Annotated in this window: 58 protein-coding genes (2 of these 58 only partly in view); 23 read left to right on the top strand and 35 right to left on the bottom strand. The window is 33.0% G+C overall.

What is annotated here, in order from left to right:
• A protein-coding gene (locus tag GXM16_RS06270; protein WP_163393542.1) for a VOC family protein crosses the window boundary here: on the bottom strand, positions 1-195 show its 5' portion. Its footprint begins 186 nt before the window's first position; only the first 195 of its 381 coding nucleotides appear in the window; the start codon lies at positions 193-195; its stop codon lies beyond the left edge, outside the window.
• 223 nt (positions 196-418) lie between these two features.
• Here GXM16_RS06270 and GXM16_RS06265 point away from each other — a divergent pair, with 223 nt between their 5' ends.
• Positions 419-1210: a DUF5995 family protein gene (locus GXM16_RS06265; RefSeq protein WP_163393541.1), complete on the top strand. Its 792-nt coding sequence runs from the start codon at positions 419-421 to the stop codon at positions 1208-1210.
• Positions 1211-1348: 138 nt separating this feature from the next.
• On the opposite strand, the gene GXM16_RS06260 is transcribed toward GXM16_RS06265, so the two are convergent.
• Both GXM16_RS06260 and GXM16_RS06255 read right to left on the bottom strand, forming a co-directional pair.
• On the bottom strand, positions 1349-2794 hold the full coding sequence (locus GXM16_RS06260) for a hypothetical protein (protein ID WP_163393540.1): 1446 nt from the start codon (positions 2792-2794) through the stop codon (positions 1349-1351).
• A gap of 229 nt (positions 2795-3023) precedes the next feature.
• Complete coding sequence (locus GXM16_RS06255) at positions 3024-3617, bottom strand: class I SAM-dependent DNA methyltransferase (RefSeq protein ID WP_163393539.1); 594 nt, start codon at positions 3615-3617, stop codon at positions 3024-3026.
• Positions 3618-4017: 400 nt separating this feature from the next.
• Here GXM16_RS06255 and GXM16_RS06250 point away from each other — a divergent pair, with 400 nt between their 5' ends.
• Positions 4018-4209 carry a hypothetical protein gene (locus GXM16_RS06250; RefSeq protein ID WP_163393538.1) on the top strand — a complete coding sequence of 64 codons (192 nt, stop codon included), beginning with the start codon at positions 4018-4020 and terminating at the stop codon, positions 4207-4209.
• 165 nt (positions 4210-4374) lie between these two features.
• On the opposite strand, the gene GXM16_RS06245 is transcribed toward GXM16_RS06250, so the two are convergent.
• Together GXM16_RS06245 and GXM16_RS06240 are read right to left on the bottom strand one after the other, a co-directional pair.
• Entirely contained in the window at positions 4375-5244 is an 870-nt protein-coding gene (locus GXM16_RS06245; RefSeq protein WP_163393537.1) for a hypothetical protein, read from the bottom strand.
• Between the two features lie 422 nt (positions 5245-5666).
• On the bottom strand, positions 5667-5858 hold the full coding sequence (locus GXM16_RS06240) for a hypothetical protein (RefSeq protein WP_163393536.1): 192 nt from the start codon (positions 5856-5858) through the stop codon (positions 5667-5669).
• A 369-nt stretch (positions 5859-6227) separates the two neighbouring features.
• Here GXM16_RS06240 and prfA point away from each other — a divergent pair, with 369 nt between their 5' ends.
• Complete coding sequence (prfA, locus tag GXM16_RS06235; RefSeq protein ID WP_163393535.1) at positions 6228-7304, top strand: peptide chain release factor 1; 1077 nt, start codon at positions 6228-6230, stop codon at positions 7302-7304.
• A gap of 314 nt (positions 7305-7618) precedes the next feature.
• On the opposite strand, the gene GXM16_RS06230 is transcribed toward prfA, so the two are convergent.
• The 10 genes from GXM16_RS06230 to GXM16_RS06185 all read right to left on the bottom strand — a co-directional run bounded on the left by GXM16_RS06230 (position 7619) and on the right by GXM16_RS06185 (position 13482).
• On the bottom strand, positions 7619-8005 hold the full coding sequence (locus GXM16_RS06230) for a hypothetical protein (RefSeq protein ID WP_229684221.1): 387 nt from the start codon (positions 8003-8005) through the stop codon (positions 7619-7621).
• 26 nt (positions 8006-8031) lie between these two features.
• On the bottom strand, positions 8032-8391 hold the full coding sequence (locus GXM16_RS06225) for a hypothetical protein (protein WP_163393534.1): 360 nt from the start codon (positions 8389-8391) through the stop codon (positions 8032-8034).
• 34 nt (positions 8392-8425) lie between these two features.
• Entirely contained in the window at positions 8426-8710 is a 285-nt protein-coding gene (locus GXM16_RS06220; RefSeq protein ID WP_163393533.1) for a YtxH domain-containing protein, read from the bottom strand.
• A gap of 50 nt (positions 8711-8760) precedes the next feature.
• Complete coding sequence (locus tag GXM16_RS06215; RefSeq protein ID WP_007811479.1) at positions 8761-8913, bottom strand: lmo0937 family membrane protein; 153 nt, start codon at positions 8911-8913, stop codon at positions 8761-8763.
• Positions 8914-8948: 35 nt separating this feature from the next.
• Positions 8949-9599 carry a porin family protein gene (locus tag GXM16_RS06210; RefSeq protein WP_163393532.1) on the bottom strand — a complete coding sequence of 217 codons (651 nt, stop codon included), beginning with the start codon at positions 9597-9599 and terminating at the stop codon, positions 8949-8951.
• 30 nt (positions 9600-9629) lie between these two features.
• Positions 9630-10190 carry a DUF4142 domain-containing protein gene (locus GXM16_RS06205; RefSeq protein ID WP_163393531.1) on the bottom strand — a complete coding sequence of 187 codons (561 nt, stop codon included), beginning with the start codon at positions 10188-10190 and terminating at the stop codon, positions 9630-9632.
• Between the two features lie 140 nt (positions 10191-10330).
• A complete protein-coding gene (locus tag GXM16_RS06200) occupies positions 10331-12118 on the bottom strand; it encodes a sensor histidine kinase (protein WP_163393530.1) in 1788 nt (595 codons plus the stop codon).
• 11 nt (positions 12119-12129) lie between these two features.
• Positions 12130-12579, bottom strand: coding sequence for a response regulator (locus GXM16_RS06195; protein ID WP_110345566.1), 450 nt, complete (start codon positions 12577-12579; stop codon positions 12130-12132).
• A 19-nt stretch (positions 12580-12598) separates the two neighbouring features.
• On the bottom strand, positions 12599-13150 hold the full coding sequence (locus GXM16_RS06190) for a helix-turn-helix domain-containing protein (protein WP_163393529.1): 552 nt from the start codon (positions 13148-13150) through the stop codon (positions 12599-12601).
• Positions 13151-13296: 146 nt separating this feature from the next.
• Positions 13297-13482 (bottom strand): CsbD family protein, encoded by a 186-nt coding sequence (locus GXM16_RS06185; RefSeq protein WP_163393528.1) that lies wholly within the window; start codon positions 13480-13482, stop codon positions 13297-13299.
• A 248-nt stretch (positions 13483-13730) separates the two neighbouring features.
• On the opposite strand from GXM16_RS06185, the gene GXM16_RS06180 reads away from it, so the two are divergent.
• From GXM16_RS06180 to GXM16_RS06170, 3 genes are all read left to right on the top strand, one after another.
• Positions 13731-15911, top strand: coding sequence for a DUF5723 family protein (locus GXM16_RS06180; protein WP_163393527.1), 2181 nt, complete (start codon positions 13731-13733; stop codon positions 15909-15911).
• Between the two features lie 111 nt (positions 15912-16022).
• The gene (gene pyrF / locus GXM16_RS06175) at positions 16023-16850 is read left to right on the top strand and encodes an orotidine-5'-phosphate decarboxylase (protein ID WP_163393526.1); all 828 of its coding nucleotides are present in this window, start codon (positions 16023-16025) and stop codon (positions 16848-16850) included.
• 63 nt (positions 16851-16913) lie between these two features.
• Positions 16914-17714 (top strand): ABC transporter substrate-binding protein, encoded by an 801-nt coding sequence (locus GXM16_RS06170; RefSeq protein ID WP_163393525.1) that lies wholly within the window; start codon positions 16914-16916, stop codon positions 17712-17714.
• 263 nt (positions 17715-17977) lie between these two features.
• Here the strand turns inward: GXM16_RS06170 and GXM16_RS06165 are convergent, their stop codons facing one another.
• Positions 17978-19522 carry a hypothetical protein gene (locus tag GXM16_RS06165; RefSeq protein ID WP_163393524.1) on the bottom strand — a complete coding sequence of 515 codons (1545 nt, stop codon included), beginning with the start codon at positions 19520-19522 and terminating at the stop codon, positions 17978-17980.
• A gap of 154 nt (positions 19523-19676) precedes the next feature.
• Here GXM16_RS06165 and GXM16_RS06160 point away from each other — a divergent pair, with 154 nt between their 5' ends.
• The 7 genes from GXM16_RS06160 to acs all read left to right on the top strand — a co-directional run bounded on the left by GXM16_RS06160 (position 19677) and on the right by acs (position 30144).
• The gene (locus GXM16_RS06160) at positions 19677-20852 is read left to right on the top strand and encodes a 2-isopropylmalate synthase (protein ID WP_163393523.1); all 1176 of its coding nucleotides are present in this window, start codon (positions 19677-19679) and stop codon (positions 20850-20852) included.
• Positions 20853-20894: 42 nt separating this feature from the next.
• Complete coding sequence (gene leuB / locus GXM16_RS06155; protein ID WP_163393522.1) at positions 20895-22013, top strand: 3-isopropylmalate dehydrogenase; 1119 nt, start codon at positions 20895-20897, stop codon at positions 22011-22013.
• A gap of 271 nt (positions 22014-22284) precedes the next feature.
• Entirely contained in the window at positions 22285-23958 is a 1674-nt protein-coding gene (ilvD, locus tag GXM16_RS06150) for a dihydroxy-acid dehydratase (RefSeq protein WP_163393521.1), read from the top strand.
• Positions 23959-24022: 64 nt separating this feature from the next.
• Positions 24023-25711: a biosynthetic-type acetolactate synthase large subunit gene (ilvB, locus tag GXM16_RS06145; protein ID WP_163393520.1), complete on the top strand. Its 1689-nt coding sequence runs from the start codon at positions 24023-24025 to the stop codon at positions 25709-25711.
• A gap of 6 nt (positions 25712-25717) precedes the next feature.
• Complete coding sequence (gene ilvN, locus GXM16_RS06140; RefSeq protein ID WP_031453446.1) at positions 25718-26242, top strand: acetolactate synthase small subunit; 525 nt, start codon at positions 25718-25720, stop codon at positions 26240-26242.
• Between the two features lie 42 nt (positions 26243-26284).
• Positions 26285-27754: a ketol-acid reductoisomerase gene (ilvC, locus tag GXM16_RS06135; RefSeq protein ID WP_163393519.1), complete on the top strand. Its 1470-nt coding sequence runs from the start codon at positions 26285-26287 to the stop codon at positions 27752-27754.
• Positions 27755-28233: 479 nt separating this feature from the next.
• Positions 28234-30144, top strand: a complete 1911-nt coding sequence (gene acs / locus GXM16_RS06130) for an acetate--CoA ligase (protein ID WP_163393518.1) — start codon at positions 28234-28236, stop codon at positions 30142-30144.
• Between the two features lie 63 nt (positions 30145-30207).
• Here acs and GXM16_RS06125 read toward each other — a convergent pair whose 3' ends face one another.
• From GXM16_RS06125 to recG, 4 genes are all read right to left on the bottom strand, one after another.
• Complete coding sequence (locus tag GXM16_RS06125) at positions 30208-30666, bottom strand: 2-dehydro-3-deoxyphosphooctonate aldolase (RefSeq protein ID WP_163393517.1); 459 nt, start codon at positions 30664-30666, stop codon at positions 30208-30210.
• A 157-nt stretch (positions 30667-30823) separates the two neighbouring features.
• Positions 30824-31099 carry an ATP-dependent Clp protease adaptor ClpS gene (locus tag GXM16_RS06120; RefSeq protein WP_163393516.1) on the bottom strand — a complete coding sequence of 92 codons (276 nt, stop codon included), beginning with the start codon at positions 31097-31099 and terminating at the stop codon, positions 30824-30826.
• Positions 31100-31136: 37 nt separating this feature from the next.
• On the bottom strand, positions 31137-31970 hold the full coding sequence (gene prmA / locus GXM16_RS06115; RefSeq protein WP_163393515.1) for a 50S ribosomal protein L11 methyltransferase: 834 nt from the start codon (positions 31968-31970) through the stop codon (positions 31137-31139).
• A gap of 91 nt (positions 31971-32061) precedes the next feature.
• Positions 32062-34170 carry an ATP-dependent DNA helicase RecG gene (gene recG / locus GXM16_RS06110; protein WP_163393514.1) on the bottom strand — a complete coding sequence of 703 codons (2109 nt, stop codon included), beginning with the start codon at positions 34168-34170 and terminating at the stop codon, positions 32062-32064.
• A gap of 171 nt (positions 34171-34341) precedes the next feature.
• On the opposite strand from recG, the gene GXM16_RS06105 reads away from it, so the two are divergent.
• The gene (locus tag GXM16_RS06105) at positions 34342-34884 is read left to right on the top strand and encodes a DUF1697 domain-containing protein (RefSeq protein WP_163393513.1); all 543 of its coding nucleotides are present in this window, start codon (positions 34342-34344) and stop codon (positions 34882-34884) included.
• 62 nt (positions 34885-34946) lie between these two features.
• Here the strand turns inward: GXM16_RS06105 and GXM16_RS06100 are convergent, their stop codons facing one another.
• The 5 genes from GXM16_RS06100 to gcvT all read right to left on the bottom strand — a co-directional run bounded on the left by GXM16_RS06100 (position 34947) and on the right by gcvT (position 41407).
• Positions 34947-35810 carry a hypothetical protein gene (locus GXM16_RS06100; RefSeq protein WP_373285404.1) on the bottom strand — a complete coding sequence of 288 codons (864 nt, stop codon included), beginning with the start codon at positions 35808-35810 and terminating at the stop codon, positions 34947-34949.
• 15 nt (positions 35811-35825) lie between these two features.
• Positions 35826-36644 (bottom strand): 3-deoxy-8-phosphooctulonate synthase, encoded by an 819-nt coding sequence (gene kdsA / locus GXM16_RS06095; RefSeq protein ID WP_163393512.1) that lies wholly within the window; start codon positions 36642-36644, stop codon positions 35826-35828.
• A gap of 532 nt (positions 36645-37176) precedes the next feature.
• The gene (locus GXM16_RS06090; protein WP_026729302.1) at positions 37177-37890 is read right to left on the bottom strand and encodes a YebC/PmpR family DNA-binding transcriptional regulator; all 714 of its coding nucleotides are present in this window, start codon (positions 37888-37890) and stop codon (positions 37177-37179) included.
• 251 nt (positions 37891-38141) lie between these two features.
• Complete coding sequence (locus tag GXM16_RS06085; RefSeq protein ID WP_229684227.1) at positions 38142-40076, bottom strand: S41 family peptidase; 1935 nt, start codon at positions 40074-40076, stop codon at positions 38142-38144.
• A gap of 248 nt (positions 40077-40324) precedes the next feature.
• The gene (gene gcvT / locus GXM16_RS06080) at positions 40325-41407 is read right to left on the bottom strand and encodes a glycine cleavage system aminomethyltransferase GcvT (protein WP_163393510.1); all 1083 of its coding nucleotides are present in this window, start codon (positions 41405-41407) and stop codon (positions 40325-40327) included.
• Between the two features lie 236 nt (positions 41408-41643).
• Here gcvT and GXM16_RS06075 point away from each other — a divergent pair, with 236 nt between their 5' ends.
• Entirely contained in the window at positions 41644-42492 is an 849-nt protein-coding gene (locus tag GXM16_RS06075) for an NAD(P)H-hydrate dehydratase (RefSeq protein WP_163393509.1), read from the top strand.
• A gap of 115 nt (positions 42493-42607) precedes the next feature.
• On the opposite strand, the gene smpB is transcribed toward GXM16_RS06075, so the two are convergent.
• The gene (smpB, locus tag GXM16_RS06070; protein WP_110345592.1) at positions 42608-43063 is read right to left on the bottom strand and encodes an SsrA-binding protein SmpB; all 456 of its coding nucleotides are present in this window, start codon (positions 43061-43063) and stop codon (positions 42608-42610) included.
• Positions 43064-43133: 70 nt separating this feature from the next.
• Here smpB and GXM16_RS06065 point away from each other — a divergent pair, with 70 nt between their 5' ends.
• Positions 43134-43367: a VF530 family protein gene (locus tag GXM16_RS06065; protein WP_163393508.1), complete on the top strand. Its 234-nt coding sequence runs from the start codon at positions 43134-43136 to the stop codon at positions 43365-43367.
• On the opposite strand, the gene GXM16_RS06060 is transcribed toward GXM16_RS06065, so the two are convergent.
• The 4 genes from GXM16_RS06060 to GXM16_RS06045 all read right to left on the bottom strand — a co-directional run bounded on the left by GXM16_RS06060 (position 43364) and on the right by GXM16_RS06045 (position 48968).
• The gene (locus GXM16_RS06060) at positions 43364-43927 is read right to left on the bottom strand and encodes a DUF3575 domain-containing protein (RefSeq protein WP_163393507.1); all 564 of its coding nucleotides are present in this window, start codon (positions 43925-43927) and stop codon (positions 43364-43366) included. The two genes, GXM16_RS06065 and GXM16_RS06060, sit on opposite strands and share 4 nt — an antisense overlap.
• Before the next feature lie 83 nt (positions 43928-44010).
• Positions 44011-44559 (bottom strand): GNAT family N-acetyltransferase, encoded by a 549-nt coding sequence (locus tag GXM16_RS06055; protein ID WP_163393506.1) that lies wholly within the window; start codon positions 44557-44559, stop codon positions 44011-44013.
• A 32-nt stretch (positions 44560-44591) separates the two neighbouring features.
• On the bottom strand, positions 44592-46322 hold the full coding sequence (locus tag GXM16_RS06050) for a sodium:solute symporter family protein (RefSeq protein WP_163393505.1): 1731 nt from the start codon (positions 46320-46322) through the stop codon (positions 44592-44594).
• 117 nt (positions 46323-46439) lie between these two features.
• Positions 46440-48968, bottom strand: coding sequence for a PIG-L family deacetylase (locus tag GXM16_RS06045; protein WP_163393504.1), 2529 nt, complete (start codon positions 48966-48968; stop codon positions 46440-46442).
• 382 nt (positions 48969-49350) lie between these two features.
• On the opposite strand from GXM16_RS06045, the gene GXM16_RS06040 reads away from it, so the two are divergent.
• From GXM16_RS06040 to GXM16_RS06015, 6 genes are all read left to right on the top strand, one after another.
• Entirely contained in the window at positions 49351-50037 is a 687-nt protein-coding gene (locus GXM16_RS06040; protein ID WP_163393503.1) for a DUF4386 domain-containing protein, read from the top strand.
• A 359-nt stretch (positions 50038-50396) separates the two neighbouring features.
• Positions 50397-50873 carry a hypothetical protein gene (locus GXM16_RS06035; RefSeq protein WP_163393502.1) on the top strand — a complete coding sequence of 159 codons (477 nt, stop codon included), beginning with the start codon at positions 50397-50399 and terminating at the stop codon, positions 50871-50873.
• Positions 50860-51450 (top strand): hypothetical protein, encoded by a 591-nt coding sequence (locus GXM16_RS06030; RefSeq protein WP_163393501.1) that lies wholly within the window; start codon positions 50860-50862, stop codon positions 51448-51450. Before GXM16_RS06035 ends, GXM16_RS06030 begins: the two co-directional genes overlap by 14 nt.
• The gene (locus tag GXM16_RS23075; RefSeq protein WP_163393696.1) at positions 51447-51761 is read left to right on the top strand and encodes a TlpA disulfide reductase family protein; all 315 of its coding nucleotides are present in this window, start codon (positions 51447-51449) and stop codon (positions 51759-51761) included. Before GXM16_RS06030 ends, GXM16_RS23075 begins: the two co-directional genes overlap by 4 nt.
• Positions 51762-52077: 316 nt before the next feature.
• Positions 52078-52524, top strand: coding sequence for a hypothetical protein (locus GXM16_RS06020; protein WP_163393500.1), 447 nt, complete (start codon positions 52078-52080; stop codon positions 52522-52524).
• Positions 52525-52924: 400 nt separating this feature from the next.
• Positions 52925-53941 (top strand): alpha/beta hydrolase, encoded by a 1017-nt coding sequence (locus GXM16_RS06015; RefSeq protein WP_163393499.1) that lies wholly within the window; start codon positions 52925-52927, stop codon positions 53939-53941.
• 57 nt (positions 53942-53998) lie between these two features.
• Here the strand turns inward: GXM16_RS06015 and GXM16_RS06010 are convergent, their stop codons facing one another.
• The 5 genes from GXM16_RS06010 to GXM16_RS05990 all read right to left on the bottom strand — a co-directional run bounded on the left by GXM16_RS06010 (position 53999) and on the right by GXM16_RS05990 (position 57117).
• Positions 53999-54628 (bottom strand): arsenate-mycothiol transferase ArsC, encoded by a 630-nt coding sequence (locus GXM16_RS06010; RefSeq protein ID WP_163393498.1) that lies wholly within the window; start codon positions 54626-54628, stop codon positions 53999-54001.
• An 18-nt stretch (positions 54629-54646) separates the two neighbouring features.
• On the bottom strand, positions 54647-55120 hold the full coding sequence (locus tag GXM16_RS06005; protein ID WP_163393497.1) for a DUF6428 family protein: 474 nt from the start codon (positions 55118-55120) through the stop codon (positions 54647-54649).
• Positions 55121-55176: 56 nt separating this feature from the next.
• Positions 55177-55503, bottom strand: a complete 327-nt coding sequence (locus GXM16_RS06000; protein ID WP_163393496.1) for an ArsR/SmtB family transcription factor — start codon at positions 55501-55503, stop codon at positions 55177-55179.
• Between the two features lie 88 nt (positions 55504-55591).
• A complete protein-coding gene (locus GXM16_RS05995) occupies positions 55592-56245 on the bottom strand; it encodes an endonuclease III domain-containing protein (protein WP_163393495.1) in 654 nt (217 codons plus the stop codon).
• An 11-nt stretch (positions 56246-56256) separates the two neighbouring features.
• Positions 56257-57117: an alpha/beta hydrolase gene (locus tag GXM16_RS05990; RefSeq protein WP_163393494.1), complete on the bottom strand. Its 861-nt coding sequence runs from the start codon at positions 57115-57117 to the stop codon at positions 56257-56259.
• Between the two features lie 132 nt (positions 57118-57249).
• On the opposite strand from GXM16_RS05990, the gene GXM16_RS05985 reads away from it, so the two are divergent.
• Positions 57250-57671, top strand: the beginning of a protein-coding gene (locus tag GXM16_RS05985) for a glycogen synthase (RefSeq protein WP_163393493.1). It continues 1006 nt past the right edge of the window; the window shows 422 of its 1428 coding nt (coding positions 1-422); the start codon lies at positions 57250-57252; its stop codon lies beyond the right edge, outside the window.

Genomic DNA, 57671 nt, shown 5'->3' with positions numbered 1-57671 from the left:
ATTGTCAACGCAGTCTAACCAAATGGTATTGTTTCCAAATTTAACAGAATATGTTTTTGAAACAGTAGGATTTTCTATAGGTACTTCGTTCACTTCTAATTTCAAAACATCACGATAAAAAGCAACGGTTTTATCATATTTTTGTTTAGGGATCTTTATAGCAATATTTATTCCTGCTTCAAATTTTGTGTCCATGTTAAAATAATATCTGTTAAGTTATTATGAGCCGTCTTACAAAGATTGATGTTTTTTGTAAATAAAAAAAAGCTACAAGATTATTTCGTTCAGATTATATAAAATTATGATTTATTAGTTTCGGTGATTAAAAAATAACAAGATAATTACTTCAAAATAAAGTTCTTTGAAAAAGAAAATAATTATATTCGCTATTTACTAATTTAAACTTAACCAATTAAAAATGAATATAAAACAAGCCACAACTATAGATGAAGTCATTCAGTTATTAGATGAAATTATTGAAGTGTCAAAACTGGAACAAAGCGCTGTAGGTTTGTTTACGATGTTATACCGTGAAGTTACTGTTAGAATTAAGGAAGGAATTAAAGACGGTTCTTTTCAGAATGGGGAACGAATGGAAAAGTTAGATGTTATTTTTGCTAATCGGTATATAAGGGCGTATTACGAATACAAATCCAAAGAAAAAGCATCTGAATGCTGGGAATTCTCCTTTCAGCAGGCAGAACGTTTCTGGCCAATAGTACTGCAGCATTTATTGCTCGGGATTAACGCCCACGTAAATCTGGATTTAGGAGTAGCTTCCGCTGAAGTGAGTACCGCTGAAAACATTACGGACTTAAAATCTGATTTCGACCAAATAAATATTATTCTCAGTAATCTGGTTGTTCATGTCGAAAAATGCCTGATCAAAATCTGGCCAACGCTTACGATTATATTAAAATTAACGGGCAAGATAGACAACTTTTTTATCGACTTCAGCATGAAAACTGCCCGAGACGGCGCATGGAAGTTTGCCAATGAGTTTGTAGTGACTCCAGAAGATCAAAGAGAAGTCTGCATTCAGGCCCGGGATAAAAGAATTGCCGAAATCGCCAGATTAGTTTCGAATCCCGGATATTTTGTAAGTGCTGTTTTCAAGTTTATTCGTTTATTCGAAAGGGGAGACGTCGCTCAAAAAATAATTAATTTGCAAATAATTGAAGAAAAACAGCCAGAATGTATTGTTATTTAGTTTTAATGTAAGTGATTTTTATTTCACAGATTAAAAGTCAAATCATTCAATATAAAACATTAAAACCACAAACAGATGCCTGTGGTTTTTAGTTAAATTTTAAAAAGGGTTTAAAAACTAAAGTGATTGGCCATTTCGTTATTTTAATTTTAAACGCAAATTGAATTCCCTGACAATTTCCTTAACATGTTCCTGTTTGATTTGTTGTCTGTTTAAGCCCTGTAGATTTTGTACATACCCTGTAAAAACGTGGCTAAAATAGAGTGGGGAAGACTTATTGCTATCATAATACGTATTATGGCAGGAGAAGCAATTAACGAGATTATCAACTGTGTTTGCGTGTATAGATGATGGTTTTCCAAATCCTGCCTGAACATAGGTTTCCATAGTAATATTATAGGCTGCAATAGATCCTCGGGTCAATTTTCCGGGTTCTGAATTTGAAAGATTATAACTTAACGAATTTAATAAAGCAGCCTGTTGCTGAGGGGTATTGTAACCAGCGGTATTAATCCATATTGAACCATTGTAAAAATAATTATTCCAAATGCCTTTCAACTGTGACTTTACGCTTTGATTAAGAGTCCGAATGTTATTTAAGTTCTCTGAACCATTTTGGCTGGTTTTCATGAAAAGCTGAACATTAAAAGAGCCTTTCATTGCTTTTTCAACCGGGACGCCATATTTATAAAGTGAAAAAACATCTGTATAAAGCCCATTTCCTGAAGTTATATTCTTAACCGTTGCAGTGCTGTTTTTATTAAAAAAAGGATAATCTACTGTACTGGTTACCGGTGCATCAGTTGTTGGTGTAGCCTTAGACCAGTCATAAGCAGGGGCAAGATTTTCATGTTCAAATGTAGCCCATACAAATTCAGGATGATTTTCTACAACTCCAACTACATGCATTCCTAAAAGAGCCACTCTGGTTTTTACTCCATTGATTACTCCCTGAGTGATAAAATAAGAAGAAGGATTTTTAAGAACACTCGCATCTATCCATGAGGTTTTAAGTTCTAAAGAGCCAACCGGGAAAGTTATGTCTTTCACTTTCAAAGGGTCATTTTTTGCTATCGGACCATATTTTAGCATTGTTGTATAGAGCAGATTATCCATAAATATAGAATAATAAACTGTAGCAGACCGGGGAACTCCCGATGGATAATTAGGCGTTTTCAAAATATCAGAAGCAGAACTTGCCTGGGCAGTATCCGTTAAAACAATTCCGTTACCTGGATCTAATCTCTGGCCTGACGAATTCACCTGAATCAGATTGGTCATAAAAAAGGGCATTCCGTTGACTTCATTGGTAAGCCAAAGAAATTTTTGCCAGGACCATTGGTGAAAATCGCAATTGGTAACTGTTGCATTGTCAGCAAATACGCTTGTTGGCCCCTCGTTTGGTGGAGGAGTTTGCCGGGTGTTGTTTACTGTTTTAAACCAGTTATCAGGAGCTAAACACTCGGAAACAGCTACACTATTTTTTACAGTTGTATAATTACTTTTTTCTTCCTTTGAATCCTTTTTACAGGCACAGAAGGAAATTAGCGTAATTAAAAGTAATACCTTTTTTGTTGTTTTCATCTTGGGTTTGTTTAGTTAATTTTTGTAGTTATCTCTTTTGAAGACCTGAAACTAAACAATTACAAAACCGACTTTTGAAAAAATGCATTGAGCCTTTTATATTTAGGTATAAAGGCTAGAAAAAGGTGTATAAAATTGGTATGAAAGGATATCTGGACAAGTATGTGTGTGAACACTCTTTAATAGTATAATTGTTAATTATCTTTTTGGAGCAGTAAAATAGGAATTGTTACTTTTTTCTTGCCAGCACAACCCAATGACGCTGGTCATTTTCTTCAACAAAATTTTCAATTGAAAATAGGATCTCAAAACCAAGTTCTTTCATTAAGCCGAGAACAAAATCTTTTGTCAGACAGCTGTAATAAAATTGTTCTCCAAACATGCTGTCAATATGTTCATCTTCTTCTTTTCCGTGAGTAAAAAGGAAATAACCTCCGGGAGCTAATAAGTGATATACTTTGCTGTAAATTTCGTTCTGGCGTTCTTTTGGAAAATGAAAAAGGGAATCCCAGGCTATAATTCCGTTGAACTTTTTGTCTGTTTCAAAATCAAAAAAATCACAAGTGTGAAATACCGAGTTTTTGATACCTGCAGATTGGGCTGTTTCAATCATTTTAGATGATTGGTCTATTCCTGTTATCGAAAAATTACGATCAGAAAGATATTTGGCAATTGGCATTCCGGTTCCGCAGCCAATGTCTAAAATAGTTCCTTTTGAATTTATATGGTAAGCAAATTGAATGATAGGTTTGTTTACAATAGCATTGTTTCTGGCTTTAATCCAGCTGTCAACAATTTTATTGTATGAATCTTTGTTTGTCAAAGGTTTATTAGGTTTTATTTTTTTTTAACAGGGGCAAGTAATAAATAAAAAATCCAGGCAAAACATTTAATAGATTTAGTTATTATCAAATATAATATATTTCTTGATTTTTTTTTAAGGCTTATTATTTTGATTTTTACATCTGTTGTATACAACTGATTGTATAGAATCCTCTAAAAGTAATCCATTACCTGTAATTTCGTTTCTGAAAAAGTAGAATAAAAAGACTAAAAAAACTAAAGTAGGATATTATGGAAACACAACATAGAACAAATAGTAGAATTTCTTCAATCAATGTACACGTCGAAAAAGTTTAAAAAGTTAAAAAAAACCAAACAACAACACTAATAATTCGTTTGATGTAGCACTAAAAGTATCCGGTTACACCCAATTAAACTTAATGGTTTCAGATTTGGTAAAGGCGAGTATTTTTTTGCTTCATCATGATACGCCAAGTTTACCAAGTCATACTGTAAACACAGATATTAATGTAATAACATTACTTGAAATTACTTTGCAGTTATTGCCTGAAGAAGAAATGGAATTGTTGGATGAATTGTATAAATTAAATTTGAAAACAGAAACGTGTTAAAGTCTTTGACTTTATATTTTCTTGTATTAATTATTTGAGAACGGTCAATAAAAAGTCGGGAGACTTTTGAGAAATTTACTTATTGCAAGAACATAAAAAATTGCGTAAAGTTAGAGACATTTGCGTAGCGTTGAGTAAGAAAACTTAGTGGTGCTGGGTTTTTCGTTATTTAATATTTTTGTTTCGATATTGTTCCGATTTCACCAATCTTACCGCTCTAAGTAATTCTACGTATTGATCTTCCATCATTTGGTTGCTTATCGAAGCAGATTTGATTCCGTTAAAGCCAATCACTTTATAAGTGTCTCCTGTTTTCTTAAGAAGCACGGAAGCATTTTCCTGATAAAACATATAATAAGCCAAATCTCCTTTAAAAGAAATATCTCCGCTCGCCGCATGCGGATTGTTGATTTCTTCATTAATTACATCGGCTCCAGATCTTTTTTTTGCATACTCATAAAGATGTTTCACAAAATCTGCTGTCGCATCGTCGCAATTGTTTTTTAATGCATTTAAATTGTTGTTTTTACAATAGTTATTCACATCATAAAAGAAACGATTAGTGATTTGAAAAACAGGATCTCTAGCAGGTTTTCCTTTTAAAAACACTTTGTAATCACTTATTTTTTTCTCTATTGCAGCAATAGAATAAGCATTGGGAAATATCTCATTTTCCCCAACAATTTTCCATTGGTCATTACTTCTTACTAAGTTTAGTTGGAAAGGCATCGGACTGTTCATAATGCAGGTTGCCTTATTTCCTTTAATTTCAACAGTTTTTGGTGTTATAGTTAATAATTCTGGACCTATTGCAAGATCAGATTCAAGAAGTCTTGAATATTGACGGTTTAGAAGCATCTGTCTGTAAAGAGTATCTCCGACAACTGGTTTTATTTTTAAAGTATCGCCATTTTCAAAAGCTATTCTGCCCTCTATATAAGTTGTGCAGGTTTTTTGTATTTTGCTTTCTTCGCTTTGTTTACAGCTTGTAAAAAAAATAAATAATAGAAAAAATAACGAGTAGATTTTATTCATAAATAAGGTTTTAGCGATTTCTCAGGATATGGTTTAATAAGGTTTTAAATTAATTAAAAAATAATATAAAAAGCAAAATTATAAGTCGTATTTTCCAGTAATTAACAGACAAACTCCATATATAAATACATATAAATTTGCCTGTTAATTTTTATAATTACATTTGTTTTTTATCATAGAATGCGCTATCGGGTAGTTGAGATTTTTACAAATTTAATTGCGCAACGTCTTGCCGCTTGGCGAGGTTGTGGAGTAAAGACGCGAGATTTTTCGATTAAACACAAATTTTTCCAAGTACGAAACCATCTTTAAATTAAGCCTAATACCCCAATCTTGCCAAACGGCTGTTGCACGCAGTTTTTCTTTTAAAAATCTTCTAATATCTGTTGAGTTGAAATTATTTTTGTTTTCAATATTTTTATTTAGGTGATAGAAAATACGTCATCCATAGAGTCTAAAGCATCAAATAAAGCAATCATTTCAGATTCTTTGTTTACTATTATGTATTTAATGTCATCACAATTAAATTTCTTTATTAATGCGCCACATTTGCCCATTATACGGTTTATAAACCCTGAAAGTTCGAAAAGAGCAATTAATGGGTTTTTATCCATTGGTAGGTCATCTTAATATGTCAGTTCCAGATAAAGCATTTCCAATTAAATTATCTAACTGTTTTAAGTACCTATAACTTGTTAATAATTAATTTTGCTAATAATAGGAAAAACTTTTATAAATTATAATTAGGTCTTACTGCAATATAGTTCGAATCGGGTACATTTGTTAAATTGAAAAACTCCTAGCCCTGATAGCAGCGGCATTCTTTTTAGGCAAACGAAAATATCTTAACCAAAACCGAAAAACTTCTGCCTAAAAAGATATAGCGAATAGCAGGAATTGGCTCCCGAAAAAACCATCAAAAGAACAACTTTTAACTATCAACTATTTTTCGTAATTTTGCAGTCCAATAAAAGGAAAAGAAAATGTTAGACAGACTTCAATATGTAAAGCAGCGTTTTGATGAGATCTCGGATTTGATTATTCAGCCGGATGTTATTGCGGATCAAAAACGATATGTACAGCTTAATCAGGAATATAAAAGCATCAAAGCTTTGGTTGAAAAGAGAGAAGAATACATTCTTGTTTTAGCCAATATTGACGAAGCAAACGAAATCATTGCTGACGGAAGCGATGCTGATATGGTCGAAATGGCCAAAATGCAGCTGGATGAAGCAAAAGAACGTTTGCCGCAACTGGAGGAGGAAATTAAATTTATGCTGATTCCTAAAGATCCGGAAGATGCTAAAAATGTTATGGTGGAGATTCGCGCCGGAACGGGTGGGGACGAAGCTAGTATTTTTGCAGGGGACTTGTTTAGAATGTATACTAAATATTGTGAGTCTCAAGGATGGAGAACTTCTGTTGTGGATATGAACGAAGGAACTTCGGGAGGTTTCAAGGAGGTTATTTTTGAGGTTTCGGGAGAAGATGTTTATGGAACTTTGAAGTTTGAAGCAGGGGTTCACCGTGTTCAGCGTGTTCCGCAGACGGAAACTCAGGGACGTGTACATACATCGGCTGCGACTGTAATGGTTTTGCCTGAAGCGGAAGAGTTTGATGTGCAGATTGATATGAATGATGTTCGTGTGGATTTTTTCTGTTCATCTGGACCTGGAGGACAGTCGGTAAATACTACAAAATCTGCTGTACGTTTAACGCACATTCCAACTGGATTAGTAGCACAATGTCAGGATCAGAAATCACAGCATAAAAATAAAGACAAAGCATTAACGGTTTTACGTTCTCGTTTGTACGAAATGGAATTGGCAAAGAAAGAAGCTGAAGATGCTTCTAAACGTACTTCTCAGGTGAGTTCGGGTGACCGTTCTGCTAAAATCCGTACTTACAATTATGCACAAGGACGTGTAACAGATCATCGAATTGGTCTTACACTTTACGATTTAGGAAATATAATGAATGGTGATATCCAGAAGATTGTTGCTGAACTTCAATTGGTAAATAATATGGAGAAACTGAAGGAAGCTTCTGAAGTGTATTAATTTTTTTGCTTCTAATACTATCATAAAAAGGCCGAACTTATTATTTTAAGTTCGGCTTTTTTAATGCAAAAAAGCAAAGTTCACTAATGTAAACTTTGCTTTTTCTTGTAAGGCTCTATTTAACAAAACAGAGATTTATAGTGAGGTATTAACTGTTTAACCGTTTGTTATAGCAGAAACGTATAAACGAGTTAGATACCTAAAAATACTCTTGTATATTCAAAACATTTATAGAAATTTGAGTAAATGTAAACACCATTTTTGATTATTATTTCGTTTATCTTTTCCATAATAGTTGTATTTAAGTTATACAATTACTCTTCAAATGATTCATCTTGTGATAATTCCTTTTCTGAATATTCAGGTTCTGAGTGTTCAGGTTCAGGTCGTTTAGCTACCAAAGTTGTTACTGCCAGCTGCAATATTGATCCAAATATATTTTTGAATGTTGAATCGGTTTTTCCTACTACCAGCTTTTTTGCCAGATAACCTAGTCCAATACTTATTGCAGACTGCGCCAGTTCACTCTTTAAGCCAATCGCTTCATTAAGTTCTCCAACTGCATTTCGGATTAGGTTGGTAGGCTTTAAATTTTCTTTGATATCACCTATTTCTTCTTTAATATCCAACCACTCTTTATCTTGTTGTTCTTCTAAAAGTTTAATTTGCTGATTTAATGTATCTATAGTGTAAATATTCATAATATTCATTTTTTTTAGTTACTAAATCAGTTTTTTGAGTCTTTTAAAATGCTGGAAACAATCATGTTTCCAATAGGCGTTTTAATGAGTTTGTGCTGTGCTTTGTGTAGTATAATAGCAACAATTAAATAAAAGAGTGCTATTATAAAAAAGCCATAATAATATTCCCCTAATGCTTTTCCAATCCACAAGCTAAGTCCAATATTAAGGAAAAGGGTAAAAAATGCAACAACAGCTCCAACTGCAATTCTTGATGTTACTGTAGACAATGCGTCTGCAGTGGCAGATACTGTTTTGAGTTTGATTAATTCTAAACTCGTTTTAGTATAATTTTCAGCTTTTTCATAAAGATTTAGGTTTTCAGGTGTTGTTGCATTAGTTTCCATGATATTTGGTATTTATGGTTTGAGAAGGACAATTTTAATAGTTCGTTTTAATAGCCTTTGCTTCGTCTTTAACAGAATTGAAGTCTTCTTTAACCTGATTGAATTTGGCTTTTCCTTCTTCAATGATGTCTTTACCATTTGAGCTGATTGAGCTTAAGATACCATCTACTTTTCCTTTAAGGTTATCTCCGTAATCTTTCGATTTATCTTTGATTTTTTTTCTGGTTTCTGAACCTTTGTCCGGTGCAAATAATACACCAATGAATGCTCCTGCCGCTGCAGCTCCTAAAATTCCTAAAATTGTGCTACTAGTTTTCATAATATTTGATTTAAAAAGATTAATATAAATTGTTTTAATAATTTTGATATTTAAATTTCACGACCTTTAATAAGTCTGAACAGTATTGCTATAATGGCAATCACCAATAATATATGGATAATACTTCCTGCGCTGTATACAAAGAACCCTAAAGCCCAAAGAATGACAAGAATAACCGCGATTGTATATAATAAATTTGACATGGCTTTTGATGTTTATGGTTAATAATTGATGTTTTTTAGTTTAATTTATAAGCCAGGTATAAGCTTAAGTTGCTGTTCTTAGCATCTGGAAAAGTGTAGTTTGTTCCTGCAAAGTCTCTTTCTTTACCTATTGTTGTTAATCCGTAGTTGTAACGTAGTCCGATACTGATTGGATTGAAGTCTACGCCGACACCTGCAGATAAACCGGCATCAAATCTTTCGAAATCGTCTGCATCTAATTCATCATCAAATTCAACATCTCCTTCTCCGGATAATTTAGCATTTACTAAATAAGAGGCATAACCACCAACATGAATATTAAAGTTTTCAGTCAGATTAAATCTTACTAATAAAGGAACTTCGATATAATTAAGTCTAAATTTATTAGTTCCCTCAACACCAGCGAAGTTGTAATCTAATTCAGCACCTTTTGTAGTATATAAAATCTCTGGCTGAATAAATACGTTGTCAGCTATTGGAAAGGCTGCAAAAACCCCGGCATTGAAGCCCCATAGTGCATTTTCGTCATCAATATCGTCAGAGTCGGAATATAAGTTTGACATATTAACACCCCCTTTAATACCGAATTCAGGCCCTACTACTGTACTGCTCTGAGCAGATACTATTCCAAATGAAGTCATCATAAAAAGAGATAAGGCGTATAAAAAATTTGATTGCATTTTCATAATTTAAAAATTTAGTTAATAATTCTAATTTTAATTAATTGTTTTTTTAATTTTCTCTGTTTGTCTTAAAATTTCGTATTGTTTTGGTAAATAATGAGTAACTAATTTTAATATTACAGTGTCGTTTGTTTCATTTGCGATAGATTCAAATAATCTAATCGTTTCTGATAACGATTTTGAAACAGAATTTAAGTAAGCCTTATCAAAATCAGTATTCTTTTGGCTTTTAAGCTCATAAACATCTTTATTAGTAACCGTTGCATTTATTTCATTAATAATGATAAGTTTTTGAACGGCTATTTTATTGATTTCCTGAAGCAACTTGTTTTGACTGTTTTCAATTTGTATGCTGATATCTTTTACAGAGGTTTGTAGACTTTTCTGTTGTACCAGCTGACTTTTTGAAATAATCGATTTTGTCGTTTTTGAAGTTGCTACAAAAAAATAAGCTTCAATTTCTTCCGGATCTTTTGTAAGAACGTATTTATTGTTTTTATTTTCTGGATTTTTCTTCTTGTTACAAGATGAAATTGCTAAAATCAAAATCACAAAAAAAATAGCTTTAAAAAACAATGGTTTTGATGAGGACATCTGTTTAAATAGTTACTTCATTATTACATTACAAAGATGCTAACGAATAGTAAGTTTTGCTTTACAGCATAAAAAAGAAACGTTATATAATTCCCATTATGGAAAAATATAACGTTTTTATGAGGTTGTTTTTTGAAGTGTTATTCAGGAAGAAACACTGTAAACACGGAGCCTTTGCCCGGTTCACTGTCTGCAATAATATGTCCTTTGTGGTTCTCAACAATTTTTTTGCAAATTGCTAATCCGATACCGGTACCCGGATAATCGGTTTTGGAGTGAAGTCTTTGAAATAATACAAAAATATTGTCTTTAAATTGAGGGTCAAATCCCATTCCGTTATCCGTAAAAGTGATTTTATAGAATTTTTTAAAAGGCTGTTCCATAATTTCAGGATATTCGTTCGATAAAACCTCTTCACAATTAATAGTAATTTGCGGAGCGGTTTGCGGTTTACTGTATTTTAAGGAATTTCCAATTAAGTTAATAAAAAGTTGTTCTATCTGATAAGGAATTACTTCCAGTTTAGGCAGCTTTGCTGTAACTTTCAGATTTCCTTTTTTTTCATCGATAATGACAGCCAGTTCTGATTTGGCATTTTCCAGTAATTCATTAAGATTAGATTTTACGAATTCTTTTTTGGTGGTATTCGTTCTGGAAAATAATAATAAATCATCAATCAAAACACGCATTCTTTTGGCTGATGTTTCTACTTTTATAATATATTCTTTTGCACTGTCAGAAAGAACTGCTTTGTCAGCTTCAGAAATTCTTGAAATGAAAGTTTGAATCTTTCTAAGCGGTTCCTGTAAATCATGACTGGCTACATGATTAAACGACGCAAGTTCCTTATTGCTTTTTTCAAGTTCATTGTTTCGTTCCTGAAGTTTAATGTTTAATAAATGTTCATCGGTAATGTCAAAATTTATTCCCAATAAAATATTGCTGCCATTTTGGTCTACAAGTAATTTCCCGGTTGATTTAAAATGCCTGATTTCGTTGTTTGGCAGAATAATTTTATAATAGGTAAATGGCAGTTCTTTATTGTTGATTATGCCCTCTATAGATGCTGCTATAATGTCTTTATCTTCCGGATGTACAAAATTTATGAAGCTGTCCTTGTTTGGAACAAAAGAATTAGGTAAAAAACCTAAAAGGCGAAATTGATTGTCAGAATAGTCGATTTTATCCGTATCCAAATCCCATTGCCAGGTACTAAATTTGCCAATAGCTTCGGATTCTGCCATTAATCCAGATGAAATCAAAAGTTTTTTGTTGTATATTTTTAATCGTTCGAGGTCGCGGCTTATTTTTCTGTATGCCAAAAAAATGAAAATTAAAGCAACTAAAAATAATGAAATTGAAAGAATTGGGCCCAAAGAAATTTCCTGATCATATTTTTTCAAACTCTTATTTAAAAAAGTTTTTTCTATATCATTCATTTCATCTACTTTAAAACGGATGTTTTCCATTAAAATACGGCCTCCAAACATATGATTGTCTAATTTTCTTTTGTCATAAGTTTCCGGCGCACTATATTTTAAACAGTTTTCAAACGAAATATAACGCTGGATGATCAGTTTGTATATTTTTTCGAGGTTTTTTTTCTGTTCGGGATTATCTGCGGTAAGTTTTTTTAAGGCAATAAAAGAAGTGTTTACCTTATCGCGTGAAAAAAGATAAGGAGTAAGGAACCGGTGATTGCGGGTAATCATATAACCTCGCTGGCCTGTTTCTGCATCCTTAATGGCAGATATAAGCCGCTCAAGCTCTATGTTTATTTCATAGGTATGCATGAGCAGCTTGCTGGATTCGTTTAGATCCCGGTTATGTTTGTAAGCTATTGATGAAAGAAAAAGTAAAATGAAAATAGCTATTATAAAAATAACTCTCAAATAATTTGAGGAATTAAACTTAGGAATCCATTTCATTATTATTGTAATTATTTAAGACTTAACAGGAAATTATCACGGTTTAAACCTGATGTATGATAATGCCAATTCAGCGTTATAACTTCATTAATAATTTTTTTAAGTGCATTAAAATCACTTGGTTTTTTGATATAAATATTAGCGCCTTCAATAAAAGTGTCTTCAATATCCTCATCTGAAGAAGATGTAGAATAAATTGCAATTATAAGGTTTTTGAGATGTTCTGTTTTTTTAATTTCTATCAAACATTCTTTTCCTGTTTTTTTAGGCATGTTCAAATCCAGAAACAAGATATCCGGCAATTTGGTGTCAGGATTCATTAAATGTTCCATTAACTGCAAACCATCAAAAACAAATTCAACTTTGGTTTGAACTTTTACTTCTTCAAAAGCATCCTTAAAGAAAAGTCTGTCGTCTTCGTCGTCATCGGCGAGTAAAATGTGTAATGCGTTTTTTTGCATTGATTTAGGTATTTGGTTTTTATTTTAAATTCTCTCTTCGTTTTTTAATAATTCTCAGAAATGCTGACGGGGTTATTCCTGTCGTGTTTTTAAACTGTGTACTTAGATGTGCCACACTCGAGTAATTCAGTAAAAAAGCAATTTCGGTTAAACTCATTTCATTTACAATCATCAATTGTTTTGCTCTTTCAATTTTTTGAATAATTATAAAATTCTCAATAGATGAATAGGTTACTTCAGAAAATACGTTTGATAAATAACCATAACTGTGGTTTAATTTGTCAGCTAAATACGCTGAACTTTTATAATTATTGTTGTCATCAGTATATACCAATTCAATTATAGCGTCCTTTATTTTTTGAACTAAAACACTTTTTTGATTTTCTACAACTTCAAAACCAAATGGCTCTAAATTATTTTTAAGTTTATCTAATGCTTCAATGCTAAGATTATCCTCAAGTTCAATCTCTCCGAATCCCAAAGTAGAAAAATTTAAGTTTTGCTCTTCTAGTTTTTCTTTTAGGTAAAGTGTACAAATTGTATTAATATCAAATTTTATAAATAATTTCATTTTGTAAAAATATGGTTAAAGATAACTAATTTATTTTGTTTTTACGTTAATATTGGCTTTTAAGAAAGGTAATGCTTTATACTTTGAAAATCAAAAAAATACCGCCTAATTTTAGTTAAGCGGCATTTTGGATTTGAAGAAAGAGTTTATAAATTTGATACAATATCATCCCATTCTTCTTTCGTTTTACCTAATTTTTGCTGAATTCTTCCGTAGATTTCATCTTCTTTTCCTTCTTCGTAAAGCAAATCATCATCGGTTAAATCGGCATATTTTTGTTTCAGTTTTCCTTTAAACTCGTTCCAGTTGCCTTTTATTTCTGTACTATTCATGACTTTTAATTTTTAATATTATATAATGTAAAAATCAAGATTCAATTCATTTCATATGTTATATATATGTGCGCGTCTGTTGTATAATTCACACATTAATACTTTTCTGTTTAAGAACTAAAGTCATATTTAATTGTTTTTTTTGACATAATTGACAGAAGTTGTTACGTGAATTGAATGATTTGATAACTTACCTTTAAATCTATTATTGTAGTTTTGCCGCCAATTAAACCTAAAACCCCTATTCAATGAAAAAACAATTACTCATTTTATTAACTTTAAGCTCTTTTGCGACTAAGGCGCAATCTTATTCAGGTTATTTTCATGACAACTATGCCGGTGTGCAAAGTGTACTTTTTAATCCTGCATCAATAGCTGATTCCCGTTTTAAAACCGATATTAATTTATTTTCTGTCAGCAGTGCTGTTAGTAATGACTTGTATGGTGTTAAACTTTTTGATGTTTTTAAAGATGGCTATGATTTTGATAGTCAATCTAAAATGAACCCTTCAAATGCAAATAATGCCCTTATTAATTTGGATATTATGGGCCCGTCATTTATGTTTAACATTGCTCCAAAGCATACATTGGCACTTTTTACCAGAGCAAGATCTGTAACAAATCTTAGAGATGTTAATGGTAACCTTGTCGATCAGGTAAAGGATGGTTTGGATCAGTCAAGCGATTTTAATTATATTTTAGGCAGTCCAAACGGTGCTTCACATGCCTGGGGTGAATTAGGACTTTCTTATGCAGCAGTTTTATATCAAAACGGGCAGCATTTCTTAAAAGGAGGTATTACAGTCAAATATTTACAAGGAGTAGGAAATGCTTATATTCGTGGAAACAATGTTAAAGCAGAGTTTGAAGAAGATGCTGTAATACCAGAAAACAGTGAATTGACTACAAGTGGTGAGCTTACGATTGGTGGAAGTCAGGACTGGGAAACAAATGAAGACTATGAATTTGATATTAATTCAAGTGGCGTAGGTTTTGATTTTGGATTTGTTTATGAGTGGAGGCCTGATTATGAAAAATATGATTTAAGCAAGGCCAAACCTGCTGATAATAATTTTAGGGATTTAAATAAATATAAATTGCGTTTTGGATTATCTGTTACGGATATAGGTTCTATAAACTACAAAAAATCAAAACAGGATATATACAATATTAATCGTACAGTAACGGAAGATATGATTGATAATGCGGATGATTTATATGATTTTTTAAATGATAATTATACTAAAACTTCAACAGCGAAGGGTACAAAAACAAATTTGCCTACAGCGCTTCATGCTGATGTTGACTGGAATATTCATAATAAATTCTATCTGAATCTTAATGGAGACATCAGTATGGTTTCGAATACAAAATTAAATGGGACCAGTATTGCCAACAGAGTAAGTTTGGCACCTCGTTATGAAAGCAGATGGTTTAGTTTTTACGTTCCTGTTACTTGGATGGAATACAGTGGTACTCAAGTAGGTACAGGATTACGTGTAGGTACTTTCTTTGTAGGATCAGGATCTATTGTTTCTAATTTAGTATCTAAAGAATCAAAAGCAGCAGACTTTTATGTTGGACTTAAGATTCCGGTTTACCAAAAGAAATTTAAAGACAGAGATCAGGACGGTGTTATAGATAAACAGGATTCTTGTAAAAAAGTAGCCGGGCCAATTGAAAATAAAGGTTGCCCTTGGCCTGATACTGATGGTGATAAAGTTTTTGATAAAGATGATGCTTGCGCTGATGTTGCAGGTCCGGTTGAAAACAAAGGCTGTCCTTGGAAAGATACTGATGGAGACACATTATTGGATAATGTTGATGCATGTCCAACAGTTGCAGGTCCTGTAGAAAATAAAGGTTGTCCATGGCCGGATACAGATGGTGATACGGTTTTAGATAAAGATGATGCTTGTCCTGATGTTGCAGGTTTAGTTGAAAATAAAGGATGCCCGGTTTTAGATACTGATAAAGATGGAGTTGCAGATAATGTGGATGATTGTCCATTAGTTGCCGGTCCGGCAGAAAATAAAGGTTGTCCTGTTGTTAATAAAGCTACTTTGGCACAATTACAAGTAGAAGCAAAATCTATTTTCTTTACAACAGGTAAAGCTACTTTAAGTGATGCCAAAAAAGTAGAAACTTCAGGCAGGCTTGATGCCATAAAAGAAATTTTGAAAAATTATCCAAATGCAAAATTTGCTGTTTACGGACATACTGATAATGTTGGAAATGCAAAGGCAAATCAAAAATTATCTGAAGAAAGAGCAAAAGTTATTATGGACGCTTTAATTGAAAAAGGAGTGAATCCTGCAAACTTAACCTCACAGGGATTTGGATCTACAAAGCCTGTTAAATCTAATAAAACAGCTGCAGGAAGAGCTGAAAACAGAAGAACAGAAATTGTTTATTTAGGTAATTTTTAATTACAATTGAATATAAGTACCAAAAGCCATTCTTAATTGAGTGGCTTTTTTTATTTTTGCATACTTTCTAAAAGAATCATTCTTTGGATTGGAAGAACTAAAAAATCACGAATGACTACAGAACAGCTACACAAACAAATACTCCAGAAAAAATCATTTTTATGCGTTGGATTAGATCCGGATCTGGATAAAATCCCTCCTCATTTATTAGAAACAGAAGATCCTATTTTTGAGTTTAATAAAGGCATAATTGATGCTACTCATGATTTGACTGTGGGATATAAACCCAATACTGCTTTTTTTGAGGCATATGGCATAAAAGGATGGATGTCTCTTGAAAAAACAATCAATTACATCAACGAAAAGTATCCTGAAATTTTTACTATTGCAGATGCAAAACGTGGTGATATCGGAAATACATCAAGCATGTATGCAAAAGCTTTTTTTGAAGATTTGAATTTTGACAGTGTAACCGTTGCACCTTATATGGGAAAAGATTCTGTTGAACCTTTTCTGGCTTTCGAAAATAAGCATACTATAATGTTGGCTTTAACTTCAAACGAAGGCGCATTCGATTTTCAGACTCTGACTACAAATGGAACAGAATTATACAAACAGGTTTTGGAAACTTCTAAAACATGGAAAAATAGTGAAAACTTAATGTATGTTGTTGGTGCTACAAAAGCCGAATATTTTACAGAAATACGTAAAATTGTTCCGGATAGTTTCTTATTAGTTCCCGGAATTGGTGCTCAGGGCGGAAGTTTGTCTGAAGTTTGCAAATACGGAATGAATGATAAAGTTGGTTTATTGGTAAACTCTGCAAGAGCAATTATTTATGCTTCTAAAGGAACTGATTTTGCTGAAAAAGCTAGAGAAGAAGCTTTGAAAGTACAGCAGGAAATGGAAGAGATTATTAGTTTAAAGTTTCAATTTTAAGGTTTTGTCTGACTTTGTGGTTAGAAATACGCCCATAAATCTGAAACAAAATAAACTTGAAACATGAAACAAATACCCGATCAACTTGGTACAATTCACACATTTGAGACAGCCCCAAAACGTATTATTTCATTAGTACCATCTCAAACCGAATTGTTATATGATTTAGGTTTAGAAGGGAAAATTATTGGAATCACAAAGTTCTGTGTTCATCCGTATCATTTAAAGTCTACAAAAAAAATTGTTGGCGGGACCAAAAAGATACATTTTGAGAAAATAAAACTATTACAGCCTGATATTATTATTTGCAATAAGGAAGAAAATACAGAAGAAATTGTAAGCCAATTACGTGAAATCTGCCCTGTTTGGGTAACTCATATTGTTTCTGTGGAGGATAATTTTCAAATGATTTCAGACTTTGGTCAGCTTTTTAATTGCAGGACCGAAGCTCAAAAATGGAATGACAAATTAATTTTCGCTTTAAGCGATTTTAAAAAATACGTTCAGGATATTAAGATTAAAAAAGCAGTCTATTTTATTTGGAAAAATCCATATATGGTTGCAGGGAATGAGACTTATATAAATGAATTATTAAAGCTGAATCATTTTAAAAACATCTACGAAGATAAAGGTCGTTATCCTGAAATAGAACTCAAAAAAATGCGTTTGGAGGGAGATCCGGATCTGGTTTTTCTTTCTTCAGAACCTTATCCTTTTAAAGAAGAAGATGCTTTTGAAATTGGAAGATTTACACATCACGCCAAAACAATTTTTGTAGATGGCGAAATGTTTTCCTGGCACGGAAGCCGCTTACTTAAAGCTTTTACTTATTTTAAAATACTACATGAACGCTTGAAAAGTTAAATCCTAAATATTTTAAATTCAAAATTCCAATTCTCCAACATAATAAAATTAGAATTTGGAATTTTTTATTTGGAATTTAAACATAAAAAGAATGCCGGCATCTCGAAGACGCCGGCATCATTTAACTAACCAAAACCAAAATAATAAATAACCAGCTTATTACATTACAAATGTCCGATATATATCTATCTTTCGCTGTTAAGGTTTTGTTATTACTTTGTTGGACATAAGTTAAGATTTTTAATATATCATTTTGAGGTCAATTATCGGCTATTGAGTTTGGCTTTCTCCTTAATGATATCGGCAATTTTTCGGTTTTCAATTTTACTCTCCAGCCATGAAATAATGTCTAAATACAAAAAAGCTCTTTTTTCATAGGTGTTTTTTTCTAATTCAATAAAGCGCTCACGCATCTTAATGAATTCCTTTTTAATATCCGCTGGATAAAAATTATTAAGGTTTCTCATGAACTTAATGATTTCTTTCTGTACTTCATGTAAGTCGTTCATTTTTAATAAAAACTTGTATGTGCTTTTAAGATGATTTTCCAGATAATAATCTTTTCCTAATTCATAATGAGCAATTAATGACAAAAGCCTGGCAAAGCACATTAAATCTTCGCGCATTGTTAAGTTTTTGTTGTTGATTATTTTGTCCAGATAAAAAATTGATTCGTTGTATTTTTCGTTTCCAAAATAAATAGAGGCAATTTTGTAGTAAAATAGCATTTCATGATGTTCATCAAGGTGTTCATTATGTATTTTTATTTTATTTAAAATCTCAGGAATTAAATATTCACTTTCAGCAAAAGTACCTTCCAAGATGTGATAATTTAGTTTATTATTATAAACATATAAAAATGATAGTGATGCAATGTTGTCGTTGACAGGAAATTTTTCATCCTGTATAGTCTCCTCTAAAAGGGTTAAATATTTTTTGAAATTTGACTTATATTTCAACATATAAAGCGATTCTAAAAAATAATGATTTCCTTTTAGAAAAAACACTGGATTTAGATAAATCATATTTGGATTGTCATAAAACAGCCTTACCCATTTATAAGCATATTTATAACTGGCTAAGAAGTCCTGAACAAGAAAGCTACGCCATAAGTTTGCATTGTAAAACCAATATTTTTCACGAAAACCAAACTTGCTTTCGTCTAATTTTGAAATGTGCTTATTAAAATAATCATCAATATATTTATATTCCTCATCGCTTTTTACATAACCTGTTTTTAGCATGATTCCGTAAAGCTGTAAGGACAGGTTTGATAATTTGCTGGAGATTGTATTTCGGTAATTCAATTCCTTAGCCTGAATGACCAATTCGTCAGCACGTCCCTGAATACTTCGAGTAATGTATTGTGATTCAATTAATTTTTCGAATTCAACAATTTCGTACGCCATTAACTTTTCATCATTTTCAAGTGCCAGGATTTTTGTTTTGTCCAGAATTTTTAAACTCTGTTTATATAATCCTTTGTTGTATAGAATAACGGCGAAATCTATTTGTTCCCTTAATTGATAACGGATATTCTGACTTGGAATATTTAAACGAATACTGACTAAAATCTGTTTATACAGATATGATTTTAAATTAGATAACTGAACTTTCTTAATGATTCCGCTTTTCAAAATAAGTTTTTCATCATAAGTTTCAGACTTATCCAGAATATTAAACAACTCGATGAATTTAGTATTCGAACTAGTTTCTAAGCGGCTTGCAAAAATTTTGAACTGTCTTTTTTCAGATTTAGAAAGGGATTTAATCAGTACAAATAAGAAATCTTTTTGATGGTTAGCCATTGTAAAATATAATAATATAACTTATTGATTTTTAATTGTTTGTGTCGTTATAAATTGTGTTATGAACAGTATAATTTCATTAAAATGAATTTCGTACTGAAGAAGTACAATATATATTTGTTTCAAGATGTGAAATTACATTAAATAAATGAATATGAATAGAGAGAAAGTTCAAATTTTTGACACCACTTTGCGTGATGGTGAACAGGTTCCAGGATGTAAGTTAGATACCAATCAAAAATTGGTTATTGCAGAAAGACTAGACAAAATGGGAGTTGATATCATCGAAGCAGGATTTCCTGTGTCAAGTCCGGGCGATTTTTTATCGGTCTCTGAGATTTGTAAAATTGTAGAAAATGCAACTGTCTGCGGATTAACAAGAGCCGTAAAAAATGACATTGATGTTGCGGCTGCTGCCTTAAAGCATGCAAAAAAACCTAGAATCCATACCGGAATCGGAACTTCACAATCTCATATACTCCATAAATTAAATACTACGGCAGATGATATTATTGCCAGAGCAAAATATGCTGTTTCTCACGCTAAATCATATGTTGAAGATGTAGAATTCTACGCAGAAGATGCAGGTAGAACTGAGAATGCTTTCCTTGCAAAAGTTTGTGAAGAAGTAATCAAATCTGGTGCTACTGTATTAAATATTCCGGATACAACCGGATATTGTCTTCCTGAAGAATATGGAGCAAAAATCAAATATTTAAAAGAAAATGTAAAAGGTATAGAGAACGTAATTCTTTCATGCCACTGTCATAATGATTTAGGAATGGCAACTGCCAATTCTATTTCAGGAGCTATTAACGGTGCAAGACAAATTGAATGTACTATTAATGGTATTGGTGAAAGAGCAGGAAATACAGCACTTGAAGAAGTAGTGATGATTTTTAAACAGCACCCTTATCTTAATTTAGATACAAACATTAATACGAGGGAATTAAACGAAATGAGTCGTTTGGTTTCTGAAAGTATGGGAATGATTGTTCAGCCGAATAAGGCAATCGTAGGGGCGAATGCTTTTGCACACAGTTCGGGAATTCATCAGGATGGTGTAATCAAAAACAGAGCAACTTACGAAATTATGGATCCGTTAGATGTTGGTGTAAATGAATCCTCTATTATTTTAACAGCAAGAAGTGGTAGAGCTGCTTTAGCTTATAGAGCTAAAAAAGTGGGGTATGAGCTTACTAAAACACAATTGGATATTGTTTATGTTGAATTTTTGAAATTCGCAGATATTAAGAAAGAAGTCTTAGATGAAGATATTCATCAAATTATTGAAGCTTCCAAAATTCAGGGAGATCTAATAAGAAGTTAATGATGATAAATCAGGTTTTGAATACATAAAGAACGAGGCATTATGAATTTGAAAATAGCAGTTTTACCAGGAGACGGAATTGGACCAGAAGTCATTGCACAAGCAAAAAAAGCTTTATATGCAATTGGCGAAGTGTATAATCACGAATTTGTTTTTGAAGAAGCTCTCATAGGAGCAATTGCTATTGATAAAACCGGAAAGCCGCTTCCTGAACAAACATTAAATCTTTGCTTAAATACAGATGCGGTTTTATTTGGAGCAATTGGTGATCCAAAATATGATAATAATCCAAATGCAAAAGTTCGTCCAGAACAAGGATTGTTGAAACTAAGAAAAGAATTAGGGTTGTTTGCAAATATCCGTCCTATCAAGCCTTATAAATCATTAATTGAGGCATCTCCTTTAAAAAGAGAAATTATTGAAGGAGCTGATTTTACTATTTTCAGAGAATTAACAGGTGGTGCTTATTTTGGAGAAAAATTCCTAAATGAAGAAGGAACATGTGCTTCAGATTTATGTGAGTATTCGGAAGAGGAAATTACCAGAATTGCACATTTAGCTTTTAAATCGGCACAAAACCGACGCAAAAAGTTAACTATGGTTGATAAGGCAAATGTTTTGGAGACCTCTAGATTATGGAGAAAAGTTGTTCAGAAAGTAGGAGAAGAATATAAAGATGTAGCATTAGACTTTTTATTTGTTGATAATGCCGCAATGCAGCTAATTTTAAATCCAAAGCAATTTGATGTGATTTTGACAGAAAATTTATTTGGAGATATTTTGTCTGATGAGGCAAGTGTAATTACAGGTTCTATTGGTTTGTTAGCTTCGGCTTCATTAGGAGAAAAAAATGCACTTTTTGAACCAATTCACGGATCGTATCCACAGGCAAAAGGGAAGAATATAGCTAATCCGATAGCTTCTATTTTGTCGGCAGCAATGTTGTTAGAGCATTTCGGTTTGTTTAAAGAAGCAAATGTAATTTATAAAGCAGTTGAAAAAGCAATTGAGTTTAAGGTGGTTACAGTAGATTTAAAGGCTGATTCAAAATTTGGAACGAATGAAGTGGGAGAATTTGTTTCGAACTTTATTTTTAGCAAAGACGATTTGCTATATTTTAATAATGACAACGTTCATCTTGGACAATCTACAATTGTTTAGGATTTTTTGTTAAATAGTGCAATAATTAACAAGAAGTGTTTAAAATGTTGAGTTTTTATTTTTTTTGTCCTATTAGTTTTTGTACTTTTGTGACACCAAAAAATAAATGATGCAAATCTCAATTATTATTACTTCTGTCATTGTTGTCAATGTGTATAGCACATATGCATCGGGAATGGTATAAATATAATTGAAAGATATATATTACAACCTCCCACATAGCTGGGAGGTTTTTTTTAGGAATAAATTTAGAAATTACAAATAATACATAATGGAATTAAACAAGTACAGCAAAACAATCACGCAAGATGAAACTCAACCGGCTTCACAGGCAATGTTCTACGGAATTGGTTTGACAGAAGAAGATCTTAAAAAAGCGCAGGTAGGAATTGTGAGTATGGGTTACGATGGAAATCCGTGTAACATGCACTTAAATGATCTGGCTAAAGATATTAAGAAAGGGGTCTGGGATGCTGATTTGGTAGGTTTGATTTTTAATACTATTGGTGTTAGTGATGGTATTTCTAATGGTAATGACGGGATGCGTTTTTCTTTGGTTTCCCGTGATGTAATTGCAGACTCTATTGAAACTGTAATGGGGGCACAATGGTATGACGGTATGATCGCTGTTCCCGGTTGTGATAAAAATATGCCTGGTGCTTTAATGGCGATGGGGAGAGTAAACCGTCCTTCTATTATGGTATATGGAGGTTCAATTCATCCTGGAAAGTGGAAAGGTGAGGATTTAAATATTGTTTCAGCTTTTGAAGCTTTAGGTAAAAAAATTAAGAATACAATTACTCCTGAAGATTTTAAAGGGGTTATTCAAAATGCCTGTCCAGGTGCTGGAGCATGTGGTGGAATGTACACTGCTAATACAATGTCATCAGCGATTGAAGCTTTGGGAATGAGCTTGCCTTACAGTTCTTCTAACCCTGCATTAAGTCCGGAAAAGAAACAAGAATGTGTTGATGCCGGTAAAGCAATCAGGATATTATTAGAAAAAGATATTAAGCCTAGAGACATTATGACTCGTAAAGCATTCGAAAATGCAATTACGATGGTAGCTGTTTTAGGTGGTTCTACAAATGCAGTTATGCACTTAATTGCAATGGCTCATTCTGTAGGTATCGAATTAACGTTAAAAGATTTTCAGGATATCAGTGATAAAACACCATTGTTAGCTGATTTAAAACCAAGTGGTAAATACTTAATGGAAGACTTACACAATGTTGGAGGTGTTCCTGGTGTAATGAAATATTTATTGAAAGAAGGTTTCTTACACGGAGATTGTTTAACTGTAACAGGAAAAACAATTGCAGAAAATTTAGCTTCAGTTCCTGATTTGCATGATGGTCAGCAAGTAGTTTTTGAAATTGAAAAAGCATTAAAATCAACTGGAAACATTCAAATTTTATACGGAAACATTGCTACAGAAGGTTGTGTGGCTAAAATTAGCGGGAAGGAAGGAGAGTTTTTTGAAGGAACAGCTGTAGTTTTTGAGGGTGAAAAAGATGTTATCAGAGGAATACAGGCGGGTGAAGTAAAACCAGGAAATGTGGTAATTATTCGTTACTGCGGTCCAAAAGGAGGCCCTGGGATGTCTGAAATGCTAAAACCAACATCCGCCATCATGGGTGCAGGTTTAGGAAGTTCTGTGGCTTTGATTACTGATGGACGCTTCTCCGGAGGTTCACATGGTTTCGTAGTTGGCCACGTAACTCCTGAGGCTTATGAAGGAGGAGGAATTGCGTTAATTGAAAATGGTGATATTATTACAATCGATGCTGTGAATAACACTATAAATATGAGAGTTTCTGATGAAGAATTAGCAAAACGAAAAGCTAATTGGAAGAGACCAGAAAACGGAATTACACAAGGAGTTTTACTTAAATATATGCGTTCGGTCTCCAGTGCCTCTGAGGGATGTGTTACTGACAAATAATTTAATAAAAACTTTCTCTTAAATCAAAATGAAAGATCTTAAGAGGTTAAAAAAATAAAAAAAAATGAAAATATCAGGGGCAGAAGCCGTTATAAGATGTTTATTAGCAGAAGGAGTAGACTTAGTTTATGGTTACCCGGGTGGGGCGATCATGCCGGTTTACGACGAATTATATAAATTTCAGGATCAATTGCACCATGTTTTAGTACGTCACGAACAAGGTGCTGCTCATGCAGCACAAGGTTTTGCAAGAGCCACCGGTAAAGTAGGTGTGGCTATTGCAACTTCAGGCCCGGGAGCTACAAATTTAGTTACCGGTATAGCAGATGCTCAAATTGATTCTACTCCAATGGTTTGTATTACAGGTCAGGTTGGGAAACATTTACTTGGATCTGATGCTTTTCAGGAAACAGATATTATCGGAATTTCAACTCCGGTAACTAAATGGAATTACCAAATTACTGAAGCCAGTGAAATTCCGGAAATTATCGCTAAAGCTTTTTATATTGCGAGATCAGGACGTCCTGGGCCAGTATTAATTGATATTACTAAAAATGCTCAATTTGATGAGTTTGAATTTAGTTATGAAAAATGTACCGGAATTAGAAGTTATCATCCAAAACCGATATTGAATCTTCAGAAAGTACAGGAGGCTGCAGATTTAATTAATAATGCAAAAAAACCATTTATTGTTTTTGGACAGGGTATTATATTAAGTGAAGCAGAAGAGCAGTTAAAAAGATTAATTGAAAAATCAGGTATACCTGCAGCATGGACTATTTTAGGTCTTTCAGCATTGCCAACGGATCATCCTTTAAATGTAGGGATGGTAGGTATGCATGGTAATTATGGTCCTAATCTTTTAACTAATGAATGTGATGTTTTAATTGCATTAGGAATGCGTTTTGATGATCGTGTGACAGGAAAATTAGCTACTTATGCCAAGCAGGCCAAAGTAATTCACTTTGAAATTGACCCGGCAGAAATAGATAAAAACGTAAAAACTGAAGTAGCAGTTTTGGCTGATGTCAAAGAAGCATTAACAGCTTTAATTCCGTTAATTGATAAAAAATCACATACAGAATGGCATAATGAATTCAAAGAAAAATATAAAATTGAATGTGATGCCGTTATTAATGAGGAGTTAGCTCCAACCAATGGAAAAGGAATTTCAATGGGAGAAACTATTGAAATGATTAACAAACATTCAAAAGGAGACGCAATAATGGTTTCTGACGTAGGTCAGCATCAAATGTTTGCCTGCCGTTATACTAAGTTTAACTCAACTAAAAGTAATGTTACTTCAGGAGGTTTAGGAACAATGGGTTTTGCTTTACCAGCTGCTATTGGTGCAAAAATGGGAAGACCTGACCGTGAGGTTGTTGCGATTATTGGTGACGGAGGTTTTCAAATGAATATTCAGGAGTTGGGTACAATTCACCAGACAAAAGTTCCGGTAAAAATTGTTGTACTGAATAATGAATTTCTTGGAATGGTACGTCAGTGGCAGGAACTGTTTTTTGACTATAGATATGCTTCTACAGTAATGATTAATCCAAATTTCTGTGCTATTGCAGAAGGGTATTACATCAAATCAAGAAAAGTAACAAAAAGAGAGGATCTTGATGAAGCTGTTGCAGAAATGCTAGCTTCAAAAGAATCTTATTTCCTGGAAGTTATGGTAGAAAAAGAAAATAATGTGTTTCCGATGATTCCAACGGGAGCTTGTGTTTCAGAAATCAGATTAAGTTAAAAAAACATGGAAGAAAAAACATTTACCATATCGGTATATTCAGAAAACAATGTGGGTTTGCTTAATAGGATATCAGGAATATTCTTAAAACGTCACATCAATATATTAAGTTTAAACGTTTCAGAATCAGAAATAGAAAATGTTTCAAGATTTATCATTGTAGTTGAAACTACAGAAAAATGGGTTAAAAATATCGTTGGACAAATCGAAAAACAAATAGAGGTTATAAAAGCATTTTATCATACAGATGAAGAGACAATTTATCTGGAAAATGCTTTGTTTAAAATAGCTTCAAGCTTATTGTTTGACGAAAAACAAATTCAGAATATTATTAAGGACAGTCAATCTACAATAGTAACTGTTTCCCGCGATTTCTTTGTGATTTCAAAATCAGGAAGACGTTCTGAAATAGAAGAATTATACGCAAAGTTCAAGCCTTACGGTATTATGCAGTTCGTGCGCTCAGGCAGAATTTCTGTATCAAAAGAGAAAATGGAAATATCATCATTGTTATTAGAAGAATTAAAATAATTATCAATTTAAATTACATCATACTTATTAAATATTAAAAAAATGGCCAATTATTTCAACACATTACCACTTAGATTACAATTAGAACAGTTAGGGGTTTGCGAGTTTATGGATCAATCAGAATTTGCAAATGGGATTGATGCATTAGCAGGGAAAAAAGTCGTAATCGTAGGTTGCGGAGCGCAAGGTTTGAACCAGGGTTTGAATATGAGAGATTCAGGTCTTGATATTTCTTATGCTTTGCGTGCAGATGCAATTGCTGAAAAGAGAGCTTCTTATAAAAATGCTACCGAAAATGGTTTTAAGGTAGGTACTTATGAAGAATTAATTCCAACTGCTGATTTAGTTTGTAATTTAACACCGGATAAGCAACATACTGCTGTTGTAAATGCAATTATGCCATTAATGAAGGAAGGTTCGACTTTGGCATATTCTCATGGTTTCAATATTGTGGAAGAAGGAATGCAGATTCGTAAAGACATCACTGTTATTATGTGTGCTCCTAAATGTCCTGGTTCTGAAGTACGTGAAGAATACAAAAGAGGTTTTGGAGTTCCAACTCTTATCGCTGTTCACCCTGAAAACGATCCAAACGGATTAGGTTTAGATCAGGCAAAAGCTTATGCCGTTGCAACTGGAGGACACAGAGCAGGAGTTTTGAAATCATCATTTGTAGCTGAAGTAAAATCAGACTTAATGGGTGAGCAAACTATTTTGTGTGGATTATTACAGACTGGTTCTATTTTATGTTTCGATAAAATGGTTGAAAAAGGAATTGACGCAGCTTATGCTTCAAAGTTAATTCAGTTTGGATGGGAGACTATCACTGAAGCTTTGAAACATGGAGGTATTACAAATATGATGGATCGTCTTTCTAATCCTGCAAAAATTGAGGCTTATGAACTTGCAGAAGAGTTGAAAGATATCATGCGCCCATTATTCCAAAAGCACCAAGATGATATCATTTCTGGGGAATTCTCTAGTACAATGATGGCTGACTGGGCTAATGATGATGTTAATCTATTAAAATGGAGAGCAGCAACAGGAGAAACTAATTTCGAAAAAACTGCCCCACAGGAAGCTGCAATCCCCGAACAAGAATATTTTGATAATGGAGTATTGATGATTGCAATGGTTAAAGCTGGTGTTGAGTTAGCTTTTGAAACAATGACTGAAGCTGGTATCATTGAAGAGTCAGCTTACTATGAGTCACTACACGAATTACCATTAATCGCAAATACTATCGCAAGAAAGAAATTATTCGAAATGAACCGTGTAATTTCTGATACTGCAGAATACGGATGTTATTTATTTGATCATGCTTGTAAGCCGTTGTTAACTGAGTTTATGAAAAAAGTAGAAACTAATATTATTGGTAAACCATTTTCAACATCAAATGGAGTAGATAATGCTGTTTTAATTGCTGTAAACAAAGAAATCCGTCAACATCCTATTGAAGAAGTAGGAGCCTGGTTAAGAGAGTCTATGACAGCGATGAAAAAAATAGGATAATATAGATTACGCACCACGTTTGTGTGTTGGGATTTTGCACTGTATCTTTGTTTTATATAATATTTTGAATTAGTAAGCACTTATTAAGATAATACAGATATAGCGCATGTTACATTCACTTAACTTCAATTAAGATTGGGTTAAGTGAAGTAATCCCTAAGTGAATTGAGTATGTTTTAAATTTTAATATACTTGTAGAATTTCTGTTATGATTAATAATGTAGCTGCTATTCAAAATGATATTGGCAAAACTTCAAAATTAATTGTTATTGAAATTGTTAAATTAAAAGGCATGGTATCACATATATCATGCCTTTTTTTATAATACATATTTTTGATCAAAAGTTTAATTTTTATATTAAATACATTAAATTGATTTGTTTTTTTAAATATTTGTTTTTTTTTGATAAAATTTATGAATTAAATAATTTTAAGAATACGTTGTTATTTAATACATTTATAAAAAAATTACAACAACTATGAGTTATTATAAAATTGAAAATTTAGAACAATATTTTAAACATTACAATAAGTCAATAAGAGAACCAAGAAAATTTTGGGGCAAAATAGCTGAAGAAAACTTTACCTGGTACCAGCAATGGGAAAAAGTTGTTGATTTTAACATGGCTGAAGCAGAAGTAAAATGGTTTACAGAAGCAAAAGTTAATATTACAAAGAATTGTATTGACAGACATCTAAGTAAAAGAGGAGAAAAGACGGCAATTATTTTCGAGCCGAATAATCCTTCAGAAGATGCATTACACATTACCTATAATGAACTTTATGAAAGGGTTTCCAAAATGGCAAACGTTTTGCGTGAACAGGGTGTAGCCAAAGGAGACAGAGTTTGTATTTATCTGCCAATGATTCCGGAACTCGCTGTATCGGTTTTAGCTTGTGCCAGAATTGGCGCAATACATTCGGTTATTTTTGCAGGATTTTCAGCTTCAGCTGTTTCTGCAAGAATCAATGATAGTGAATGTAAAATGGTTATTACTTCTGACGGTGGCTACAGAGGAAATAAAACAATTGATCTTAAAGGAATTGTGGATGAAGCTTTAGAAAGCTGTCCATCAGTTTCTAAAGTTTTAGTTGTAAAGAGAACAGAAACTGAAATAAAAATGCAACCAGACCGTGATATTTGGTTACAGCCTTTGTTAGATGCTGCTCTTGATTATAATGTAGCTGAAATTATGGATGCGGAAGATCCGTTGTTTATTTTATATACATCAGGTTCTACAGGAAAACCAAAAGGAATGGTTCATACTACAGCGGGTTATATGGTATATACTGCTTATACTTTTAAAAATGTCTTTAGTCATGAAGAGAATGATATTTTCTGGTGTACGGCAGATATAGGATGGATAACAGGACACTCATATATATTGTACGGACCATTATTAAATGGAGGAACCACAGTAATTTTTGAAGGAGTTCCATCGTATCCGGATTTTAGCCGTTTTTGGGAAATTATTGAAAAACATAAAATCACACAATTCTATACTGCTCCAACAGCAATTCGTTCTTTAGCTAAAGAAAGTCTTGATTATATTCAAAAATACCCTTTAAAGTCGTTAAAAGTTATTGGTTCTGTTGGAGAGCCAATCAACGAAGAGGCATGGCACTGGTTTAATGATCACGTTGGAGACAAGAGATGTCCGGTTGTAGATACTTGGTGGCAAACAGAAACAGGAGGGATTATGATTTCTCCTATAGCTTTTGTTACACCAACAAAACCAACTTATGCAACATTACCATTGCCAGGAATTCAGCCGGTTCTAATGGATGAAAAGCGTAACGAAATTGAAGGCAATCAGGTTGTAGGTAGTTTGTGTGTTAAATTTCCTTGGCCTGGAATTGCAAGAACTATCTGGGGTGATCATGAACGTTATAAAAAAACATATTTCTCTGCTTTTCCTGGTAAATACTTTACAGGAGATGGTGCATTGAGAGATGAAGTAGGATATTACAGAATTACGGGTAGGGTTGATGATGTTGTAATTGTGTCCGGGCATAATTTAGGAACTGCACCTATTGAAGATGCGATAAATGAGCATCCAGCCGTTGCTGAATCAGCAATTGTAGGTTTTCCACATGAAATAAAAGGTAATGCTTTATATGGTTATGTAATCTTAAAAGAAACTGGTGAAGTTAGAAATAAAGAAAATTTAGCAAAAGAAATCAATCAATATATTGCTGATCACATTGGGCCAATTGCTAAATTGGATAAGATTCAGTTTGTATCAGGATTGCCAAAAACCCGTTCTGGTAAAATTATGCGTAGAATTTTGCGTAAAATAGCTGAAGGAGATTTTTCTAATTTTGGAGATACTTCAACTTTATTAAATCCTGAAGTCGTAGAAGGTATTATGAATGAAAGAATTTCTTAAATATTTGACAATGTTTACAAAAAGGCCGTTTCAATTTGAAACGGCTTTTTTTGTATATCTTATTTAATTATTTTCTTTCTTTAAACTTAATCCCATTGGAACCATCAGGATACCCTTTTCATAGATATTAAGATAAAGAGTTATGGGCTTTTTCTGTCCTTCCCATTTTAATTCATACACATTTAAAAAGCCAGCACCCATATCACTTCGCTTGGTTGGAAAGGGACAACAGGTTTCCAATCTTGTGTAAGTAATTTTTTCGCCATTTGGACCTGCTAATGCATTTAAGAAGCGAACTTCGTTCAGGGTCTCGTCTTTGGTATTTCTGAAGAAAATATTGATAGGATAATCTGGATTATAGCCATACTTTTTATCTTTACTGAACTCCTTAATAACAAACGTATTATTTTTACTTAAAACTAAGTCAGGGGCATTATCATCTACATTTTTTAATGTTGATTTTGTACTAACGCATGAAGTAGCGCAAATTAATAAAGTAATAATAACGATTATTTTTTTCATCGATTTGGTATAGTTTTAATACAAATGTAAAAGATTTTTCCCTCTTTTAGAAAGTACAAACAAATATTATGCCTTCAACTTTTACAAATAAAAAAAAACATTCTATTTTATTCGCACTTAGAGTAAAATAGAATGTTTTTCAGGTTGTTATTTGAATTTAAACAATTTCAGCGCTAAGGCCGGCTTCCAAAAGTTGTGTACATTGTGGTTTTAATTTATCTATTGGACCAGTTTTTACTGTGCATTTTCCGTTATAATGTACAATTAAGGAACATTGTTCTGCCTGTTCTGCTGTATGGCTGCAAACACGCATTAAAGTATCAATTACATGATCAAAAGTGTTTACATCATCGTTATAAACGATAATTTCATTATTGAAACCTATAGCTTCTTTTTCTCTTACTTTTTCTCTTACTTTTTCTTTAGTACTCATAATTTTTTAGATTTTGTACTTTAGTAATTACTATTATCTAATTTACGTATTTTAATGAAACCCAGTTGTTTCTCTGGAATTTTTTAACATAAGTTAATCCTTTTTCAGTACATGAAGCATCTATAAACGGAATATCTTCTTCGTAAAAACCACTGAAAAGTATTATTCCTTTTGGGTTGAGGCAACTAACATAAGACTGCATATCATTTAATAAAATATTACGATTTATGTTTGCAATAATCAAATCATATTTTTTGCCAGCCAATTGGGCTGCATCACCCTCATAAACTGTAATATGTTTGCAATTATTACGCTCGGCATTTTCAATAGAGTTCAAATAACACCAGTTGTCAATATCAATGGCATCAATAGGCTGGGCACCTTTCATTTCAGCCAAAATAGCTAAAATAGCAGTTCCGCAACCCATATCCAGAGTCTTTAAATTATTTACGTCCATTTCTAATAAATGCTGAATCATCATGTGGGTTGTTTCGTGATGACCTGTTCCAAAACTCATTTTGGGTTCAATTACGATATCAAATTCCGCATCAGTTTTTGGATGAAAAGGAGCGCGCACATGACATTTTCCATCAACATCAATGGCTTCAAAATTCTTTTCCCATTCTTCATTCCAGTTTACCTGATCGATTTCTTCAATAGTATATTCAATTTTAAATTCGGCAGATTGTAAAATATAAATGTCATCTAAGATATTCTCATCCCATAAATCTTTCTTCACAAAAGCAGAGATGCCGTTATCAGTTTCAGTAAAGCTCTCGAATGCTTTTTCGCCCAGTTCTGCAATTAATATTTCTGATCCAAGTTCTTTGGGCTCAATTGAAAAATGATACCCTAAATATATATATGACATAGATAATTTTTTTGCAAAGGTAAGAATCGAAAGTAGAAGTTGAATATAAAAAATCAGTAATCTAAATAATTTAAATGATTTAACTTTTAGATTAACTAATATAATTCCAGATGTTTTTTTTCTTCGACAGTTCTATAAAAACGGATTTCAATATTGCATGTTCAGGTTTTTTTAAAGGGCTGTCTTCTTTTAAGATTTTCATGGCATAATTTCTGGCTAAATTCAGAATATCACGATCACGAACAATATCTGCTATTTGAAGGTTCAGAACACCGCTTTGCTGAGTCCCCATTAAATCACCAGGGCCGCGAAGTTTCAGGTCAACTTCTGCAATTTCAAATCCGTCGTTGGTTTGAACCATTGTTTCCATTCTTGTTTTACTATCTGAACTCAATTTATGGCTTGTCATTAAAATACAATAACTCTGTTCAGCACCACGTCCTACACGCCCACGCAATTGATGTAGCTGAGACAAACCAAAACGTTCGGCACTTTCAATAATCATTACGCTGGCATTCGGAACATTTACACCAACTTCAATAACGGTTGTAGCAACCATAATATTAGTTTTTCCTTCTGAAAAACGTTTCATTTCCGAATCTTTATCAGCAGGTTTCATTTTTCCGTGTAAAATCGAAATGGAATATTGGGGTAGTGGAAAGTCACGGGATATACTTTCATAACCATCCATTAAATCTTTAAAATCCATTTTTTCTGATTCCTGAATTAAGGGATAAACGATATAAATCTGTCTTCCTTTGGCAATCTCATCACGTAAAAATTTCCAGACTTTTAATCGGTTGCTGTCATATCGATGAACGGTCTGAATTGGTTTTCTTCCGGGTGGCAATTCGTCTATTACTGAAATGTCTAAATCCCCATACAAACTCATTGCTAAAGTTCTCGGAATTGGAGTGGCGGTCATAACCAAAACATGTGGCGGAATATCATTTTTCTTCCACAATTTCGATCTTTGCTCAACTCCAAAACGATGTTGTTCATCAATAACGGCTAAACCTAAATTTTTAAACTTTACTTTGTCTTCTAATAGGGCATGTGTGCCAATGATAATATGTAATGAGCCATTTTCAAGTTCTTCGTGAATAATTTTTCTGGCTGCAGTTTTAGTAGAACCGGTTAATATTTTAATATTGATATTTAATGTTTTTGCTAATTCAGATAATCCAATAAAATGCTGGTTGGCCAAAATCTCGGTGGGAGCCATTAGACATGCCTGAAAGCCATTGTCAATTGCCAAAAGCATGCTCATAAAAGCTACGATTGTTTTTCCGGAGCCCACATCTCCCTGCAATAACCGATTCATTTGAGCGTTGCTTCCCATGTCTGAACGGATTTCTTTAACAACTCTTTTTTGTGCATTGGTTAGTTCAAAAGGTAAATGATTTTGATAGAATTGATTGAAAAATTCACCAACTGTCGTAAAAGGATGTCCCTTTATTTTATGTTTCCTAATTAAGTTTTTGGTAATTAATTGCAACTGAATAAAAAATAATTCCTCAAATTTCAATCGGAATTGGGCTTTTGCCAAAATGTCTGCACTTTTCGGGAAATGGATGTTGAACAAAGCTGCTTTTTTCGAAATTAATTTGAGTTCTTCGATTAGATAAGAAGGAAAAGTTTCAGTAAATGAAGCTTGAGTTTCGATGAAAAGCTGTTCCATCAATTTGTTTATAGTCCGATTTGAAATTCCTCTGTTTGTTAGGGTTTCTGTTGATGGATAAACCGGCTGCATGGCAGAACGAAGGCTTTTTTCATGCTCGTTTAAAAGTTCAATTTCCGGATGTGCCATGCTAAATTGGCTACCGTACAATGAGCATTTTCCAAAGACAACACAAACTTCATTCAGTTTCAAACTCTCCCGAATCCATTTGTGTCCCTGAAACCAATTGAGGTCTATTTGTCCGGTTTCATCCACGAAAGTGGCTACCAGTCTTTTTTTGTTTTTAGCAAATTCAACGGTCTTTATATGTATGATTTTGCCAATAATCTGAACTTCAGAACCCGTGTTTTGAAGTTCGTTTATTTTATAATATCGAGTTCTGTCAATGTATCTGTTCGGAAAAAAATTAACTAAATCACCGTATTTATGAATTCCCAATTCCTTGCGAAGCAGCTGACCACGACTTGGCCCAACACCTTTTAGGTATTCGATAGGGGTATCAAGGAGATTATTGGACATTTCTTTTTAGACTTGCTTAGATTTTAGACTAGCTTAGATTTTGGAAAAAACTAAGTTTTAATTTTATCCTTTAGAATAGCGAAGATAGATTTTAATTAGGAATTTTGAAAATGAGATAATTTTAAAATTAAAGTTTAGAAATAATATCTTTGAAAAATAAAATAATAACAGATGACAACTCACTTAGCACTTTTACGAGGAATTAATGTTTCCGGCCATAACATGATGAAAATGGAAGCTTTAAAAGCAATGTTAGAAAATATTGGTTTTCAAAACGTCCGTACCTATTTGCAATCCGGAAATGTTTTTGTTGATACTGAAGAACAAAGTGCATCAAAAGTAGGATTTATGATTAAGCAGGAAATTTTTAAGGTTTTTGGTCATGAAGTTCCTGTTGTAGTAATTGCAAAACACGATTTGGAATTGTGTTTTAAAAATAATCCTTTTCTAAAAGAAAAAGATTTCGATACCAAAAAACTCTACGTTGCTTTTATTTCAATTGCTTTGAAAAAAGAAAGTATAAATGATTTAAAGATAAGTCAGTTTAAACCGGACGAAGCAAGCATTGATGGGAACAAAATTTTTATAAAATATGCTGTCGGTGCCGGAAAAACCAGATTTGACCAAAAATATATTGAAAAGAAACTCAATGTCACTGCAACTATAAGAAACTGGAATACAGTTACTAATTTACTAAACATTTATTCAGAGTAACTAACAAATAAAGAAAGCAGAATTCAAATATGAATTCTGCTTTCTTATAATTGAGTTATGTTTTAGATTCTGAAAACTCCTCCAAATGATATTATCCTTTGAAAGAAGAAAAACTCCTGAAAAGCGCTGTCATGATTACTGGATGTCGTTTTAATATCCTGCATATTGATGTAACCGCCTTTTAATTCTCCCTGAAGAAAAAAGTGTTTGTAAAAAGTCACATTAATTCCCGCTTTTGCAGATACTCCATATCCAGATATGTGAAAATCGTCGTGACGTTCTTTTCCTAAAAGTTTTGTATTTGTTTTAGGGTATAAAATTCCTCCACCAAGACCTTCAGTTAAATTAATCTGCACCTTATCAATATTAGGAAGTCTAAACCATTTTGAAATATCATCATGTCTTGAGAATTCAGTATTGACATAGTTTAAACCATCGGTATGCTCGTAAGTTAAAAATGTCTCATCGGTAAAATTTACAGGAGTATTATTGTAAACACCATTATGTGCAGAACCAATTTGATCTGCAGGTAAATTAACATAACCCGTAATATTTGCTGTTTGATTTTGTGTCATCACATATTTCATGTGATCAACACCAAGTGCAATGCTGTAATGGTCATTAATGAAGTAACCAAATTTCAGATTTGTTTGAGGAATTGTCATTCTGGAAGGGTTAACATAGTCAATATGCCATCCTTTAGGTTTATCATGAGCGCTCATATTATGAACAGTGAATTCATAATCTTTCCCTCTGAATGTTACATCAGATTTTGAGTAACTTTCTCTGTTACCTCCCCATGAAACAAAGAACTTTCCTTTATTGTGTGCTGTATATTTGTCTTGTATTGCAATTTCTTCCTGGGCAAACGTGTTGACAGCAAAACACATTAAGAATAAAGGCAAGAATAAAAAATTATTTTTCAACGAATTATAGAAATATTAAAATGAATTAACTGTTTTTCTGATGGCAACTAATTTGGTCATTAAACCTTCAAAATAGTCCAAATGTAACATATTGGCGCCATCACTTTTAGCGTTTGCAGGATCAAAATGTGTTTCGATAAAAATACCATCGACGCCTACTGCAATACCTGCTTTGGCAACAGTTTCAATCATATCAGGTCTTCCGCCTGTTACACCAGCAGTTTGGTTGGGCTGTTGCAATGAATGGGTTACATCTAAAACTGTTGTGGCATATTGCTGCATAGTTGGGATTCCTCTATAATCTACAATCATATCCTGGTAGCCAAACATGGTGCCACGATCTGTAACCATAACATTTTCATTATTACAATCCAATACTTTTTGTACAGCATGCTTCATGCTTTCGGGACTCATAAATTGTCCTTTTTTCAAGTTTACTGTTTTTCCTGTGTTGGCAGCAGCCACAACTAAATCTGTTTGTCGTACTAAAAAAGCAGGAATTTGTAAAACATCTACATATTGTGCCGCCATATCAGCATCTTCATTTGTGTGGATATCCGTTACAGTTGGAACGTGGAAAGTTTCAGAAACTTTTCGTAAAATTTTTAATGCTTTTTCATCCCCAATTCCTGAGAAACTATCAATTCTTGAGCGGTTGGCTTTTTTAAATGACCCTTTAAATACATAAGGGATCTCAAGTTTTTCGGTAATACCAACTAATTTTTCAGCAATTCGAAGTGCCATCTCTTCTCCTTCAATAGCACAAGGTCCTGCTAATAAAAAGAAATTGCCACTGTCAGTATGCTTAATTTGTGGAATATGCTGTAAGTTCATATCTGTAATTTTTTAACTGTGCAAAGGTAGTTAGGATTTGCGATTTACAGATGATGATTTGTAATTATTTTAAGATGTAGTCTTCTTTTTGTAAAAAATCTGCATGTATTGAAATGAACTGTTAACAAACTACTTTGAATAATTATATTGAAACAAAAAAGCCTTTTATAGACAAAAAGGCTTTGAATAAAAATTATTTAACGATGACCATGTGCATGTGACTTAGCACTTTTTTGCCCTGATATTTTTTTAGCTTGTCCAGGGGGCATCTTTTTAGATTTATGATGTGAATGTGAGTGATTATGTGAATGATGTACAGTACAGCTTAACATACTTACAATTACAAATAAAATCACCATAATTATCACGGCTATTTTAGTGTATTTGGAATTTTTCATAGGGTTATTTTTAAATTTGGAACTGCAAATATAATGGTTAGCAGGATATTTATTTACTCCTGAATTTGTTTAAAATCATTATAAACAAAAAAAGCCCCGGATTTCCAGGGCTTTCAGTTCTCTTATAAGAAAATTTACTCTTCTTTCATTGTATGATAAACGTTCATTACGTCATCATCTTCTTCTATTTTTTCAATCAATTTTTCAACATCAGCTATTTGTGCTTCAGTAAGTTCTTTAGTGATTTGTGGGATACGTTCAAAACCTGAAGATAAGATTTCAAGCCCTCTGTTTTCAAGTTCTTTTTGTAAAGCTCCAAAACTTCCAAAGGGTGCGTAGATTAAGATTCCGTCTTCATCTTCAAAAACTTCTTCAGCACCAAAATCAATTAGTTCTAATTCCAACTCTTCAGCATCAAGTCCGTTATTTGCAATTCTGAAATTGCAAGTGTGATCAAACATGAACTCAACAGACCCCTGAGTTCCCATTGTTCCGTTGCATTTGTTGAAATAGCTGCGAATATTGGCAACCGTTCTGTTATTATTATCAGAAGCTGTTTCAATTAAGATTGCAATTCCATGAGGAGCATATCCTTCGAACAAAATTTCTTTATAGTTGGCAGTATCTTTATTGCTGGCATTTTTTATAGCGCGCTCCACATTGTCCTTAGGCATGTTGGCCGCTTTTGCATTTTGAATTACAGCTCTTAGTCTTGAGTTGGCGTCTGGGTTTGGACCACCTTCTTTAACAGCCATAACAATATCTTTACCAATTCGGGTAAATGTTTTGGCCATTGCTGACCAACGTTTCATTTTTCTTCCTTTTCTAAATTCGAACGCTCTTCCCATTACTGATTTTTAATTTGAGATGCAAAAATACAGTTATTCCTTATTTTTCCAAAATCAAAATTATATTCTTTTTTAAATTATGTGTGAGTATGAAAAACGGAATAATTAAATTATAGTATATTGTTTCTTTTTTAAGTGATAGTAATATTTTTTTCCCGCTTCGTTTGAAACGAAAAGCGGGATCGATCAACCTAAACTTCCATTTTTCTTAAAAAAAAACTATAACTTTTCAATTTAGATAATTTTAAAATTTATTTTGAAGTATTAAATTCCTTGATAATATTTACAGCTTCACTTAGATAAGGATTGGTTTTTAGATTATCAATCTGATACTGATTCATTGTTTTTTCAGAAGGATACACTCCAAGTAAAAATTGATTTACAGTTGAATTATAAACATCTAACGGATTATTTTCATCACTAAAAGTATTGATTTCTTTCCATAGTTTCTCCCTAATGCTTTTTTGCTCAAAAATTGAATTGAGTGTCATTGGAACTTCAGATTTTGGAACATTGATCATGCCATCAATTTTTGAGTTTATAACTTTAATTTGTTTAAAGTAAAAATTATCAGCCAGTCTAGCAGCACTGTTTTTGGCAATTTTATCAATTAGATTTCTTTTTACATACGGTCTGTACTTTAATGAAAGACTAATACTGTCGTTTTGGATGGAAGTTGGGAAATTGCTTTCTTTTTGAAAAACATTTTCATAAAATTCAGGAACAACAACATCTGGTGTAACGCCTGTGTTTTGATGACTTTTACCAGTAACCCTGTAAAATTTATTAATACTGATTTTTAAAAAATCCGTAGTTGTATGTTCGTCAAGAGGAACAATTGTCTGCATTGTAGCCTTTCCTAATGTATTGCTGCCTACTAATAAAGCGCGGTTGTAATCTTGTAAAATTGATGCGAAAAATTCACTGGCCGAGGCTGTGTTACTGTTTATTAAAATTACGATTGGCCCTTTGTAGATCAAGCCTCTGTACGGATCATTTATTACAGATTTGTTTTGTTTGTTATCTATAACCACAGAAAGAGGTCCATAATCAATAAACATACCGGATAATCTGATAGCTTCTTCCATAGAACCACCGCCATTATTAATCAGGTCGATTACCAGGCCTTTTATATTGTCTCTTTCTAGTTTGATAACTTCCCGAGCCACATCGTCAGCGCAGCCTTTACGGTTATTTTGATCCAGATCAGCATAAAAACTTGGAATCTTAATGTAGCCAATTTTGCTTTCTTTGCCAACAATGAAACTGTAAACAGAATTGTCTTCGTCCTTCATTATTTGCTTTTCGATATAGACCTCAAAATTTTTACCTGAATTACGTTTTAAAGTAAGTGTGATTTTTTTATTAGACTCAGATAAAATCATGGTTGAAACTGATTCTAACGAAGCACATGAAACATATAAAGTCTCTTTTTGATTTGAAATCGAAACAATTTGATCCCCTTTTTTAATCTGCCCCGTTTGGAATGCAGGACCATTTGGATCCAGTTCTTCAATAATAATTTCATTTTTTTCATTTAATTTTAAACTCACTCCTAATGAAAAATGCTCTTTCGATAGTGAGGCTACAAAACTGGATTTTGAATCGTCACTAAAATAAGCTGTATGGGGATCAAAGTAGGTGCAAAAAAAGTTATAAAGGTTTTCCTGTTGACTGTCTTTTTTTTCTAAAAGTGTGTTGATTCTGCAGATTTCATTTGATAAAATAATAGCTCTTGATTGTAATTCTATCGATTTAAAATTTAATTTAAGTGAATCCAGATTGTTACTGGTTTCAGCGATATCATCTAAAATTTGGTATCGAATTTTTTTAAGCCAGACTTTTTCCAAATCTTCTTTTTTGAGATAAAATGTAAATGCCTTTTTATAGAATCGTATAGTATCTTTTTTATTGTAATCAATTGACCCGGTTTGGATTTTTTCTAAAACTTCTTTAGTACGCAGAAGTGCATTTGTGTATTTCGATGTAATATCGGATAAAAAATTACAATCGCCTTTTAAGATTAGATCATCCAAATTTAATCTGTAGCGTTTAGACAATTCCTCATATTCCGATTTGAAAAAAATATTTCTGGAAGGATCTAATTCGTCCATTAAATTATCAAAAACATAGACAGATAAACTATCATCTACAGGTTTTGGTCTAATGTGTTCGTTTTGAATCATTAGATTTATTTTAGTAAGTATTTGGCATGTCTGATTACTATTTTGAGAAAACAGAACGTTTGTAATTAACAGAAATACCACTAATGCTTTTTTCATAACTAGAAGAATATTAGATTAAATTTACGCTTAATTTTTCATTAATAGTTATATTATTTCCAAAGATCCTTACATCAAATACTATGTTTTTGCGCAAAAAAAATGCATTACTAGTTAAGTAATGCATTTAGAAATATTAATTGCGCAATTTTTTATTTCTTATAAAAAGGCAGTTTTACTACTTTGGCAGGAACATCATTTTTTCTAATTCGTATATAGATATTATTGTCAATAGCACTGTTGCTTACGGCAACATATCCCAAACCAATCCCTTTATTCAATGATGGCGACATCGTTCCAGATGTAACAATACCAATTACTGTTCCCGAACCATCCACAATTTCGTAATCGTGTCTTGGCACAGCACGCTCCTGCATTTCAAAGGCAACTAATTTTTTCGAAACTCCAGCTTCTTTTTGTTTTCTAAGAGCTTCTGAATTTGTAAAATCTTTGGTGAATTTCGTAATCCATCCTAAACCGGCTTCTATTGGTGATGTTGTATCGTTAATGTCGTTTCCGTACAAACAAAATCCCATTTCTAAACGCAAAGTATCACGGGCCGCCAGACCAATCGGTTTAATTCCGAAACCTTCACCGGCCTCAAAAACTTTGTTCCAGATTTGCTCCACTTCATTGTTTTTGCAGTAAATTTCAAATCCGCCTGAACCGGTATAACCAGTTGCAGAAATAATTACATGCTCGATTCCGGCAAAATCAGCGACTTCAAAATGATAATAGTTAATCGAGGACAAATCAACAGAAGTCAATGACTGCATTGCTTCAACTGCTTTCGGGCCCTGGATAGCAAGTAATGAATAATCATCTGAAAGATTTCTCATTTCAACTCCCAAATTATTGTGAGAGGTAATCCAGTTCCAGTCTTTTTCAATATTCGAAGCATTTACAACCAGTAAATACTGTTCTTCTTTCATTTTATACACAATCAAATCATCTACGATTCCGCCTTCATTATTTGGAAGACAAGAATATTGCGCTCTTCCAATTGTCAATGTCGATGCATCATTCGAAGTCACTTTCTGAATTAAAGCCAATGCATTTGGTCCCGTTAGCAAGAATTCCCCCATGTGCGAAACGTCAAAAACACCCACTCCGTTACGAACAGTTTCATGTTCGGCATTCACACCCTCGTATGTAATTGGCATATTATAACCTGCAAAAGGAAGCATTTTTGCTCCTAAACTTTCATGTATGTGCGTAAGCGCAGTATTTTTCATTGTATTATAGTATAAAATTGAGTCGCAAATTTATTCAAAAAATATCGAATTTGAATAGCATAAATTATAAATTTCGCAATAATTAGGAGCTATTTCCTGCTATCCGCTATATCTTTTCCTTTTTAAAGAAAAAAGCAAAAGGATGTCGCTGCTATCAGGGCTAAGAACCATCGTTTTTTTAGAAATGATTCGGTTTTTTAAATTTTTATGTAATTTTAGTATAAAAATATATTTAGATGAAGCCACCGTATCTAATCACAAAAGAAGAAATTTTAAATTTTTATAAATCTGTAAATCCATTGACACATAAAGGAATTCAGGGACATGCAGTGATTGTTGCGGGGAGTTACGGTAAAATAGGAGCGGCTGTTCTGGCTTCAAAATCCTGTCTAAAATCGGGGTGTGGTTTAGTGACAGCTTTTACGCCAAAATGTGGATATCAGATTTTGCAGGTTTCAATTCCTGAAGTCATGGTCGTTACAGATGAAAATTCAAATTTCATTACACATATTCAACTGCCTTTAATTCCAAAAGCAATCGGAATAGGTCCAGGAATCGGGCAGGAGCTTGGTGCACAAAAGGCATTATTTGAATTTTTGAGAACTAACACATCTTCTTTAGTTCTCGATGCTGATGCCTTAAACATTCTCTCAAAAAATAAATCATGGTTGGAATTAGTTCCCCAGGATACAATTTTGACCCCACATCAAAAAGAACTCGAACGTCTGATAGGAAAATGGGATTCTGAATCTGAAAAGTTTCAAAAAGCAATCGCTTTTTCAGAACAATATAAAGTAATTATCGTAATGAAAGGAGCACCCACTTTCATCATTAATAAAACAGCAGTCTATCAAAATACTACAGGAAATGCTGCTTTAGCAACTGCCGGAACTGGGGATGTGCTTACGGGAATCATTACCAGCCTGCTGGCGCAGGAATATGAACCTTTCCAGGCAGCAAAACTAGGTGTTTTTCTTCATGGACTTACTGCTGATATTGCTTTACCGCAAAAAGGTTATCAGTCCTTTATTGCGTCAGATATTATTGAAAATCTGGGTAAAGCTTTTTTAAGTCTTAAAGATTAGCCTCGTTTATTCATTTGATATATTTTTAAGCTTTTTTTCAATTGAAGTAATGAAAGTCATAAACTAAAAAAGCAATACTTGGAGTATTGCTTTTGATGTATAAAATATAGGAATATTAATTAAACGCTTTTTTAATACGATCTAAATCTCTTTTGGTATCCTGTTCTTTTAGTGATTCCCGCTTATCATAATTTTTCTTTCCTTTACAGAGTCCGATCTGAAGTTTTGCTAAGCCTTTTTCATTCGTAAATAATTTTAGCGGAACTATTGTAAGTCCTTTTGCCTGTACACTTTTTTGAAGATTTTTTAATTCTTTACGGTTCAGAAGTAATTTTCTCTCACTTCTTGATTTGTGGTTAAACTGGTTTCCAAAAGAATACTCTTCAATGTAGGTGTTTATTGCAAAAAGCTCATTATTACTGAACTCACAGAAACTTTCGGTAATATTGGCTTTGCCTAACCGGATTGATTTTATTTCAGTTCCCGCCAAAACAATTCCGGCAGTATAGGTATCAATTATTTCATAATCAAACCTGGCTCTTTTATTAAGTATATTGACTGTTTTTAACATAGGAAGACAAATTTAGTAACAAATATATGAAAGAGCAATTGTTTTTGTAGAAATGATATAAATTTGCAGTATGGAAAACCAAAAATCAAAAGATCCTTTGCACGGAATTACGCTTCAGAAAATAGTAGAAAAGTTAGTTGATTACTACGGATTTGATACTTTGGGAGAATTAATTCCAATAAAATGTTTTATTGAAAATCCAAGTGTAAAATCAAGTCTGACATTTTTGAGAAAAACCGATTGGGCTAGAAAAAAAGTAGAAAACCTGTATATTAAATCAATTTCTAAATTTCCAGAAAATTAATTTAGTTTGTAGGAAATCATAACACCTCCGCCATATGGAAGCCATTCACCGCTTTTATTCCAGTTTTTTACATTTTCATAGCTTCCCGGTGTACCATCGTTATAACGACCTTTATAAAAACCCTGGTGCCATCCGCCTCTTATAAAAATATCTAATAAAAACTTATTACTGAGTTCTTTATTGTAGCCAATAGTTGCCCCGATCCTGTATCCCATCCCTGTTTCATACCGGTTTGGATAATCCTTCCAGTAATTCCATTTTTGTAGTTCAAAAGTATCAAAACCTGCATTTCCTCCAAGATAAAATCCATTATATTTTTCTTTGAAGTTATATCGTATTTCGGGTGTAAATGTGATAAATTTCATTGGTTTTTTACGCTTAAATGACTCCCAAAAAGAAGCCATAATATCAAAACTGAAAGTAGTTTTTTCTCCCATGCTAGTTTCTATACCAATATTAGGCATAAGGACTACTGCTGTAATTGCGTTGAATTTGATGTAAGTCTGACAATGTATACTGATAGAAAACAGGAAGCTTACTATAAAGAGTGTTTTTTTCATGTTTGATTAAAAAACATTTTGTTTTTTGTTTGCAAATATAGCAGTAATACTTTGGTAAAAAACGAATTGTTTTGTTAGTAATTTTATGAAATTAATAATGAGTAAATTACCTTGTCAAGAAATTTTCCGTTATAAAACTCGGCTTCTTTTAAATGTGCTTCTTTTATAAAACCACATTTTTCTAATACCTTCTCAGATGCTGTGTTTTCAGGATCAATTACGGCTTCAATAGAGTGTAGTCCCATATCGTTAAAACCGTAAGAAATTAATCGTATCAAGGCTTCAGTAATAATTCCTTTTCCGTGAAATTCAGGAAGTAACATGTAGCCAATTTCAGCACGATAATTTTCTGGCTGCATTCTGTAGTATCCAATAATGCCTATTACTTTGGAATTCTCTTTTAGTGTAATCCCCCAATTAATTCCTGTATTTGTTCCGATTTTTTCTTCAATCATTGCGATATGTGCGAGTGCATCATCAGTAGTTTTAACTAAAGGTCTCGGAATGTATTTCATTGTTTCCGGATTAGATCGCAATTCAAAAACTTCATTTATATCATCATCAGTAATTCTTCTTAAAATCAAACGTTCTGTTTCGATAACCGGAAAGGGTGTAAAATTAAAATTCAGCATAGTTTGATATAATGTAAAGTCGTTTAAAAAAATTATAACTCATTTAATTCTGTATTATCTCTTTTGAAGAAAACAATTTGCATGAAGAGCGATAATAAGATAGTCAGGATTGCACCAATAAAATTCAGCCATAAATAACCTAATTTTTCCTGGCCACTCGGATAAATATAAATCATAAAATAATAAATGATAAAAATGGTTAACTGACTCATAATTGCACTGTAAAACATTGGCCTTGCCTGAACCCGTCGCAAATAAAAACCAACCAGAAAAATACCCAGAACGGTTCCGTAAAAAATAGAACCAATAATATTTACCAACTGAATTAAATTTTCAAATAAAGTTCCTACACAGGCAAAGAGTATGGCAACTACTCCCCAGAAAAGCGTAAAGAATTTGGTAGCATTTAGATAATGCTTTTCCGATTTTTCTTCTTTAAGATTTCGTTTATAGATATCAATTGCAGTTGTCGATGCCAATGCATTTAATCCGGAAGCGGTTGATGACATGGCAGCCGAAATAATTACAGCAAGTAGCAACCCAATAAGTCCTTTTGGCAAATAATGTAAAATGAAATGAAAAAAAACATAATCCTTATCATTGGTTTCGCTATTGCTGTCGGCTTTAGAAATAATTTCTTTTGCGCGGTCACGTAGATCTTTTTCCTTATTGGATAATGTGACTAATTCTTTTCGAAGAATAGGATTATCATAATCCTGATTCAGCTGTTCGATATACAAAAGATTGATTACTTTTTTATCTTCAGAAAGTTTGTTTAGCTTGGCTTCCAAAGCATGGTATTCCTCTTTGAAAGCAGATTTTTCAATGACAATTTTATTATTTGGATTAAAATTTAAAGGAACAGGATTGAATTGAAAAAACACAAAGACCATAACCCCTGTCAGCAATATGAAAAACTGCATTGGAACTTTTAAGATTCCGTTCATAATTAATCCCATCTGGCTTTCCTTAACAGATTTTCCGGATAAGTATCGACCAACTTGTGACTGGTCTGTTCCAAAATAAGCAAGCATGAGAAAAAAGCCACCTGTGATTCCGCTCCAAAAAGTATATCTTTCTTCAGGATCAAAAGAGAAATCTACAATATTCATTTTGTCATTGGCACCGGCTATGTGCATGGCACTTGAAATAGTCATATCCTGTGGCAAATAATGCAGAATCAGGAAAAAAGTGATAAACATTCCGGACATGATGACAAACATTTGCTGCTTTTGAGTTACGTTTACCGCCTTTGTTCCTCCTGAGAAAGTGTAAATGATAACCAGAACACCAATAAAGATGTTCATTAAAGTTAAATTCCAGCCCAGCAGAGTTGATAATATAATGGCCGGAGCATAAATCGTAAGGCCGGTTCCTAAGCCTCTTTGAACTAAAAACAGAATCGCGGCCAATGAACGTGTTTTTACATCAAATCGTTTTTCGAGGAATTCATATGCTGTAAATACTTTGGTCTTATGGTATAAAGGGATAAAGGTCAGACAAATAACAATCATGGCAATTGGCAACCCAAAATAGAATTGTACAAACCCCATCCCGTCATGATATGCCTGTCCGGGAGTAGACAAAAAAGTAATGGCACTGGCTTGTGTAGCCATTACTGAAAGCCCCACAGTATACCACGGAGTTTCGTTATTTCCTAAAATAAAGTCTTCAACATTTTTACTTCCTTTGGTTTTCCAGGATCCATATCCAACGATAAACAATAGGGTAACAATAAGTACAATCCAGTCAAATAGCTGCATAAGTTATGAGTATAATTGCATGATTAAGAAAAAAATAATAATGTAAACCGCATTAGCAACTAATACATAGGTGTAGCTTTTTTTCCATCTCTTTTCTTTTTTGGCTTCCATCTTAATCTAGTTTTTTAATTCCTGTTTTGGAGCTTCTATAGGCTGTTTCAGCGAAATAATATTCGAAAGTATTCGGTAAGCACCCGAAACGCCCTCAGGCAGCTCTCTAAAAAAACTTAAACCAGTGTAAATGTAATATCCTTTTCCGTATGGTGCTACTAGCAAAGCACCCTTTTTATCTGATTCCCCTTTGTCATGCGACGAAATAATTGGAGTAAAAGCAGGATCATATTGATTTGGATAATACAAACCCTGTTCCTGTGTCCAGCCTTCAAAATCTTTTGGAGTGATTTTGTTTGGTGTGTTCAAAACAGGATGGTTTGGTGCCAGAAAAGTAACTTTTGCATTTTCTTCCGTGACACGATCATTAGAAGGTTTAAGCGGGTAAGGTGCAATTTTATCCGTTACCAATCTGCCATTGGTATTATATTGTACAATCATGGTTTTGCCGCTTTTTACAAATTCAAAAAGAATAGATTGTTTGTTAGCCAAAGCATTTACCGTATTATAAGCACGTACACCGGTAATAACTACATTAAACTGGTCAAGTTTTTCAGGCGTAATTTCTTCCGGTTTCAAAATAGTAACTTTGTAACCCATCTGAGTCAGACTTTCCGGAACTTCATCTCCGGCACCCATAATATAGCCAATAGCATCACCAGTCGTTTTCAGGTCGATTCGAATGCATTTTGATTCGGCTGATTTTAAAACCAATTGTTTTGTAATATGGTTGAAATCAATAATCGTCTGGTCTTTATCAAATTTCTGATTGTCGATTGTAACAATGCTTTTTGCGAAAACTTCTTCAAAGTTTGAAGGTGGCGTAACTTCAAAATAGAAAGTTTGTTCTGTTCCTTTTTTGTCCAAAGCAAACGAAATTTCTTTTGGCGACACCATCCAGTTTTTAGGCAGATCAAGTTGTAAATCTCCTTTAATTCCGTCTTTTCCTGCACGCACTTTTACCGGAACCAGTTTGCTTTTAGTATCTTTGAAAATCAGCACTTTTTCAAGAATTGAAGTCGTAACTTCAGGTACAATATCCAGAAAGTTATACATTTCGCCTTTTACGCCGTCATTGTATTTATAGACAACAGTTCGCTCAAACGGAATTTGAACACCTTCAATTTTAATATTAAAAACAACTTTTACATCTCTGATTATATCCGGTACACCAATAATTTCCTGATTTGAAACCGTGTACATTCCAACGCTTGCTTTTTCTTTCAGCCAATATGGTTGTGTGTATTCCATAGTTTCCGGAAGCTGAATTTCGAGTTTAAATTTCTGGTCGTTATTGTTTTTTAAGAAAAGCTTGTATTTAACCGTGGTTTTGTTATCCGGTAACGAAGTTAAGCCTGTCAATTGCATGTCAACTGAAGATCTGTTGATTGCTTCAATATTTAATTTGATAGTACTTCCCGGAGTAGCTTCCTGTTCTTCTGCAACAGCTTCCAGATACAAGCCCGCACACGATGCGATGATGTTTTTTATAGCATCCGATTTTAAATCTTTCCAATGTGTATCATCCAAATCCTGAATCATCGAATACGCTTTCACCAAATCAGGGATGCTTGCAGATGGATTACTGAAATTGTAATTGGTAATAATCTTTGCAATCAGTTCGCCAATTGGTTTTCCGTTTTCTACACGGTTCCATGACGTATCGATTCCGTCAAATAAACTATCACGGTTTTTAGGTTTTTCACCATTAATCAATTCCAGATATTCGGTTTCATTGCCTCTGGCTCCGGTGCTTCCAAAACCCTGCGACTGATGACTGCTGCGGCTTAAAGCTGCAATTTCCTGATTTGATTTCCCGATTCCGGCATAATAAACACCGGTTTCCAAAGTCGTATATTTGGATTTATCCGCTGCATCAAATTTTTCCTGACTACCATAAAACCACCACGACGGATTAAAAAAAAGTCGTTTTACCTGCCACGGTTTTACATATTGAAGCTGTTCCGGATATATTTTAGCATTATTGGTCAAATTAAAACTCTCCACACTCAACATTGCTGATGAAGTGTGATGGCCGTGCGTCGTTCCCGGTGAACGGTGATCAAAACGGTTGATGATTACATCCGGTTGAAATTTTCTAATAGTCCATACAACATCGGCAAGGACTTTATCTTTATCCCAGATTTTTAAAGTTTCATCAGGATTTTTAGAAAATCCAAAATCATTCGCACGTGAAAAAAACTGTTCCCCGCCATCTATTTTTCGGGCTTCGATTAATTCCTGGGTTCTGATAACACCAAGTAATTCACGTAATTGCGGTCCAATTAAATTTTGTCCGCCATCGCCTCGGGTCAAGGACAAATAACCGGTTCGGGCATTGACTTCATTCGATAAATACGAAATAAGGCGTGTATTTTCATCATCAGGATGCGCTGCAACATACAGTACAGATCCTAAAAAGTTTAACTTCTGAATTTGATTATAAATAGCAACAGCATTAGGTTTTTGTGGCTGTTGGGCAAAAGAAATTTGTATACTGATAAAAAAAAGTAAAAATAACTGAGTTTTTCGCATAACGTGGTTCGTATTTTTGAAAGAGCTCCAAAAATACTAATTATATCTTTGAACAGTATTTAAATGAAATGTTAATGTTGAATTTCTTTATTATTTTATGGAGGAGCTTGTTCCTGCTGTACGCTATATCTTTTTATTTTTAAAGAAAAAACAAAAAGGATGCCGCTTCCATCAGGGCTAGGGTATGGGTTTCATAAGAGGATTTTTTGGATTTATAAAACTTTATGTCTCTTACATTTTGTAAGAAAAAATAAATATATTTGGAAGGAACAATTGTCATAAACATTCGTCCAGAATTGGGTAGATTGACGAAGGTTTATTTCCTTACATATAAGTTGTGGGCAATGCTACGGAATGCTAACTAACTAAAAAAAACAACAAAATGGAGTACAAAAAACGGATCACGACAGCTAGACTTACAGGAATTTGGTATTTATTATTAGCAATTTCTGGAGTTTTAGGATTTTTAATTTTTCACCCACAGATTTTCGTTTCCAACGACCCTCAAAAAACGCTGACAAATTTAACAGAACTTAAATCCACTTCAAGAATAAGGTTGCTGTTGGAAGTCGTAATTATTGCTTCACAGGCCCTTGCAGCAGTTTGGTTTTACAAACTATTCAGAGAAATAAAATCCTGGGCAGCTTTTGCTATTGGTAGTTGGGGATTAATGAATTCAGCAGCAATAATGGTAAGCGCTATTTCAATGGGTGCTGCCATTAACATTGCTGACTTTGCTACTCCATCTTTTCAGGAGAAAGTAGTTTTTATACAGCTTTTGAGCAACATCATTTCACACGCCTGGATTATTGGCGGGCTATTCTTCGGACTTTGGCTTATTCCAATGGGCTATGTTGTAGCTGTATCCAAGTGTATGCCAATTTGGTTAGGTCGCATATTGATGATAGGAGGCATAGGCTATATACTAAGCACATTTTTTAATTGTCTTGGTTTCTCACACGCTCTGATGGACATTTTAACTATTCCTGCAACAATTGGGGAATTTTGGATGATAGGCTATTTACTAATTTACGAAATACGACCTTTAAACAACATTGATCAGCGGTGAAATATAAAAATGAAGAAAGGACTCGCTATAACAGCGATTTAGCAAAAGTGGCGGTTTAGTACTCACTCTCGCTTGTAACAATTACCTATTTGAATTAAAATATAATTTATAAAGTTTATAATGCGTCTACTAAAACGAAAAGTTCTTATGAAATTTATTATTATAGGTAATTTATCTGAAAAACTGCGTTGTAACGCTTTATTTCATTTTCACAAATAAATAAATACTCGCTGCAAACAAGCCAGATTGATTACGGTTGTTTTTTTTAAACACTTTTTGTAAGAATATTTTAATATATTTGAGAAAAAACAATGTCTGATATTTTATATCAATTGATGTATATTAAAACTGATATTTACATGAAAAACAACATCTTATTAGTACTTTGTGCCTTAATTGGAATTAATAATTATTCTCAGGAAATAAAAAACAATCAGGCTTTTATTGATAAAAAAAAAAACAAATTAATAAAAACTGTATCTAAAGAAGTAGTACTTGATAAGGTTATACAAGGAATTGGGCCTGCAGGAATAAGTAGTTCAGGAATTGCTTCAAGAGACATAATTAGTAAGGAAGAGCTGAAAGGCTATCCTGAAATGAAAAACATACCTGACTCGTTGACAAATCGAAAAGAATATCTTTACATTTTAAATGACTTTCAGTTTTATTATCAAAACTATAAACAAGGTATTTACAGTAAAGATTTCTTTATAAAAAAAGCTGAAGGAAATAAGAGGAACCTTAAAGACACCATTCATTTAAGCAATAAAAAAGTAAAAAATACAATTTCAATTCTAGCAGGTTATACTTCTAAATTCAATTGTGTACATAGTTGATTCAAATAATAATGATGACTATTCAGATGATGTATCAAAAACTTTGCTTTCTAATTTAAACAAGCAAGATGACATACTCGATAATGCTGTCAATGTTGATATAGAATATTTTGATGGTAAATCTATTAAGAAAGACAAACAACTTATAGCCGTTGAGCAAAATAGTCGAAGTAAAGATTTCTCTTTAATGTTCATGTTTCCCCAATATCGATATGGTAAAGTTCAATTGGGCAATGATTCTTACTTGATAATCTCGGAATCTAATAATCGTAATCAATCTATTTATTTGGCTAAAGACCAGCCTTACTTTGACAGACTTGATAAAAAACATATTGTTAATCCTTATCAATATTTGAAAATAGATGGTAATTACATTCAATATTCTCCAATAACACAAAATCTTAGTAAGATAAAATTAACAATAAGTCCCAACGAATCAGATAATAAAATAATCCCGACAACAAATCAAGCAGGAATGATGGCTCCAAATATAAGTGGTGTAAACATTCTTGATGAAACTAAAATTTCTTTAGAAAAATATAAGGGAAATATGTATTTCTTGATTTCTGGAGTATAACATGTGCACCCTGTATAAAAGAATTTCCAAAAATAAAAGAGGTTTTTGATAAATTCAGTCAAAATGATATTGAAATCATTGGAATAGTTGATGTTAGAGGAAAAATTGATATTAAAAAATTTATTAAGGATCAAAATGTTACCTGGCAAAACATTGATGAAAAAAATCCATTGACAATTAATAAAGGCTACAATGTTAATTCATGGCCTACAACATATTTAATTGATCCAAGTGGAAAAATTATTGATATTGATTTAAGAGGAGATGATTTAAACAACAAATTAGAGTTGTTAAAATTAGCAAAGAAATAATACAGTTTGATAGCCGATTTAAATTTTAATGTAATAAGTCTATCCGAAAATAGTTACTTAGGAAAATTATAATTACTCGGTTAAAAGAGAGAATTTCATACTGAACGATAATTCAAGAAACCGTGAAGTACCGGTTGCTTTTTTCATTCCGGATAGCGACAAAAAAATAAAAAAGCAACAAGTAATTATTTTTAGTCACTGTTATTATGAAAACAAAGGAAAGGCGAATTTAAAATATTCTTACCTCACTAAGTTTCTGGCAGCAAAAGGTTATTTTGCAGCAAGTATACAACACGAATTGTCAACAGATAGTCTCGTGCCAAAAACAGGAGTTCCTCAGATTGTCAGACTTCCTTTTTGGGAGCGTGGAGCAGACAATATCCAATTTGTGATTAATGAATTAAAAAAGACAAATCCTAGATTAGATTTTGAACATATCACTTTAATCGGTCATTCTAATGGTGCTGACATGACGGCTTTATTTCCAAAAAAATATCCAAATATAGCCTACAGAATAATAGCTTTGGACAATAGGCGAATGGCTTTACCAAGAACAAATAAACCAAAAGTGTATTCATTGCGTTCCGGTGATCAGCCTGCAGACAAGGACGTTTTACCGACAGCCGAAGAGTCAAAAAAATATGGCATGACCATTATAAAATTACCGAATACGATTCATAATAATATGGATGACAGAGGCAGCGAAACAGATCATAAAGAGATAACAAATTATTTATTGAAGTTTCTAAATGATAAAAAATAATAACAAACCTTTTTTATGTTTACACCTTTTGGGCTAAAGAACCCGATAAATCACATATTTAGACAACGATAACTCAGGATTACTTTGTCAGTTTACTATCGGAAAACGAGAGTAAAATTTGCGTATTTTTACTCTTGTATTAAAAACGAGAGTAAAACTTACATTTGAAGAAACTTTTAAAAGAGATTTGGAAAGGCTGAATAAAATCACAAAAAACATAGACAAAACGCCAACACCTGATTGACGAAAAAAATAGTGAATGCCAAAAGATTTGGTATAATTAAATAGGAGTAATTTTAAGGAAAATCTTCTGGTAATCATTGTGTTAATGTTGATGATGAACTAATTCAATAAACTTCATAGTAGAAAGAAAACTTGTTCATAAAATAGATTTTTTAAAATGAAAACAATTAAATACATTTTGCTTTTTATTCTTTTTGCCATCATTGGGATTGTTAGTTATGTTTACTTTCTGACACATACTCCACAAGGACGATTAAACTGGGGACAAGCAGTATTTTTAAAACTAACTGCTACTGATGATGTTTCTGAAATAGCAAATAAGCTAAAAAAAATGTCTGTATCAGAACGAAGCCATTTTATAGATCAAATGCCAATAAATTTGGAGGGGGTGAGTGTAGATACGCTGAAAATAACAAAGGATAGTCTCACAGCCTATATTTTTAAGCCTAAAACATTTGACAAAAACAGCCCAGTCATAATTTACTACCATGGGGGAGCATTTATATTACCCTGGACTAACCTTTCTGTATCCTATGCGACAAGGTTTTCGAAACTACACAATGCTATTGTGGTCGCGGTTGATTACAGGGTAGCTCCTGAACACGCTTTCCCAATTCCAAATAATGATTGTTTTGCCACTTTTTTATGGACGATCTCAACTATCAAAAAATGGGGCGGAAGCCCAGACAATATAATTGTTGCAGGTGAAAGCGCGGGTGCTACATTTGCATCCCTTGTGGCCATAAAAGCAAAACAAGAGAATTTTACAAATATTAAATATCAAATTTTAGAATGTCCTGCCGCCTATTCACCATTTGAAACGCAGGCTTACAATCACTTTAAAATTGGTTATTATTTACAAGAACCCGAAATGAAATATGCGATAGCAAGTTATTTGCCAAATGTAGTTGACAGAACAAACCCCTTAGCTTTCCCATTTTATTCAGATAATTTATCAAACTTACCGCCTGCATATATTATTACCTGTGAGTTTGATCCATTAAAAGATACAGGAAAAGATTTTGCAAAAAAGCTTAAAAGTGCAAAAGTCCCTGTTGTTCTTAAAGAGATGAAAGGGATGTTACATTCTATCCCCGGACCTTTAAATGAAAAAGACAGAGAAAATTTATATAATAAAGTATTGATTGAATCTCAACGATATCTTAGAAATTGATTGTGACAGAGTTTCTCTTATGATTTGCATTACAATACGCAGAATCGCATTTTATGTTTAAAAAGAAATAGAAGAGAATACATAAAACATTTCACCAGCGATCTGTAAACTACGTTCCTTATATTTCTCTGTCTGCAAACGTGTATTATCAAAAGCTTTTGGATCATCAAACCTAATAGGAATTCGTTTTTCGGCTCCTGCTATAAACGGGCAGCCTTCATCAGCCTGAGAACAGGTCATAATCGCAGCAAAACCACTTTCAGGATTGAATTCATCATCATACGTTTTTGAAAAACCAATAATGGGTGATTGATTTTTGGCAAACTTAATGGCATAAACAGGATTACTTTCTTCAGAGAGTTTCTGAATTTTGAATCCGGTATTTTCTAAAGTTTCCGCTACTTTCGGGAATAGGGCTGTAGCTTCTGTTCCTCCTGAATAGCAATACACGTTTTTTATTCCGTAATAATAAGAGGCAGTCTGTGCCCAGATCTGCGATAAATGGCTTCTTCTCGAGTTATGTGTACAAATAAAATTCAACCGGACATCTTTCTGATTCTCAATTTTTAATTGAATGAAATCAATAAGAGGCTGCAAAATAGTTTTGCGTTCAGCAGTAATTTCTTCAAAATTAAAATTAAATAGAACCTCTTTTATTTTAATAAATAATGTTTCTTTATTTGACATATTAATTTAAGTAAAAAATTAGCAGCATCCTCCGCCCGGAGTGCATGAATTAGCATTGTCTGAAGTAAGTTGGGTAAGGTTCAGTTTTGGTTTTTCAGCAGGAACTCTGCATTGGTCTTGAGCCAGACAAGCTGTTTTTTTGTTGATCAGCAGGAAATCTTTTCCGTTGAAACCTAAATCATATTTTCCAATAGTGGTGTCCTGATATTCGACTTCAATTTCAAAATCCTGGATCCCTAAGACTTTTTCAGAAAGTTCAATGATATGAATTAATTTTTGAGGTTTTAAACGATGCTCCAGATCATTTGCATCCCAAAGTTGAAAATTTACAACCGTTTCTTTACGGACAGTTCCTCCGCAATCAATGAAGTTTTTGGTGACTAAACCAACTTCGGTTACATGAAAATGTTCCGGTACAAAATTCCCGTTTGGCAATTGAAAGTTTACTGTTTCTACAATTTGTAGTATTGTTTTAACATCTGATAGTTTCATGATTTTTTATTTAGCTGTTTATTGCAATATTGCGATTAATAATTTAAAAAAAATGTTTAGCAACATTTTTGATTTGTAACGGTTAGTATGATATTGGAAAAATAATCTTTCAAAACATCAAAAGTTTTTTCATCAATGCAGTAGCATATAGCATTTCCTTCAATGTTTCCTTTAATGAGCCCTGCATTTTTTAATTCTTTCAAATGCTGTGAAACTGTAGGTTGTGCAAGAGGAAGTTCGTTTACGATATCACCGCAGATACAGCTATTAACTTTTAATAAATATTCTATAATGGCTATTCTGGCAGGATGACCTAATGCTTTTGCAATTATGGCAATCTGATTTTGCTTATCTGTAAAATGATCTGTTTTGGTTGCGCCCATCTAAAATTATTTTTATATTGCAATATTACGATAATAAATTTATTAAAACGAAATACCGAATGAATTTTAAGTAAAAAAAAATGCTAAATTAATTTTTTGCCGACTCATTATGCTGATAATAGTCACAACAATACGTCAAAAGGCATTCTTCACATTTGGGTTTTGGCCTGCAGGTTTCCCTTCCGTGAAATGAGATAGCCATACCAACTTCTGACCAGATTTTTTTTGGCAAAACTTCCATCAGCTGTTTTTCTACCTTGTTGCCATCTTTACTTTCCTTAACGATTCCGAGTCTCGGGGCAACACGAATCACATGCAAATCACAAATAATACCTTCTGGTGGCTGACCGGTTTCTCTTAAAATGACATTGGCAGATTTTCTTCCCAAACCTTTCAAAGCGGTCAGTCCGTCTAATGTAAGCGGTATGTCTTTATCGTTTTGAATCGTTTTGGCAATTTCTAAAAGCCAGTTCGTTTTGGTAGCATGATTACGAACCTTGCTGATGTACGGCATAAAAGTTTCTGAGCTTGCTTTTGATAAACTTTTTAAGGTAGGGAATTCAGCAAACAGGGCAGGAGCGATGTTATTAATATTTGCGTCAGAGTCCTGTGCAGACAATACAACCATCACCAATAACTGATAGGTGTTTTCATAGTCCAGAGGATGTTTCTTGCCTTTATATTTCTTTAAAATAGGCTTTAAATCGTGTTCCCAATTTCTTGTTTCTCCAAATAAATCCATGGCATTTTCAATTAAGTAATGAATTCAATAATTTTTTTAATTACGTCATGACTTCCCAATATTTTTCGGTGGCCAAGGCCTTCTGTCAGAAACAAACTTCCTTTTTGAAGGTTTTCATGAATATGAATTCCTGCTTTTACAGGAACTTCCGGGTCATTTTTGTCATGAATCACCAAAACTGGAATTTTTATTTTTTTTGCAGCCTGATGAGCAGAGAAATCATCCATTTTTACCTGATATTTATTTTCAAAATGATCACGCAAACGCATACTAATTTCGGGTTTTAATCTCAATTTCGAAACAAATTCATCCAAAATATCCTGAACAATGTCACCACTGCCTATAATAACAGCTTTGTTTAAATTCAACCTGCTTTTAATTGCATTCAGAACAGACATACCGCCTAATGAATGACCAACAGCAATTTCAAATGGCCCGTATTGTTTTTCTATTTCTAAAATCGAGGCTATAAATTCAGACATTATGGTAGTGCTACCTTTTGATTTTCCGTGGGCAGGCGCATCAAAACTCACAATTGAATATCCTTCTTCTAATAGTGAATCTGCAATTTTAAACAATTGTGTTCCGCGCCCGGACCATCCATGAACCAGCAGTGCTTTCTTTTCACTTTTACCATATTCATAAACCATAATGCTTTTATTAATTGACGGAACAGGAATAGTATTTTGGATGCTTTCAGAATCCATTTTTAATTCTCTTTTCGGAATTTTATGTTTTATCGGTGTTGTGAAAAGTTTTGCTGTATAAGCTGTTACCAGTTTATGTGAAACAAACGCGCATAATTTCGCAGAAATAATAATAAATAATGGGATTTTTAAGGATTTTGTAAGATTTGATGTTTTTTTTGGCATAATGATAATTTTTATTTTGGAGCTAAATTCTACTTAGTTTTTTCCTAAATTTAAAAAACATAAAATTACAGAATAATAGCAATTTACGTATTAATTTAATTTAGTACCAATTTTATAAAACAGCAGTCTTAAATGAAAATATTTCATATCAGTGCAGAATGTTATCCAATGGCCAAAGTTGGCGGATTAGCCGATGTTGTCGGGGCATTGCCAAAATATCAGCAAAATGCGGGACATCAGGTACGGGTAGTGGTTCCTGCATATGATACAAAGTTTAAAAATGAAAATGATTTTCAAACGATACATTCAGGGGTTGTTGTTTTAGGTAATTTTATGTTCCCTTATAATATTCTAAAGGAAACGACTGATAAACTTGGCTATGAATTATATCTGATTGAAATTAAGGAGTTATTTGACCGTCCGAATGTTTATGGTTATGAAGATGATATCGAACGCTTTATATCCTTTCAGATTGCCACTTTAGACTGGATTTTGGCTGATGATATAATTCCGGACGTCATCAACTGCCATGATCATCATACAGGTTTAATTCC

Source organism: Flavobacterium limi, assembly GCF_010645075.1.
Taxonomy (GTDB): Bacteria; Bacteroidota; Bacteroidia; order Flavobacteriales; family Flavobacteriaceae; genus Flavobacterium; species Flavobacterium limi.
This window is presented reverse-complemented; position numbering and strand designations above follow the sequence as displayed.

Bases quoted from the DNA above. Each gene is read 5' to 3' on its own strand.
- GXM16_RS06265 (WP_163393541.1), top strand. From the start codon at position 419: ATGAATATAAAACAAGCCACAACTATAGATGAAGTCATTCAGTTATTA.
- GXM16_RS06260 (WP_163393540.1), bottom strand. From the start codon at position 2,794: ATGAAAACAACAAAAAAGGTATTACTTTTAATTACGCTAATTTCCTTC.
- GXM16_RS06250 (WP_163393538.1), top strand. From the start codon at position 4,018: ATGGTTTCAGATTTGGTAAAGGCGAGTATTTTTTTGCTTCATCATGAT.
- GXM16_RS06245 (WP_163393537.1), bottom strand. From the start codon at position 5,244: ATGAATAAAATCTACTCGTTATTTTTTCTATTATTTATTTTTTTTACA.
- GXM16_RS06240 (WP_163393536.1), bottom strand. From the start codon at position 5,858: ATGGATAAAAACCCATTAATTGCTCTTTTCGAACTTTCAGGGTTTATA.
- prfA (WP_163393535.1), top strand. From the start codon at position 6,228: ATGTTAGACAGACTTCAATATGTAAAGCAGCGTTTTGATGAGATCTCG.
- GXM16_RS06230 (WP_229684221.1), bottom strand. From the start codon at position 8,005: ATGAATATTTACACTATAGATACATTAAATCAGCAAATTAAACTTTTA.
- GXM16_RS06225 (WP_163393534.1), bottom strand. From the start codon at position 8,391: ATGGAAACTAATGCAACAACACCTGAAAACCTAAATCTTTATGAAAAA.
- GXM16_RS06220 (WP_163393533.1), bottom strand. From the start codon at position 8,710: ATGAAAACTAGTAGCACAATTTTAGGAATTTTAGGAGCTGCAGCGGCA.
- GXM16_RS06215 (WP_007811479.1), bottom strand. From the start codon at position 8,913: ATGTCAAATTTATTATATACAATCGCGGTTATTCTTGTCATTCTTTGG.
- GXM16_RS06210 (WP_163393532.1), bottom strand. From the start codon at position 9,599: ATGAAAATGCAATCAAATTTTTTATACGCCTTATCTCTTTTTATGATG.
- GXM16_RS06205 (WP_163393531.1), bottom strand. From the start codon at position 10,190: ATGTCCTCATCAAAACCATTGTTTTTTAAAGCTATTTTTTTTGTGATT.
- GXM16_RS06200 (WP_163393530.1), bottom strand. From the start codon at position 12,118: ATGAAATGGATTCCTAAGTTTAATTCCTCAAATTATTTGAGAGTTATT.
- GXM16_RS06195 (WP_110345566.1), bottom strand. From the start codon at position 12,579: ATGCAAAAAAACGCATTACACATTTTACTCGCCGATGACGACGAAGAC.
- GXM16_RS06190 (WP_163393529.1), bottom strand. From the start codon at position 13,150: ATGAAATTATTTATAAAATTTGATATTAATACAATTTGTACACTTTAC.
- GXM16_RS06185 (WP_163393528.1), bottom strand. From the start codon at position 13,482: ATGAATAGTACAGAAATAAAAGGCAACTGGAACGAGTTTAAAGGAAAA.
- GXM16_RS06180 (WP_163393527.1), top strand. From the start codon at position 13,731: ATGAAAAAACAATTACTCATTTTATTAACTTTAAGCTCTTTTGCGACT.
- pyrF (WP_163393526.1), top strand. From the start codon at position 16,023: ATGACTACAGAACAGCTACACAAACAAATACTCCAGAAAAAATCATTT.
- GXM16_RS06170 (WP_163393525.1), top strand. From the start codon at position 16,914: ATGAAACAAATACCCGATCAACTTGGTACAATTCACACATTTGAGACA.
- GXM16_RS06165 (WP_163393524.1), bottom strand. From the start codon at position 19,522: ATGGCTAACCATCAAAAAGATTTCTTATTTGTACTGATTAAATCCCTT.
- GXM16_RS06160 (WP_163393523.1), top strand. From the start codon at position 19,677: ATGAATAGAGAGAAAGTTCAAATTTTTGACACCACTTTGCGTGATGGT.
- leuB (WP_163393522.1), top strand. From the start codon at position 20,895: ATGAATTTGAAAATAGCAGTTTTACCAGGAGACGGAATTGGACCAGAA.
- ilvD (WP_163393521.1), top strand. From the start codon at position 22,285: ATGGAATTAAACAAGTACAGCAAAACAATCACGCAAGATGAAACTCAA.
- ilvB (WP_163393520.1), top strand. From the start codon at position 24,023: ATGAAAATATCAGGGGCAGAAGCCGTTATAAGATGTTTATTAGCAGAA.
- ilvN (WP_031453446.1), top strand. From the start codon at position 25,718: ATGGAAGAAAAAACATTTACCATATCGGTATATTCAGAAAACAATGTG.
- ilvC (WP_163393519.1), top strand. From the start codon at position 26,285: ATGGCCAATTATTTCAACACATTACCACTTAGATTACAATTAGAACAG.
- acs (WP_163393518.1), top strand. From the start codon at position 28,234: ATGAGTTATTATAAAATTGAAAATTTAGAACAATATTTTAAACATTAC.
- GXM16_RS06125 (WP_163393517.1), bottom strand. From the start codon at position 30,666: ATGAAAAAAATAATCGTTATTATTACTTTATTAATTTGCGCTACTTCA.
- GXM16_RS06120 (WP_163393516.1), bottom strand. From the start codon at position 31,099: ATGAGTACTAAAGAAAAAGTAAGAGAAAAAGTAAGAGAAAAAGAAGCT.
- prmA (WP_163393515.1), bottom strand. From the start codon at position 31,970: ATGTCATATATATATTTAGGGTATCATTTTTCAATTGAGCCCAAAGAA.
- recG (WP_163393514.1), bottom strand. From the start codon at position 34,170: ATGTCCAATAATCTCCTTGATACCCCTATCGAATACCTAAAAGGTGTT.
- GXM16_RS06105 (WP_163393513.1), top strand. From the start codon at position 34,342: ATGACAACTCACTTAGCACTTTTACGAGGAATTAATGTTTCCGGCCAT.
- kdsA (WP_163393512.1), bottom strand. From the start codon at position 36,644: ATGAACTTACAGCATATTCCACAAATTAAGCATACTGACAGTGGCAAT.
- GXM16_RS06090 (WP_026729302.1), bottom strand. From the start codon at position 37,890: ATGGGAAGAGCGTTCGAATTTAGAAAAGGAAGAAAAATGAAACGTTGG.
- GXM16_RS06085 (WP_229684227.1), bottom strand. From the start codon at position 40,076: ATGATTCAAAACGAACACATTAGACCAAAACCTGTAGATGATAGTTTA.
- gcvT (WP_163393510.1), bottom strand. From the start codon at position 41,407: ATGAAAAATACTGCGCTTACGCACATACATGAAAGTTTAGGAGCAAAA.
- GXM16_RS06075 (WP_163393509.1), top strand. From the start codon at position 41,644: ATGAAGCCACCGTATCTAATCACAAAAGAAGAAATTTTAAATTTTTAT.
- smpB (WP_110345592.1), bottom strand. From the start codon at position 43,063: ATGTTAAAAACAGTCAATATACTTAATAAAAGAGCCAGGTTTGATTAT.
- GXM16_RS06065 (WP_163393508.1), top strand. From the start codon at position 43,134: ATGGAAAACCAAAAATCAAAAGATCCTTTGCACGGAATTACGCTTCAG.
- GXM16_RS06060 (WP_163393507.1), bottom strand. From the start codon at position 43,927: ATGAAAAAAACACTCTTTATAGTAAGCTTCCTGTTTTCTATCAGTATA.
- GXM16_RS06055 (WP_163393506.1), bottom strand. From the start codon at position 44,559: ATGCTGAATTTTAATTTTACACCCTTTCCGGTTATCGAAACAGAACGT.
- GXM16_RS06050 (WP_163393505.1), bottom strand. From the start codon at position 46,322: ATGCAGCTATTTGACTGGATTGTACTTATTGTTACCCTATTGTTTATC.
- GXM16_RS06045 (WP_163393504.1), bottom strand. From the start codon at position 48,968: ATGCGAAAAACTCAGTTATTTTTACTTTTTTTTATCAGTATACAAATT.
- GXM16_RS06040 (WP_163393503.1), top strand. From the start codon at position 49,351: ATGGAGTACAAAAAACGGATCACGACAGCTAGACTTACAGGAATTTGG.
- GXM16_RS06035 (WP_163393502.1), top strand. From the start codon at position 50,397: ATGAAAAACAACATCTTATTAGTACTTTGTGCCTTAATTGGAATTAAT.
- GXM16_RS06015 (WP_163393499.1), top strand. From the start codon at position 52,925: ATGAAAACAATTAAATACATTTTGCTTTTTATTCTTTTTGCCATCATT.
- GXM16_RS06010 (WP_163393498.1), bottom strand. From the start codon at position 54,628: ATGTCAAATAAAGAAACATTATTTATTAAAATAAAAGAGGTTCTATTT.
- GXM16_RS06005 (WP_163393497.1), bottom strand. From the start codon at position 55,120: ATGAAACTATCAGATGTTAAAACAATACTACAAATTGTAGAAACAGTA.
- GXM16_RS06000 (WP_163393496.1), bottom strand. From the start codon at position 55,503: ATGGGCGCAACCAAAACAGATCATTTTACAGATAAGCAAAATCAGATT.
- GXM16_RS05995 (WP_163393495.1), bottom strand. From the start codon at position 56,245: ATGGATTTATTTGGAGAAACAAGAAATTGGGAACACGATTTAAAGCCT.
- GXM16_RS05990 (WP_163393494.1), bottom strand. From the start codon at position 57,117: ATGCCAAAAAAAACATCAAATCTTACAAAATCCTTAAAAATCCCATTA.